We start from the raw sequence: 56,372 nt of genomic DNA on the forward strand, positions 1-56,372 counted from the left end.
CGTGTTACTCACCCGTTCGCCGCTCGAGTACCCCGAAGGGCCTTTCCGCTCGACTTGCATGTGTTAAGCACGCCGCCAGCGTTCGTCCTGAGCCAGGATCAAACTCTCCGTTAAGGCCAAACGACGATCATCCGAAGACAACCGCCAAACCCTAATGAAAAAAATCCCGGCAAGAATCATACTTGCCAAAGGAATCCAAACCCGACCAGAATCAACCCCGAAGGGACCGACCTAGCCAAGCGAGGACCAAAAGGCACTGGCTTTTAGCACACTGTTGAGTTCTCAAGAAACGGACACACACCGTCCGGAACCTGTTTCCAGTTCCCGTCTGGGGCTTGTTTCCTCAATCTTACCGATTTGTTTTCCTTTGTCGAATCGACCGACTCGGGAGAACTTCTCGGCCCCACCCAACACAGCACCGAAGTCCAAGACCTCAGAAACTGCCTTTGGGAAGGTCCCGGCGACCGCGCCGCCAGACGGCGTCACGTACTCGACCGGATCGACACGTCCAGACCGCCTCGCACCAGAGTGATCTCTGTCACGAAGTTTCGTGGAGTGTCTTCCGCGGGGCCAGCCGCCTCTCGGCGTCCCGCTCCCCTGCGGGCAAGAAGAACTCTACGTGTCTGCGGCAGCAAGGTCAAATCCCGCCGCCAGCACGTATGAAAGTACAGGTCAGACTCGTTGCCTCTCTTCTTCCCCGGTAACCCGCAGGCGAAACCTTCGGCTCCGAAAACCTCATCGGCACCGACAACCCGTACAGAACGGGCTGTTGCACGAGAGCGAGCGGCACCTGTCCTCCCCAAGGCCATCCGGCTCCGGCCCCGTCGAGCGCGGCACATCGCCATCCCGCTCCGCCCACACCGACGGTTCGCCCTGCGTCGGAGGAGACCTCCGTCCTACGGACCGGACGAGCAGCACGACCGGCTCCCCGATCGACCACCCCGGCGCACGCGCTCCCGCCCGATCGACCGCCTACCGCACGCGGTCCCGCCCCGGCCGAGGAGCGCGGGCATGTCACGTTGCCGGCCCTGGGCCCCGGCGTGTCCCGGACTCACAGAGGGACGCGCTTTCCGCCCGCCCGAGGCCACCTGACGTGCCTTCAGGCGCCGTACGGTTCCGTGATCAGCTGGCGCCCGTGAAGGAGTTTCGATGGCCGACAGCGATGGGGCGGCGTCCTGCGATCTCTTGGAACGGCAGTACTCCACCCATTCGACGCCGCCGTTCCCGCGACCCTGTGGGGGCCGCTGCTTCGCAGCGGCGAGGAGCTGCGGCTGCTGGACGTTCGACGTGACTTCGCTTCCACCCGGAGCGAACCTGCCGGTGCTCTATCAACCGCCCACTCGGCTGCGGACGGTCCCCGATGCGCTGTCGTGTCCGTACCCCCGGACCGTGGCGTTCCTCGTGCGTCCGGCCGGGGCTCCCTTGGGCGCACCGGTGGGCGCCGCTCCACGGACGCCTGAGGCGACATGCGGATGAGGCCGGCTCATCCGGACCTGTGGGTCAAGGTGAGCCGGCCTCGGGGCGGCGCGGATGGGCCGCGAAGGGCCCGCAGGGCGTTCAGGCGATCGGCAGGGCCGCCAACTGGGCCTCGAGCCGGGTCACGTCGACGCGGGCCTGCTCGAGGCGGCTCCGGGTCTTGGTGACGACCTTCTCCGGCGCCTTCGCCATGAACTGCTCGTTGCCGAGCTTGCCCTCGGCCTGGGCGATCTCCTTACGGGCCGCCGCGAGGTCCTTCTCCAGCCGGGCGCGTTCCGCCGCGACGTCGATCGCGCCGGCGGTGTCCAGGCGGACGGTGACGCCGTCGACGGGCAGGGACGCCGTGGGGCTGAAGCCGTCTTCCGGGGGCGTGAGGCGCAGGAGGATCCGGGCCGCCTCCTCGTACGTGGGGTCGATGCCCTCCAGCGAGGCCGCGACCCGCTGACCCGGCTTGAGGCCCTGGTCGGCGCGGAAGCGGCGAACCTCGGTGACGAGCCGCTGGAACCCGGCGATCTCCGCCTCGGCAGCGGGGTCGGAGAAGGTGCCGGGACGCGGCCAGGACGCCGCGACGATGGTCTCGCCGCCGGTCAGGGCCGTCCACAGCTCCTCGGTGACGAAGGGCGTCAGCGGGTGCAGGAGGCGCAGCAGGACGTCGAGCACGTGCCCGAGGACCGCGGAGGCGTCGGCGCTCATCCCCGGCACCTTGGACAGCTCGACGTACCAGTCGCAGAACTCGTCCCAGGCGAAGTGGTACAGCGTCTCGCACGCCTTGGCGAACTCGAACCGCTCGAAGTGCGCCTCCACCTCGGAGACCACCGACGAGAGGCGGGAGACGATCCAGCGGTCGGCGACCGTCAGGTCCGCGGGAAGCCCCTCGCCGACCACGCCGACGCCGCCCGCCGGGCTGGTCGCGCCGTTGATGAGGGCGAACCGGGTGGCGTTCCAGAGCTTGTTGCAGAAGTTACGGGACCCCTGCGCCCACTCCTCGCTGACGGCGACGTCGCTGCCGGGGTTGGCGCCGCGCAGGAGCGTGAAGCGGGTCGCGTCCGCGCCGTACCGGTCGATCCAGTCGAGCGGGTCGACGACGTTGCCGAACGACTTGGACATCTTCTTGCCGTACTGGTCGCGCACCATGCCGTGCAGCGCGATGACCTTGAACGGCTCGACGCCGTCCATGGCGTACAGGCCGAACATCATCATCCGGGCGACCCAGAAGAACAGGATGTCGTACCCGGTGACCAGCACGGACGTCGGGTAGAACGCTCGCAGCTCGGGGGTGTCGTCGGGCCAGCCCAGCGTGGAGAACGGCCACAGCGCCGAGGAGAACCACGTGTCGAGCACGTCGGTGTCCTGCGTCCAGCCCTCCGGCGCCTCCTCGCCGGGGCCGACGCAGGCCATCTCGCCGTCGGGGCCGTACCAGACCGGGATGCGGTGGCCCCACCACAGCTGGCGGCTGATGCACCAGTCGTGCATGTTGTCGACCCACTCGAAGTAGCGGGGGGCCATCTCCTCCGGCACGATCCGGACCCGGCCGTCGCGGACGGCGTCGCCGGCGGCCTTGGCGAGCGGCGCGACCTTGACGAACCACTGCAGCGACACCCGCGGCTCGACGACCGTTTTGCAGCGCGAGCAGTGGCCGACCGCGTGGACGTACGGGCGCTTCTCGGCGACGATCCGGCCCTGCTCGCGGAGCGCCGCGACGACCGCCGGGCGCGCCTCGAGCCGGTCCAGGCCCAGGAACGGGCCGTGCGCGGTGATCACGCCGCGCTCGTCCATCACCGTGATCGAGGGCAGGTCGTGCCGGCGGCCGATCTCGAAGTCGTTCGGGTCGTGGGCGGGGGTCACCTTGACGGCGCCGGTGCCGAACGACGGGTCGACGTGCTGGTCGGCGACGATCGGGATGCGGCGACCGGTCAGCGGCAGCTCGATCTCAGTGCCGACCAGGTGGGCGTAGCGCTCGTCGTCAGGGTGTACGGCCACGGCGGTGTCGCCGAGCATCGTCTCGGCGCGCGTGGTGGCGACGACGATCGACGCGTCGCCCTCGCCGTAGCGGATGGAGACGAGCTCGCCCTCGTCGTCGGAGTGCTCGACCTCGATGTCGGAGAGCGCGGTGAGGCAGCGCGGGCACCAGTTGATGATGCGCTCGGCGCGGTAGATGAGGCCGTCGTCGTAAAGCCGCTTGAAGATGGTGAGGACCGCCCGGGAGAGGCCCTCGTCCATCGTGAACCGCTCACGGGTCCAGTCGACGCTGTCGCCGAGGCGGCGCATCTGGCCGAGGATCTTTCCGCCGGACTCGGCCTTCCACTCCCAGACCTTCTTGACGAAGGCCTCGCGGCCGAGGTCGTGCCGGGACAGGCCCTCTGCGGCGAGCTGCCTCTCGACGACGTTCTGGGTGGCGATGCCGGCGTGGTCCATACCGGGCAGCCACAGCGCCGCGACGCCCCGCATCCGCTGCCAGCGGATCAACGCGTCCTGGATCGAGTGGTCCAGCGCGTGGCCGACGTGCAGGGAACCCGTGACGTTCGGCGGCGGGATGACGATCGAGAAGTGCGGCTTGCCGGGTACGGCGTCCGGGGTGAAGTGGCCACCGTCGATCCAGCGTTCGTAGAGTCGCCCCTCGACGTCGGCCGGGGTGTATTGAGTCGGCAGGTCAGCACGCGAAGTCACGAGGAAAAAGTCTAGAGACGTTCGGGCGGTACTGTGGCCGCACCCCGCAGATCCGGATCTTTCAGCGGCGCTCTCGGTCCCAGCCGGCCATCACCACGACGACCGCTTGCGGCGACGGCCGTACGGCGCGGGCGCGGTCCGGAGCCGCCTCTCCGCAGCACGGAGAGGCGGTCGGGCCGGCCGCCCGCGAAGCCGAATCAGGCCGACTTCTCGCGCGGCTCGCGCTTCGCGCGCTCGCGCGGGACCAGCGTCGGGTTGACGTGCTCGAGGACCGCCTCGCGGGTGATCACGACGCGGGCGACGTCGGCGCGGCTCGGCACCTCGTACATCACGGAGAGGAGAACCTCCTCCATGATGGCGCGCAGGCCGCGGGCGCCGGTGCCGCGCAGGATCGCCTGGTCGGCGATGGCCTCAAGGGCGTCGTCGGTGAACTCCAGGTCGACCCCGTCGAGCTCGAACAGCCGGTGGTACTGCTTGACCAGGGCGTTGCGCGGCTCGGTGAGGATGCTGATCAGCGCCTCACGGTCGAGGTTGTGCACGCTCGTGATCACCGGCAGCCGGCCGACGAACTCGGGGATCATGCCGAACTTGAGCAGGTCCTCGGGCATGACGTCGGCGAACAGGTCGGCGCTGTCGTCACCGTCGTCCTTGGTGCGCAGGACCGCGTTGAACCCGATGCCCTGCTTGCCGACGCGCTGCTCGACGATCTTCTCCAGGCCGGCGAACGCGCCACCGCAGATGAACAGCACGTTCGTCGTGTCGATCTGGATGAACTCCTGGTGGGGATGCTTGCGGCCGCCCTGCGGCGGCACGCTCGCGGTCGTACCCTCCAGGATCTTCAGCAACGCCTGCTGGACGCCCTCCCCCGAGACGTCCCGCGTGATCGAGGGGTTCTCGCTCTTGCGAGCGACCTTGTCCACCTCGTCGATGTAGATGATGCCGGTCTCGGCCTTCTTGACGTCGTAGTCGGCGGCCTGGATCAGCTTCAGCAGGATGTTCTCGACGTCCTCACCGACGTAGCCCGCCTCGGTCAGGGCGGTGGCGTCGGCGATGGCGAACGGAACATTGAGCAGTTTGGCGAGCGTCTGCGCGAGGAGCGTCTTTCCGGAACCGGTCGGGCCCAGCAGCAGGATGTTCGACTTGGCGAGCTCAACGCTCTCGTCCCTGCCGCCGCTGCCCGACTGGATCCGCTTGTAGTGGTTGTACACCGCCACGGACAGGGCCTTCTTGGCCTTGTCCTGTCCGATCACGTACGAGTCCAGGAACTCGAAGATCTCCCGTGGCTTCGGCAGGTTGTCCCACTTGAGATCGGAGGACTCGGAGAGCTCCTCCTCGATGATCTCGTTACAAAGATCGATGCACTCGTCGCAGATGTACACGCCCGGACCCGCGATGAGCTTCTTGACCTGCTTCTGGCTCTTACCGCAGAACGAGCACTTGAGCAGGTCACCACCGTCGCCGATGCGTGCCACCCTGTCTCCTTTTCGTGGGGCCGCTCACCCGCTATGAGCGGGGCGAGGGAGCGTGCTGAGGCTCTCGACGTTGTGTCTCGACGTTACCGTCTCCTGGACCGTGAGTGAGCCCTCTGGCATGGTCGATCTGGCGGACACCGTCGGATCACCCACGGGTCCGCTTATGACGACACTACCTCGGAAGGACGCTTCTTGCGGCTGGCGATGATGTCATCGACCAGACCGTACGTCTTCGCCTCCTCGGCGGTCAGGAAGCGGTCGCGCTCGATGTCGCGGCGAACCTTCTCCACGTCCTGGCCGCTGTGCTTGGACAGGATCGTCTCCATCTCCTCGCGGATCCGGAGGATTTCGTTCGCCTGGATCTCGATGTCGCTGGCCTGGCCGTAGCCGCCCTCGGTGGCCGGCTGGTGGATCAGGATCCGCGAGTGCGGCAGCGCCGCCCGCTTGCCCGGCGTCCCGGCCGCCAGCAGCACCGCCGCCGCCGACGCGGCCTGACCGATGCAGACCGTCTGGATGTCGCACCGGACGAACTGCATCGTGTCGTAGATCGCGGTCATGGCGGTGTACGACCCGCCCGGCGAGTTGATGTAGATGCTGATGTCACGCTCGGGGTCGATCGACTCGAGCGTGAACAGCTGGGCCATGACGTCGTTGGCCGAGGCGTCGTCGATCTGCACGCCCAGGAAGATGATCCGCTCCTCGAAGAGCTTGTTGTACGGATTCATCTCCTTGACGCCGTACGTCGTGCGCTCGACGAAGGACGGGATGATGTAGCGGCTCTCCACAGGCTGGAGGCCGGCCCGGATCTCGTGGCTCACGGTGTTCAGTCCCCTCGGGTCAAAAGTCATGACACCGCGCCTTCCGAGGCGACCTGGTTGGCGTTGTGCACGACGTGGTCGATGAAGCCGTAGTCCTTGGCCTCCTCGGCCGTGAACCAGCGGTCACGGTCGGAGTCGGTCTGGATCTGCTCGAGCGGCTGACCGGTGTGGAAGGCGATGCGCTCGGCGAGCGTCGTCTTCACGTAGAGCATCTGCTCGGCCTGGATCCTGATGTCGGCGGCCGTACCGCCGATACCGCCCGACGGCTGGTGCATCATGATGCGCGCGTGCGGCAGGGCGTAGCGCTTGCCCGCCGTGCCGGCGCAGAGCAGGAACTGCCCCATCGAGGCGGCCAGACCCATGCCGACCGTCGCGACGTCATTCGGGACGTACTGCATCATGTCGTAGATCGCCATGCCGGCGGTCACCGAGCCGCCCGGCGAGTTGATGTACAGGTAGATGTCGCGCCGCGAGTCCTCGGCCGCCAGCAGCAGCAGCTCCGAGCAGATGCGGTTGGAGATGTCGTCGTCGACCTGCTGACCGAGGAAGACGATGCGCTCGCGCAGCAGGCGCTGATAAAGCTGGTCTCCCAACGGCAGGAGGGGCGCCTCGGCCGTACGCGCATCTACGCGCGCCGGACGGTCGAAGGTCGGAGGCGTGGTCACTGCGTCACCTGCTCCGGTTCGTTGTTCGTGGTCGGTTGATTGCGACATTAACGCGCTGGAGCGGGGGCTTAAGCCGCGAGGGTGGCTTGTTCGCTGTCGGCGTGGAGGCCGGTTACGGGAATACGGACGGGCCGGTGCCCACGGCACCGGCCCGTCCGGGGATTCGGCCTGATCAGGCGTCCGTCTTCTCGCCTTCCGCCTCGGCCTTCTCACCGGCCTCGTCGGCGGCGGTGGCCTCGGCGGCCTCCGTGCCCTCGGCCTCCTCGGTCTCGCCGGAGAGCTGCCGCTGCAGCTCCGCCAGGTCGACCTCGGCGCCGTTCTCGTCGGCGGCCTTGACGTGCTCGACGACGAGGTTGAGGGCCTTGCTGCGCAGGACCTCGGACACGACGGCCGGGATCTGGTTGTTCTCGGTCAGGTGCCGGGCCAGGACGTCGGGCTGCACGCCCATCTGCAGGGCGTTGGAGACGACGTACTCGGTGAGCTCCTCGTTCTCGACGGTCAGCTCCTCCTGGAGGGCGAGCTGGTCGAGGATGAAGCCGCCCTTGACCGCGTCACGGGCGTCCTTCGCGAGCTCCTCGTCGTACTCCTCGGCGGTCTGCTCCTGCTGCTCGAGGTACTTCTCCCGGTCCAGGCCGTACATCTGCAGCTGCTGGTCGAGCTGCTCGTTGCGGCGCTCGACCTCGGCCTCGATCACGCTGTCCGGGAGCGGGATGTCGATCTTGTCCATGAGCGCTTCGAGGGCCTTGTCGCGCGCCTGGCCGAGCTGCTGGGCGCGCTTCTGGTTCTCCAGGCGTTTGCGGACGTCCTCGCGCAGCTCCTCGATCGTGTCGAACTCGCTGGCGAGCTGGGCGAACTCGTCGTCGAGCTCGGGCAGCTCCTTGATCTTCACGCTGTGCACGGTGACCGTGACCTCGGCCTCCTCATCGGCGTGTTCGCCGCCGACGAGCGTGGAGGTGAAGGATTTCGAGTCGCCGGCGGTCATGCCGGTCAGCTGCTCGTCCAACCCGTCGATCGAGGAGTCACTGCCGACCTCGTAGGAGTAGCCGCTGGTCCGGGCGTCCTCGACGTCCTCACCGTCGATCTTCGCGGAGAGGTCGATGGAGACGAAGTCACCCTCCTCCGCAGGACGGTCGGCGTTCGTCAGCGTCGCGAACCGCTCACGGAGGTTGGAGATGGTCTGGTCGATCTCCTCGTCGGTCACCTCGACCGAGTCGACGGTGATCTCCAGGCCGTCGTAGTCCGGCACCTCGAACTTCGGCCGGATGTCCACCTCGGCGGTGAAGGCGAACTGCTCGTTGTCCTGCAGCTCGGTGATCTCCACGTCGGGCTGGCCGAGGGCGAAGACCTCGCTCTCCTGGACCGCGCGGCCGTACAGGTCGGGCAGCGCGTCGTTGACCGCCTCCTGCAGGACCGCGCCTCGCCCGACGTACTGGTCGATCAGGCGAGCCGGAACCTTGCCCGGGCGGAAGCCCTTGAGGCGAACCTGGTGCGAGAGCTCCTTGTATGCCTTGTCGAGGTTGGGCTTCAGCTCGTCGAAAGGCACCTCGACGGTGAGCTTGACCCGGGTCGGGCTCAGCTCCTCAACATCGGTCTTCACTGGGGCGGTCTCCTTGATCCGGCCGCGGCACGGATTTCACGTTGGATGTCGTGGGCGGCTGCGTTCTCCAGCCGGACGCGGGCACGCCGAATGCGGGCACCGCGCGCCTTCGCGCGCCAAGTCTATGGTGTTCGGGCACGTCTGCGGACAGTCGGGGCGGCAATGCGGGCCCAAGTATTGCGAAAGGGCGCTCCTGCCGGAGCCACGATCGGCCGTCATCGAGGCGTTCAGCTCGAGGATCTCCACAGTGGAGCCCAGGGTTCAGCCACGAATCCTTAAATGTCGTGCCATGATGCTCCGATGCTCGAGACGCGGGTCATCGGCGCATGCCTGCTGGCGGCGCTGGCCCTGGCCACCGCCGGCTGCGGCGGTGGCGTGGACAAGAAGGCGTGCGGCCGGCTGGAGAACACGCTCGCCGACATCAGGCGGCAGGCGATGAGCCAGGTCGACGATCCGACACACGTCGCGCAGGCGTACACCTCGGGCGCCGCGACCCTCCGGCGTCAGGCCGAAAGCACCGACGGCAAGCTGAAGAAGTCCGCGGACAATGCGGCCGGTGCCCTCGAAGCGCTCGGCCGGCAGGTACGGGCGGCGGCCGACGGCACCGGCTCCGGCGTCGACTCCTCCCAGCTGATCAGCGCCACCACCGAGCTCAAGCGGACCTGCGGCGGATCCTGACCGCGCGGATTCTGACCGCGCGGTCCCGTTCCTGACCGTGCGGATCCTGACCGAGCGATCGCGTCAGGCGGCGGATCCGGCGGCGTTCTGCCAGCGCTCGCGGGCGTCCGACACCCGCTCCAGGTAGGCCGCGTACCCCTCGGCGTAGAAGGCGGAGCGGCCGGAGTCGGGTTCGCGAACGCCCTCGGGCCGGGTCCAGGCGGCCACGTCCAGCCCCACGCCGAAGCGGTCGGCGGCGGCCAGCACGGCGCCGCGCGCCCCGACCTCGCCCCCGGCGATGCGCAGCGGGCGGCCGAGGACGTCGGCGAACAGCCGCAGCCACGCGTCGCTCTTCGTACCGCCGCCGCACACCGCGAGCTCGCCGGTCAGCCCGGCGGCCTCCAGGCAGTGCCGCGCGGCGTACGCGATGCCCTCGCAGGTGGCCCGGACCAGGTCGGCACGGGTGGTCTCCAGGCTGATCCCGGACAGTTCGGCCCGCGCCCGCGGCTCGACGAACGGCGCGCGCTCCCCCGACGGCGCGAAGTACGGCAGCACGCCGACGCCGCGGGCACCGGGCGGGGACTGCCCGAGCAGGTCGGACACCTCGTCGTGGCGGACCCCGGTCGTCGTCAGCACCCAGTCCAGAGCGGCGGTGCCCACCATCGCGGGCATGGCGCGCAGCCACCGGCCGGGCGAGGGCAGCGCGAGGTGGAACCCGGTCGGCTCCCCGGACAGGTCCAACGTGTCGATCACGACCTGGCAGGCGAGCGTGGTCCCGATGATGAGGAGGCCGTCGCCGCGTTCGGTGACGCCCGCGCCGATCGCGCAGGCGGGCAGGTCGAACGGTCCGCCGGCGACCGGGGTGCCCGGGCGCAGGCCGAAGGCCGCGCTCTCCCCGGCGGGCAGCGGATCGCCGATCGGCGCGAGCAGGTCCCGCCGGTGGGTGAGCCCGCAGGCGGCGATCGCGCCCTCGTCGTACGTCCGGGTCCGCGGGTCGAGGAACGGCACGGAGGCATCGGAGACGTCCGTCGCCCGGATGCCCGTGAAGCGCTGGAAGACGACGTCCTTGCAGTACCCGGCGGTGGCGGCGGCGTCCAGCGCCTCCGGCTCGTGGCGGTCGAGCCAGGCCAGGGCGGGCGCGGGACAGCCGGGGAACATCGTGTTCCCGGTGCGCCGGAAGACCTTCTCGGCGACCCCGTCGGCCGTCCACTCCGCGACGACGTCGACGGCCCGCCCGTCCATCCACGACAGGGCCCGGCGTACGGGGCGGGCGTGCTCGTCGACGAGCCAGACCCCGTCCCCCTGGCCGGTGAGGCCGACGAACGCGGGCGCGGCGTCGGCGGTCAGGGTGCCCAGGACCGTGCCGACCGCGTCGTACACCTCGTCGACGTCCTGCTCGACGCGCCCGTCGCGGACGTCCAGGCGCGTGGGTTCGGACACCACCGCGGTGACGGCGCCGTCCTCGTCGAACGCGGACGCCTTCACGACGGATGTGCCCACATCGATCCCGACGAACACAGGGGCCTCCTCAGGAGCTTCGGGCGGTACGCGAGCGGTTCGCCCCCGGGACCGCCGCCCCTCCCTCGTAACATCCGGACCGGAATGGTGCGCCGAGCTTGTAACACGAGGCTCCGCGCCGTCAACGCCGGGTGGTGCACCGTACCGGGCCAGTGGTCCGTGGCCGCAGGGACCTTCGTCCCATGATCCGAGGATCTTCGTCCCGGCGCGCCCGCGCCCGTTGTCGTTAGCGTCGTAGGCGAAGAGACACTGCACCCTTGGACCCTGTTAGGACGCGGCCGTGTACGACTCCGGAGGCCTGGAGATCCTGTCGGAAGAGGAGTGCCGCAGATTGATCACGGCGGCCCCTCTCGGCCGGATCGTGTTCACGGACCGCGCGCTGCCGGCGATCCAGCCGGTCAACTTCGTCATCTCCCGCGGCGAGGTGATCATCCGGACGTCGTCCGGGTCCAAACTGGCCGCGGCGGCCCGCAACGCCGTGGTGGCGTTCGAGGTCGACGAGTTCGACCCTTCCGTCCACACCGGCTGGTCGGTGGTGATCGTCGGGCACGCGCGCGTCCTGTCGGAGAACGGCGAACTAACGCACGTGCGCAGCCTTCCGCTACGCACCTGGGCGCCGGCCGACCACGACTACTACATCGCCATCAGGCCGGAACTCATCTCCGGTCGCCGCCTGCCCAAGGCGGCCTGACGGACGTGGCGGCCGGCTCGGGCATGCTCAACATTTCAAGCGAACGGCACTCGACGCTTCAGCCGTTCGAGTGAAAGGTGATCGACGCTTCAGGCCCGGGCGTGCATGACGCCGACCTCGCGGGCACACGCCGCGCCGCAGAAGATCCGGTCGTCCGCCTCGGCGCCGTGCCCGAGGACCCGGCATCCGCAGTGGGCGCAGACCGGAGCGATCGCGTGGGCGGCGCACTCGATGCTGTCGAACACCCGTGAGACCCCGTCCGCGGTGATGACGGTGAACGCCTTGTCGTACTCGTTGCCGCAGACATCACAGTGAGCCATTAGAGATCCCCCGATTCTCGTCATGACGTCGTATCTTCCGCGATTCCGTCTGTAGCGATTCCCCGTCGCCCGGTGCTCGAAGCGGCCGCCCCGGGAGTTCCCCCGCAGGAGACTCTCCACGGCCGGAGAATCGGCCACCCGTGCGCGGTGCGTCACGGCCTGGAGCGGGCAGGACGCCCACATGCAGGAGATCACGCTACGAAGCACCGCGTTCGACGACCATACGGAGATCCCGAAGGAGCACGCCCACGAGGCCGGGGACGTGTCACCGCCGCTCCGCTGGTCGGGCGTGCCCGGGGAGGCCGTCGAACTCGTCCTCACCTGTGCGGACCCCGACGCGCCGGTCGGCACGTTCGTCCACTGGCTTCTCGCGGGCATCCCGCCGGAGACCGAGGGCCTGGAGGCGGGCGACGTGCCGCCGGAGGCGGTCCCGGGACGCAACGACTACGGCCGGCTCGGCTACGGCGGTCCGCATCCGCCTCCCGGCGACCGGCCGCACCGGTACTTCTTCCGGTTGCGGGCCCTCGCCGAGGCGTCCGGTCTGACGGAGGGGTTCTCGGCCGGTGACCTGGACGAGGCACTCAAGGACAAGGTGCTCGCGGACGGCACCCTTGTCGGCGTCTACGGCAGGTGAGCCGCGTGTTCCACGTCCGGGGGCGTAGGAGCTTCCACGACGGCGGCTAGAGGAGGACACAACCCCCGGGGCTCGGCCCCGGGGGTTGTGTCTACCGCGAACGGAATGTCGGGCTGGGGAGATTCGAACTCCCGACCCCTGCGACCCAAACGCAGTGCGCTACCAAGCTGCGCTACAGCCCGTGAGTCATCGAGTGTACCGAAAAGCCGTCGTTCCCGGCTGCCGCACTCTTCTCACGTACGGTGACGAGGTCGTGCCGCGCCGGGCTCGATCCGGAGCGTCGCCGGGAACGTTGCGCCACGACGCGCCGAGTCACGGCGAGAGTATCCCCCCAATTCGGATATAGCGCCAATTCGGGACGAGCCCCCGGCGGCTTTTCGTAACGCCTCCACTTCCCCACCGAGGCGTTTCGCCCGGATTGTAACCAGCCGTTATTCACAGTCAGTAATCGCCTCGGCGCGAAAAGTGATCTTATTAATGTGCGACCAATTAATGCGTCGTGCATGGCCGCAAAGCGACTCTGGTCAGCTACGCTATTGCACACGGCACACGTACGGGGGGTCCGGAGGCCCGTCGGCGACGGGGGTTCGGCGCCGCTCGGACGTCACCGGGAGTAATGAACAACGGCGTCTCGAGGACGCTCGAGATCATTTTTTCTCCACGCGGCCACGGCGGGTTTCCACCCACCGAGACCACGGCGGTCGAAGAACGTCATCGGTGCCTGCGGGCGCCGTACAACAGAAAAGACATCAGGGCCGCCCCCATCTCCCGACCGGGGACTGTTGGCGCAGCCGGCGGTAGACGCGGGCGGCCCCCTCCTCCATCGAACCTGTGCCGGTTTCGGGAAACAGACAAGGCTCGCGGGAGTCGTTGAAATGGCTATTTCGCGTGTTCTGCCGCCATTGAGCAGGTCTCACGGCGGTCACAGCTTGCCATCGCGTCCTACCGTACGCCACCGGCGGACGGCCGGTCGGCGGTTTGGCGCTTCCGGCCCGGGCGGGCCGCACACGGTCATCGGCGGCCACCATGGATGAGATGACCTCGCCGGCGCCGCGCGGAGACGGCGCATCCTCGCCCGCACGTCATCGCCACGCCCGGCGGAGCCCTCGGCGGCCCCGCAGCGTGCTGTACGTCGCAGGCGGGCTCTTCGGGGCGAGCGGGACGGGATGGTGGCTTTCCGAGGCGCGACACGACGGCTTCGGCCTCGCCGGCGTCCGCGTGCCGGCGTCCGTCGCGGTCTGGGGACTGGTCGGGCTGGCGGGCTGGGGAGCGCTCCTTCTTCTCGGGGAGCTGACCCTGTTCGTCCTGGCGATCGTCAACGTCGGCGACGCCGAGGTGCACGACCGGTGCCGCAACCTGATGATCCTCTGGGGGTACGTCCTGACGCTCGGCACGCCCCGGCTGTTCCGGAGGCTGCCCGCGCAGTTCGCCCAGCTGTTCGCCGACGAGGGTACGGTCCGGCCACCCGCCCGCGACCGGCGACGACGCCGCAAACCGACTCCACGGCGCTGACGCCCGCCGCCGAACCGTTGGGACGGTCACCGGGCACGCGTGCACAAGAGGGGCTCGGGAACCGGTACGCTACGCGAGAGACGTTGTGAGATGGGCGCTCGTCCGCCCCTCTCCGGCACACGCGGGCGTAGCTCAATGGTAGAGCCCCAGTCTTCCAAACTGGCTACGCGGGTTCGATTCCCGTCGCCCGCTCCGACCACGAAGGCCCAGGTCATCCGGTATCCGGAGACCTGGGCCTTCGATCTTCAACCGGCCTTCTTACGCTTCCGTGCCCGATCGGTTCCGCGTGCCCTTCCGAGCGGTCTCGAGGGCGTCGCCCAGGGCCTTGGCGATCACCTTGTCTCGGTCCTGAATCCTCTCGCTTGGTCACGTGAGCCGACTCTTCCGCGGCCAATAAATGCGTGACAGCATTGGCCGGATAGGCGGAGGCACAGCGCGAGCGGGCTTGCCCATCGGAGGTTCGCTGCGATGAGCACCGGGAGTTTAATCCTCTGGATGTTCGGGCTACCCGCCGCGGTGCTGGCCGCGGTGGTGGGCGTGACCGCGGCCGTCCAGCGCCGGCGCGACCGGCTGATCGCGACGACCGGCCGGCGAGCCATCGGGCGTGTCCTGGCTGCGGGCAGCGACACCTATGACCTGGGCGGCAGCACGTACTGGGTCAGGGTCCAATTCGACTATGACGGCGAACCTGTCACCGCCCGGGTGGTGGTCAGCGAGCGTGACCAGCGGCAATACCGGGTTAGCCAGCGCATCGCGCTGACCTACGCGCCGAGCCGACCCCAGGTCGTCAAGCTCGATCCGCCTTGAGCGGGCCCGAGTGGATCTCAGGCATCCCTGCGCCGTATGTGCAGATGACCGTCGAGAGGATAGGAGGGCGGTGCCGCGGGCAGGACTGTGTCGAAGTTGTACCGGCTCTTCCGCGCCACACGGCACGAGGCCAGGTTGTCCACCTGATGCAGGAGTTCCAGACGCTTCAGCCCGTCGGTCCCAAGGGTGTCGAAGGCCCAGCGGGTGAGAGCCTCCAGAGCGCGGGGCGCCACGCCCCGCCCGCGGGCATGTGCCGCGGTCCAATAGCCCACCTCGGCCGACGGTTCGCCGAGCGCCACCTCCTTGACGACCACATTGCCGACCAACTGTCCGTGGGCGGAATCGGGTTGCGCTTCAAGGACCGCGAAGCCGAACCGGTCCCCCGCTGCCCATCCCCGTTCCTGGGCCTGCACCCACCGCGCCGCGTCGGCCTCGTTCTCCACGGCAGAGCTCGTCCAGCGGCGCAGCGTGGGATCCCGATGCGCCTCGGTCAGGGCGGCAACGTCCTCCATGCACCAGGGGCGAAGGACGAGGGCGGGAGCGGACGGCGTCGCGCCCGCACGCAGGATGACGGTGTCATTCACCGGCCGATCGTATGCGGCGGCGTCCTGCCTCGACGCTGACGATCTCCGATCCACTACGGCTCCAGGCCATCGAACTCCAGACCTCCGTGTCGTCCGCGCGAGGCGTCGCACATCTTCAGACGCTCCGGAACCGCCTCAGACCTCATAGTGGCGATACTGTCGTCCAGGAATTCCTTGACCGCTACCACCTCGCCTTCGCCGGCGTGAATGGATGAGCCACATGTCGGACGTGGTCGTTCGTACGCATGACGGCAAAGTGGCCGAGGCGCTGATCGAACAGATCGTGAGCCTGTACGCGGCGGTTTTCGCCGAGCCTCCGTACGAGGAGGGGCCGGAAGACGTCGACGATTTCCGCGAGTTGCTGGCGATCGAGCTTCCGCAGCCGGGTTTCCGTCTGGTGACGGCCGCGGCCGACACGGAACTGGTCGGGTTCGCCTACGGCTACTCGCTCCGCGCGGCGACGCAGTGGTGGGAGGGCATCACTCCACCACCACCTCCGGAGTTCGCCGCCGAACGCGACGGCCGCACGTTCGCGATCAAAGAACTGGCTGTGGCGGCGCCGTATCGGCGGAAAGGCGTCGGTCGGCGCCTGCATGAGGCGCTCCTCGATCGCCGCTTCGAGGAACGGGCCACCCTGACCGTCCGGCCCGACGCAGCCTCAGCCGTCGCGGCCTATGAGACGTGGGGTTGGTCCCGGCTCGGAGTGATCCGGCCGGGCGCCAGGGAGATCGCCTACATGGTCATGGCCCGCCCGCTGCACTGAGGCGACCGTAGCCCTCCCGCCGTACCCGGAGCCGGGCGGAAGGCTCGTTGAACGCCGAACCCGGATGGCGGTCTGGCCAAGTTGGCCTGGTGTCCGATCGTGGTCACCGAGCCTTCCGCGCAGCGCGTCACTCTAGGATCCGGGCATGGATCTCAAAGACGCGTCGCGCATGGTTCTCATGGAAGCGGCCCCGCACGCGGATCTGCTGAACGTGGCCCAGGCCGTTCACGACGACTTCTCCGCCGGGCGCGAGGTCCCCAGCGTCGCGGTCACCGGCATGCTCGCCGAAGCCAGCCGCAAAGGCGTCCTGCTCAGGCTCAAGCAGCGGCACGGCGACGCCGCGGTCAACGACATGGTCACCGTGCTCGCTCGCGAGGCCGACCGCCGGCGGGGATGACGGTCAGTCCCCGGTGGCGTTGACGCCGGCTTTTTCGATCATTAGTACGGCGCTGCGGACCGGGACGACGGGGCGGTGCCGCATGCCGGCCGGGACGGCGAACGCCTGGCGGGGGCCGAGTTCCACGGTTTCGGTCCCCTCGAGCTCGATGCGGAACAGGTCGTTGGTGACGCCGGTCTCTCGGGTGATGCGCGGATCACGACGTGGCGGTGATGGGCGCCAGCCGAGGGGCGGCGAGGCGCACGTAGTCGTCGGTGGCCAACGCGATCGAGCGATCCAGCCGGGCGGCGTTGAAGAACAGCTCCGGCGCGTCGAGCAGCGCTGGATCCGCGACGAGCTCCAGCCGGGGGTGGTAGCTGAACGGGAGCACGGTTCCGCTCACACTGCCGGCCAGCTCCTCCGCCCTGTCCTTGCTCGCGAAGGTCGCATAGGTCCCGCCCAGGAGGGCCCGGACGGCCTGCAGATCCAACCGAGCGTCACCGGGCACGACGGCCAGCGTGTAGCGGGTCTGCTTCTTGCCGATTTTGACCATGACGATCAGACACTTGGCGGCCGATGCGACGTCGTGCCCGCGAAGGGCGCTGACCAGGTCGGTGCGCCCTTCGGGCGCATGATCGATCAGCCGGTAGCGCGCCCCGGCGCTCTCCAGATCCGCGATCAGGCGCTCGTACAGGTCCGGAGCCGGTACGGGCACCGCGACGTCGGCCGACAGATCACCAGTCACCGCTCAACAGCTCCTTCGCCTCCGCGATACGGGCTTCGTTGCGTTGGTAGAACACCCACTGCTTGATCTTCTTGCTGTGGACCAGCCCGGCCTGGCTGAGGATCTTCAGGTGTCCGCCGCAGGTCGGCTGGCTCACTCCGAGCTTCTCGGCGATGAACAGCGAACACACGCCGTCGCGAACCAGGTCGCCGTCGCGCTGCGGCCGGAAGTGCCGCTCGGGGTCCCGCAACCACTCCAGGATCAGCAGACGCCTGTCGTTGGCCAGCGCCTTGACCAGTTCCACGTCGATCACGAAGGAAGTATGGCAATTAGCTAATTGCCTGTCTATCGGTTTGTGATCATGGTCACCGAGCGTTCAGCGCGCCGGTCGAGGACAGGCCGTCCTTGGCGCTGGTCGAGGCGCGGTACGGGTTCCGGCCGCCGTCGGCCGACCGGGATGAAAGTCGAGCACGGGGCTTGCCCCTGACGTATGGGTCAGGGGTTAGCGTCGCGGCGCCCTTTTTCGGCTAGTCGTTCCAGGAGCGTTCGATGTCACAACTGCCCCGTATCTCGCGCGAGGTCCGCCTCGCGACTGTTCCGGCCGGGCTGCCGCGGGCGGAGGACTTCACCGTCGTCGAGGTGCCGCTGCCGGTGCCCGGCGACGGCGAGGTGCTCGTCCGGAACCGGTTCTTCCTTGTGTTCGCGGCGCTGCGGACGCTGCTCGGGGGCGGCGTGAAGGGAACGCCGTTCCCACCGATTCTGCCCGGGGACACGCTTTTCGGAGCGGCGATCGGCGAGGTCGTCACCGCCCCGGACGGCAGCGGCCTGCGGCCCGGCGACCTGGTCTCCCACCGGCTGGGCTGGCGCGAGTACGCCGTCCTGGCCGCCGCCGACTGCACTCCTCTGGGCGACGCGCTGCCTGATCCGGTCGCGCATCTGGCGCAGGGACGGACCGCGTACGGGGCGCTGACCCGGGGTGCGAAGGTGGGGCCGGGCGACACGGTGTTCGTCTCCGGCGGGGCCGGATCGGTGGGGTCGCTGGCCGGGCGGATCGCGAAGCTGCTGGGGGCGGAGCGGGTGATCGGCAGCACCGGGTCGCCGGAGAAGGCGAAGCGGATGGTCGCCGAACTGGGCTACGACGCGGCCATCGTCCGCGGGGCGGGACCGCTGACCGAGCAGCTGGCCGTGGCGGCGCCCGACGGCATCGACGTGCTCTTCGACAACGTTGCCGGCGAGGACCTGCGCGCCGCGGTCGCGGCGGCCCGTACGGGTGCGCGGTTCGTGCTGGTCGGTGCGCTGTCGGGACAGCTGGCGAAGGACGGCTCCGGCAACGCGGCGCCTGTGGAGCTGGACGCCTACCAGCTGATCCTCAAACAGATCACGATGCGCGGGTACAGCGCCATGGGCGACCCGGAGGTGCAGCCGGAGTGGATCGACCGGTTCGGCGGCTGGCTGCGTTCCGGTGCCATCGATTTCCCGTACGTCCGCGTCGAGGGCATTGCGCAGGCGCCGCAGGCGTTGCACGAGATGATGACCGGGCGGCATCTGGGCACCGTCGTGGTGGCCCTGTAGGAGCGGAGGACGAATGCGGATCGGTGACGCGGCGGCAGCGGCGGGGACGACGCCCCGGGCGCTGCGCTTCTACGAGCAGAACGACCTGCTGCCGCCGCCGCGGCGCACCGCGACCGGGCAGCGCGAGTACGGCCCGCGGGACGTGGCCCGCGTCCGCGTGATCCGCGAGCTGCTGTCGGTGGGGCTGACCGTCGCGGACGTACGTGACTGCCGGGATCGTCTGGACCTGCTGGTGGAGGACACGCTCCCGCCGTACGGGGGGCCGGGGGCCTGCGCGCGCCCCCTCGGGATCGCGCAGCGCCGGCTCGACGCCCTCGACGCGGAGATCGCCCGGCTGACGCGTCTGCGCGAGCGCCTGGCGTCCAGGATGCGGGCGGGGACGGAGCCGGCGCGGTCCTGATCTCAGTCCTGTCCGACGCGGAGGGTGGCGTGCACCGATCCGGTGTCCGGGTCCTCCCAGATCATGGCGCCGAGGGTGCGGAGGGCCGCCACGGCGGCGACGTTGGAGACGTGGGTCTCCGCGATGAGCGCGTGCGCCCCGTGGGTCCGCGCCTCGTCGATCAGCAGGCGGAGCGCTTCGGTGCTGTAGCCCTTCCCGCGGGCGGAGCGGCCCAGCCAGATGTTCGCCTGGACGGCGCCGGGCGCCTCGGCGGGGGTGATCCGCGCCGCGCCGACGAGCTGCCCGTCGACCAGCACCGCGTAGGCCGCCCCGTCCGCCGGACGGTGATATTCGCGGAAGGCGGCCCGGCGCGCGTCCGTCCACCGCGGCGCACCGGGGAGGCTCGGCATCACCTCGTGCGGCTCGGTGTCGGCGGCCGCCAGGTCGAGCAACCTCGGCAACAGGTTCTCATCGACCGGCTGCAGCGTGACAGTGCTCATACCCGCAGCTTGCCAGGTGCCGCGCACGGTGGCGTGGAGGCGCGGCCTGGGAGCCGTCACTTCCGCCAGATCAGGACCAGCGCGCAGTCGTCGTCGCGGGCGGCGGCCATCTCGGTGACGAGTTCGGTCGCCCCCTCTTTGAAGCCGCTGGGCACGAGGCTTTCGACGGCGCCGAGCAACCGGTCGATGCCGGCGTCCAGGTCGCGTCCTGGCGCCTCCACGAGGCCGTCGGTGTAGAGCAGCAGCGCGTCGCCCGGGCCGAGCACGCCGCTCTCGGGTTCGGAGCTCATCTCGGGTACGACGCCGAGCACGACGCCCTTGGCGGAGCTGACCCGCCACGTGCCGCTGCCCGCGTTGAACTGCACGGCGGGCGGGTGGCCCGCCGACTCCACGGTGTACTCGCCGGTCTCCAGGTCGATGGTCAGGTGGACGGCGGTGACGAAACCCTCGTCCCATCGCTGGCGTTGCAGATAGGCGTTGCAGGCCGGCAGGAACCGTCCGGACTCCACCGACCCGAGCAGCCCGCCGAACGCGCCGGACAGCATCAGGGCGCGGGTGCCGGCGTCGACGCCCTTGCCGGACACGTCCACCAGCGCCACCTCGAGCGTCTGCTCGTTGCAGACCGAGACGAAGAAGTCGCCGCCGAAAGACGAGCCGCCGGCCTGGAGCAGCACCACCTTGGAATCCCAGCCGGGCGGCAGCTTCGGCATCTCCCCATGGCGGCGCAGCCGGTCGCGCAGTTCGAGCAGCATCTGCTCGCCGCGAAGTCCCTTCACGCCGAGTTGCTCACGGCTGCGGGCCAGCACCGTCGCCAGGACGGCCGTGACGATGATCGTCGCGATGACGCCCGGGCCGACGCGCGAGAATCCCATGGCGATCGCGTCGTACAGCAGCGCGGCGGCGACCACGCCGAGGAGGACGCCGAGGCTGCGGACGCGCAGCATGAGACCGCCGGCCAGCACGGTCAGGACGACGGCGCTGGGCGAGAACCAGGTCTGCGACGCGGGTGCGGAGACCCCGATGACCACCGTGACGGTGACCAGGGCGACAAGAGCGTTGCGGTCCTGGGTGAGCTGACCGCGCTGGAGCCACTGGTACAGCCGCACGAGCGCGGGGATCCGGCGCAGGAAGCGGCGGATCCTCAGCGGCAGGAACTGAACCAGTCGGCTAAGCATGATGCGGGCACTGTATCGAGCATCGCCTGGTCCGCGCTCAGAGCCGCTGGGCCGGATCGTGGTCTCGGCCGTCCGAAACACCGGTGGACGGCCCGTCGGCGCCTCGCCTCGCCCGCCGGGGAACGGCCGACCGCGCTGCGCGTGTTTTCCCGCCAGGTATCGAGGGGACACCTAAAGATCATTGGATCTTTCGGAGGTGGCGGATGGGACAGGGCATGCGTCTCACGGTCGACGCGGCGATGCGGGCCCGCGACGTCTCACGCGTCCGTGCGGAGGAGGAGGCGCCGAGTCCGCCGGCCGCACCGCCCGAGCCCGTCAAACCTCGGAGGGGAGAGAAGCGGCGGCTGGCCAAGCGCCGCGCCGCCGCACGCCTCTGAGACCGAGTCCCCGCGTCTGCCCCGATGCCGCGCGGCTCTGTGATCGGTCAGTCCGGCAGGCGGGGAAGGTCACCCGTCCGCTCGTAGGCGGTCAGCATGGCGATACGCCGGACGTGGCGCTCCTCGCCGGAGAACGGCGTGCCGAGGAAGATTCCGACGAACCGGGTGGCCTCGTCGACCGTGTGCATGCGCGCACCGATGCTGATGACGTTCGCGTCGTTGTGCTCTCGGCCGAGCCGGGCGGTCTCGTCGTTCCAGGCCAGCGCGGCGCGCACGCCGGGGACCTTGTTGGCGGCGATCGCCTCGCCGTTGCCGGAGCCGCCGATGACGATGCCGAGGGAGCCGGAGTCGGCGGCGGTCCGCGCCGCCGCGTCCATGACGAACGGCGGGTAGTCGTCCTGGCCGTCGTACTCCTTCGGGCCGCAGTCGACCGGCTCGTGCCCCTGCTCGGCGAGCCACCCGATCAGGTGCTGCTTCAGTTCGTACCCCGCGTGATCGGAACCGAGATAGACGCGCATGCCGCAAAGTCTGTCAGGTCGGTGCCGCCGCGCGTACGGCCGGGGCCCGGCGGAGCGCCGAGCCGGACCGATCGGAATGGGCCCCTCAGAACTGGAGGGACTTGACCTCCAGGAACTCCTCCAGGCCGTGGCGGCCGAGCTCGCGTCCGAGGCCGGACTGCTTGTAGCCGCCGAAGGGCGCGAGGGGGTTGAAGCGGCCGCCGTTGATCTCGACCTGGCCGGCCTTGATCCGGCGGGCGACCGCCAGCGCGCGGTCCGGGTCCGCGGACCAGACGGCCGCCGCCAGACCGTACGGGGTGTCGTTGGCGATGCGGACGGCGTCGTCCTCGGAGTCGTAGGCGAGGATCGACAGCACGGGTCCGAAGATCTCCTCGCGCGCGATGGTCATCGACGGGGTGACGTCCGCGAAGACGGTCGGCGGAACGTAGTAGCCGGGGGCGAGCGAGGTCTCGGTGCCTCCGGTGACCAGCCGCGCGCCCTCCTCGACACCCCGCTCGATGTGGTCGCGGACGCGGTCGAACTGGACGCGGGAGGCGAGCGGGCCGAGGCGCGTGCCCTCGGCCAGCGGGTCGCCGAGGGTGTACCGCTCCGCCGCCTTGGCCGCGAGCGCCACCGCCTCGTCGTAGAGAGCGAGGGGCACGAGCATGCGCGTGAGGGCGTTGCAGGTCTGCCCGGAGTTGACGAACGCCTTGGCCACGCCCACCTTGACGGCGAGCGCGAGGTCGGCGTCGGGGAGGATGACGTTCGGCGACTTGCCGCCGAGCTCGAGGGCGACGCGCTTGACCGACGCGGCGGCCAGCTCGGCGACGCGCCGCCCGGCCCGGGTGGAGCCGGTGAAGGAGACCATGTCGACGTCCTCGTGCGCGGCGATCGCCTCGCCGACGACGGGCCCGGTGCCGGACACCAGGTTGAACACCCCCGGCGGGAGGCCCGCCTCGTCGATGATGTCGGCCAGGGCGTACGCGGCGAGCGGCGCGATCTCGCTCGGCTTGAGGACGACGGTGCAGCCGGCGGCGAGGGCGGGGGCGACCTTGGCGACGACCTGGTGGAGGGGGTAGTTCCACGGCGTGATCGCGCCGACGACGCCGACGGGCTCGCGGACGATCAGGGAGTCGCCGCAGCGCTCACCGGCGAAGTCGTACGCCCGCAGCACGTCCAGGATGCCGGTCAATACCGCGATCGGGGTGCCGACGTGCACCTTCTGCGCGAGCGCGTACGGCGCACCCAGGTCGGCCGCGATGATCCGGGCGAGTTCGTCCTGCCGGGCCGTGATGCCGGTCAGGATCGCCTCGAGGTGGGCGGCGCGCTCTTCGGGCGCGGTCGCCTCCCAGGCGGGCAGCGCCCGGCGCGCCTGGGCCACCGCCCGGTCGACGTCCGCCGCGGTGCCCGCGGGGATCCGGTCGATGACCTGCTCGTTCGCGGGGTTGATGACATCGATCGTCGCCGGGGCCGATGAGTCCGCCCACGCGCCGCCCACATAGATCACATCGCGCATGCCCCTCATCCTTCCCTCGGTCGCGGGACGGAGACCAGCCATCCGGGTGAGGGAAGCGGACCCCCGCTGTTGCAAGTATTTTGCAACAAGGATTCAATGGCGGTAGGCGTACGACCCCTGGCGAGGAGGATCCATGACGACGGTGCAGTCCGCGGCACGCACCCGCCTTGGACGGGCGGAGTGGGGACGCCTGGCCGGAATGATCGGCTTCGTGGCGCTGCTGCACGTGATCGGCTGGGGGATCCTGCTGTTCCTCGTCGTACCGGGGCACTACCACCTCGGCGACGGCAAGCTGTTCGGCGTCGGGATCGCGCTGACGGCCTACACGCTGGGCATGCGGCACGCGTTCGACGCGGACCACCTCGCCGCCATCGACAACACCACACGGAAGCTGATGTCCGACGGCCAGCGGCCCGTGTCGGTCGGGTTCTGGTTCTCGCTCGGGCACTCCTCGGTCGTGTTCACCGCCTGCGTGCTCCTCGGTTTCGGTGTCAAGGCGCTGTCCAACGGCGTCTCCGACGAGAACTCCGGACTGCACAAGATCACCGGCACGATCGGCCCGACCGTCTCTGGAACGTTCCTCGCCATCATCGCGATCATCAACCTGATGATCCTCCTCGGGATCGTCAAGGTGTTCCGCGAGATGCGCGGCGGCGCGTACGACGAGGCGGCGCTGGAGGAGCAGCTGAACAACCGCGGCTTCATGAACCGCTTCCTCGGCCGCTTCACCAAGGCGATCACCAAGCCGTGGCAGATGTACCCGCTGGGCTTCCTGTTCGGGCTCGGCTTCGACACCGCCACCGAGATCGGCCTGCTGGCCCTGGCAGGCTCCGCCGCCGCAACGGGCGGCCTCCCCTGGTACGCGGTCCTCTGCCTGCCGATCATCTTCGCGGCCGGCATGTCGCTGTGGGACAGCATCGACGGCACGTTCATGAACTTCGCGTACGGCTGGGCGTTCTCCAACCCGGTCCGCAAGATCTTCTACAACATCGTCCTGACCGGGATCTCGGTGGCGTTCGCCTTCGTCATCGGCGGCACCGAACTGCTGCAGGTCGCCCAGGACCGGTTCGGGCTGCACGGGGCCTTCTGGGACTGGATCGCCGGCCTGGACCTCAACACGGCCGGTTTCGTGATCACCGGCCTGCTGCTGGTGATCTGGGCGGGGGCCCTGGCGGTCTGGAAGTTCGGCCGCATCGAACAGCGCTGGTCCGCCGCCCTGCAGGACAGCGACGCCTGAACCGGACCGCCCGGGCGCCGATCCAATGGTCCGGATCACCGTACGAACCCAGCGTTCGTTGAGCGGTCCGCCGGCTCCAGGCCGGTGACGTCGGCGTGCGGCTCATCCCGGCGATGCCAGCGAGAAGCGGACCGCGGCGGGGAGTGGTGCGTCGAGCCAGGGGGAGGCGACCCGTACGCCGTCCGAGACGGCCGCGGCGCTGACCGGGCCGCCGTCCAGGCGGGCCGCGGTGGCCGGGTCGAGCAGCCCCGGCCGGACCTTGAGCACCGCCTCGCCGCCCGGCGCGCCCGCGACGAACGCGTAGGCGTGCCGGTCGTCGCGGGTCCAGCGGACCCAGGGCGGGCCCTCTCCATCGGCGGTCTCACCGCCGGGGACGGCGTCACCGGGCTCGAGGGGCCTGGTCGCGTGGACGGCGGCGGCGTGGTGCGTCATCCAGGACGCGATGCCCTCCAGGACGGCACGCTGCTCTTCCGGCAGGGTGCCGTCGGCCTTGGGCCCGACGTTGAGCAGCAGGTTGCCGCCGCGCGAGACCACGTCCACCAGCAGCCGCACCGCGCCCGCCGTGTCGAGCAGGTCCTCGGGACCCTCGTTGCGGTTGTAGCCGAAGGACAGGCCGACGCCCCGGCAGTTCTCCCAGGCGGCGGCCGTCTCATTCTGGCGGTTCGCCTGGTACTCGCTGGTCAGGTAGTCGGCGTGGGCGCCGTCCCAGCGGTCGTTGACCACGCCCTCTGGGACGGCGGCGTAGTAGCCGGCGAACATCCCCGGCAGGTCGGCCATGCCCAGGTCGGGCCAGCCGATGTCGTTCCACAGCACGTCCGGCCGGTAGCGGTCGATCAGGTCGCGCACCTGGCGCAGCGCGTATGCGGCGTAGGCGGCTTCGTGGGGGCGGCCGTAGTCGTCGATCCGATCCTCGTGGCGGATGACGGCGCGGCGGCCGGCGTACCAGTCGAGACCGCCGGAGTAGTACACGCCGAAGCGCAGCCCTCGGGCGCGTACGGCGCCCGCGAGGTCGGCGACCAGGTCGCGGCGCGGGCCGCGGTGGACGGTGTTGCGGGTACCGGTGCCGGGCGCGTCCCACAGCGCGATGCCGTCGTGGTGCTTGGTGGTCGGCACGACGTAACGGGCGCCGGCGCGGGCGAACAGGTCCGCCCAGTCACCGGGGTCGAACGACTCGGCCCGCCACAGATCGAGGAAGTCGTCGTACGGGCGGCCCCCGTACACCGCGCGGTGGTGCTCCCAGGCGGGACTGCCCTCGATCTGGCTGGTGTTCCAGTACCACTCGGCGTACGGGTTGTGCGCGAACCACACCTCCGGATCCGTGGCGCCCAACTCGCCGGTCGGCTCCGCCCAGGCGGGCACCGAGTACGCGCCCCAGTGGACGAAGATGCCGAACTTCGCGTCGGTGAACCACGCCGGGACCGGCCGGCCGGTGGGGGACTGCGGGTCGTCGGTCATGGCACACCTCGAAGAGACATCGGACTACTGACTTTGCACAACCCTAGAATCGGCCCAGGTCAACGCGCCAGAGGGTGGATACATCCGATCTAAGAACTCGATATTCGGACGAGTCCTCCGGCTCGCGGGGGTCTGGGGTGGCGGAGCCGTCAGACGCGCGCTCTCGACCCGCTCGGCGCTGATCTCAGCTTCCGTACGTCCGGAGCCCAGCCGGTCGGGCATCGTGCGGTGTCCCTCTGCTTGAGATCAGGTGCTTTGCTTTGATGGGGATCATGAGAACTCTGGAGACGCCGAGGCTGATCCTGCGTCCGTTGACGCCTGAGGACTTCGAGGATTACGCCGCGATGCTCGGTGATCCGGAGGTGGGGCGTTTCCTGTTCGCGCAGGGAGGCATGTCCCGTGAGGACGCATGGCGAAGCCTGGCCCTGTTCCTCGGCCATCAGCAGATTCGCGGCTTCTCGAACTTCGCTGTGGTGGAGAAGGACACCGGGTGCTTCGTCGGTCGGGTCGGGCCTTGGCAGCCTCTGGGATGGCCGGGGTTGGAACTTGGATGGTGCCTGGTGCGGCGGTTCTGGGGCCAGGGGTATGCCGCAGAGGCGGCGGGCGCTGCGTTGCAGTACTGCTTCGATGATCTCGAAGCCACCGAGGTGGTGTCCCTGGTTCGGGTGGGGAACACCCGGTCAGTGCGCGTCGCCGAGCGGATCGGCCACCAGTACCAAGGCGACACCGACCTACGTGGCGTTCGCTGCCACAACTACAGCCAGACCCGCCCTGTGTGACGAGTTGTGGTGTCGCAGGTTGCCGTAGCTCTCCCGCGGGCGCGGCAAAGAAGACCGCGGAATGGGCCCGTTGCGCGTATGGCGTCGGCGCTCGCCCGAGGGCGAAGCTTGACGACGTGAGCCGACTCACCGTGCGAGAAATCCGGGCAGGAGACGGCGAGGGCTGTGCGCGGGCATGGCGAGATGCCGGCCGCCATTACGCCGCGGCCATGCCGGAGGTGATCCAGGAGCCCGATTCCCACGGCCTCGTGGAGTGGTTCGAACAAGGCATCGGCCAAGAGCGCGGCGACGACACCGTCTGGCTCGTTGCGGAGAATGATGAACAGGTGGTCGGGGTTATCGAAGCCGCCGTGACTCGCCCCGCTCCGGATGCCCGTTGGCAGTTGCAGCGCGATCTATCTCGCGTACGACTCGTGATCCATGCGCTTGCCGTCGCCGAAGAGTATCGGCGCAAGGGGGTCGGCACGGCGCTCATGGAGGCTGCTGAGAAGTGGGGACGGCGAAAAGGTGCGACCGTCGCGGTCACCGACACCAACCTCAGCAGCCCCTTGTCCGTTCCCTTCTACGAGAAGCGGATGGGCTATCACCGGCAGGCGGTGATCCTCCGCAAGGCGCTCAAGCCTGAGTGAGTCGCTTCCCGTACCCCGCAGATCGGAACGTTCGGTGACCGCCGAAGGTAAAGAGCCCTTTGCCCTTGTTGTCCGCCTATGTACTGACCGATCGCGGCGCTCTACGCTCGGCTCGTGAGTACCCCCGAGTCACAGCAGGCACAAACCGCTGCCGGAGTCGGCGCAGTCCCGCCTCGCTGCCTCATCGCAGGGCCACCGCTGCTTCACCTCCGACCTGTCGGTGAACGAGTTCGTGCTCACCCACCAGGCCGGGTTCGAGCCGCTCGGCCTCGTGATGGGGACGTGCATCTACCACATCGGGACGCAGCCGACCCGGTGGAAGGTCAGCCAGGAGCTCCCCGTCCTGACCCAGGCGATGTACAACGCGCGCGAGCTGGCCATGGCGCGCATGGAATCCGAGGCCGACGCCCTCGGGGCCGACGGCGTGATCGGCGTCGAGATCCGGTCACGGACGTACGCGCTGTCCGCCGACGTCATGGAGTTCGTGGCGGTCGGCACGGCCATCCGCGGCGACCGCGCCCTGCGCACCCCCGCGGGCCGGCCCTTCACGTCGCACCTGTCCGGTCAGGACTTCTGGACGGCTGGGCACCCCGCGCGATGGTGCTGGGCACCTGCGTCTACCACGTCGCCCACATGTCGTTCCGCCAGGTGCTCCAGGCGGCCGGGCAGAACACCGAGCTCGGGACCTACACCCAGGCGATCTACGACGCCCGCGAGATCGCGATGGCCCGCCTGCAGTACGAGTGCCAGCAGGTGAACGGGGACGGCGTCGTCGGCGTCACGGTGTCGGAGGACGACTGGATCTGGGGCGAGCACGCGGTGGAGTTCTTCTGCATGGGCACGGCGGTCAGCCGCTTGCGGCCCGATGCCCGCCCGGTGAACCCGACGATGACGATGCCGCTCACCGACTGAGCCCGGTGATCGTCCGCCCAGGCCGGGCGGACGATCAGCGCATCACTGCCGTCAGTCGAAGATCGGGTCTCGGGTGCGGCTGCGCTTGAGCTCGAAGAAGCCGTCCGTTCCCGCGACGAGCCGGACGCCGTCCCAGAGTTTCGCGGCCGCCTCACCGCGCGGGATCGGCGACACGACGGGGCCGAAGAACGACGCCCCCTCCACGGAGATCACCGGCGTGCCGACCTCGTAGCCGACCCGGTCCATGCCGTCGGCGTGCGAGGCGCGGAGCGCCTCGTCGTACTCGTCCGTGTCGGCGGCGGCCACGAGGGAGCGGTCCAGGCCGGCCGCCTCGAGGGCCTCCTCGATGACCTGGCGGGTGTCGTCGCGCCGGCCCTCATTGTGGAAGCGGGTGCCGAGCTCGGTGTAGAGCCGGCCGAGCACCTCCGGCCCGTACTTCTTCTCGGCCGCGATGGCCACCCGGACCGGGCCCCAGGCCGTCTTCATGAACTCGACGTACTGCTCCGGGAGGTCACGGCCCTCGTTGAGCACGGACAGGCTCATCACGTGCCACCGAACCTCGATCGGCCGAAGCTGCTCGACCTCGAGGATCCACCGCGAGGCGATCCAGGCCCAAGGGCACTTCGGGTCGAACCAGAAATCCACCGGTATGCGCCCGGTATCGGTCACCGCAACCTCCCTGATGTCCCGGCGCGTCCTCGCGGACCGCCGTCGAATGGCCGGAAGACCTCGCGCCGAGGCCGCCGGACCGCCTGCCGGGCGCCGGCCGTCCCCCCGACACCGGGCCCTGTACCCGGCAACCAAGGCATTTCGGTCGGCATTCCACATGAGAGTTCTCCCAGATCCGAGGGCATGATCACCAACTCGGGGTTAGATGTGTCCTGTGACGGCCCGCCGGTCGTACGGCCGTGTGCCGAGCCGTACGGTGGGAAGCACAATGACGTCGTGAAACGAGGCGAGGAGTTCACTTGGCTGGCAATCTGACGCGCGACGAGGCGCGTGACCGCGCCCGGCTGCTGACCGTCGAGTCGTACAACGTCGACCTCGACCTGACGGCGGGGGCGGAGACGTTCGTCTCGGACACCACCATCAGGTTCGGCTGCGCCGAGCCGGGCGCGTCCAGCTTCGTCGACCTGCACGGCGCGACGGTCCGCGAGATCACCCTCAACGGTCAGCCGCTCGACCCCGGATCGTACGATCCGGACAAGGGCCGCATCCCGCTCCCCCGGCTCGCCGCCGAGAACGAGCTGCGGGTGGTCTCCGACAACGCCTACTCCCGGACCGGTGAGGGACTCCACCGCTTCGTCGACCCGGTCGACCAGGAGGTCTACCTCTACACGCAGTTCGAGACCTGCGACGCGCACCGCATGTACGCCTGCTTCGACCAGCCCGACCTGAAGGCGAAGTTCGAGCTGAGCGTGACCGCGCCCGAGCACTGGCAGGTCATCACGAACAACGCGCCCGACCGGTCCGAGGGCGGCCGCTGGCACTTCCCGGCTACCCCGGGCATCTCCACCTACATCACCGCGCTGGTCGCCGGCCCGTACCATGTGGCGCGCGACGAGTACGCCGGCGGCGACCAGCACATCGCGCTCGGCGCGTACTGCCGGGCCAGCCTCGCCGAGCACTTCGACGCCGACGCGATCTTCGAGGTGACCAAGCAGGGCTTCGACTTCTTCCGCAAGGTGTTCGCGCGGCCGTACCCGTTCGACAAGTACGACCAGCTGTTCGTGCCGGAGTTCAACGCGGGCGCGATGGAGAACGCCGGCTGTGTGACGTTCCTCGAGGACTACGTCTTCCGGTCGCGGGTCACCGACGCCGCCTACGAGCGCCGCGCCGAGACGATCCTGCACGAGATGGCGCACATGTGGTTCGGCGACCTCGTCACCATGCGCTGGTGGGACGACCTGTGGCTGAACGAGTCGTTCGCGACGTACATGAGCGTGCTCTGCCAGTCCGAGGCGACCCGGTGGACCGGCGCCTGGACGACCTTCGCGAACCTGTGGAAGGCCTGGGCCTACCGCCAGGACCAGCTGCCCTCCACGCACCCGATCTCCGCCGACATCCCCGACATCCGGGCGGTCGAGGTCAACTTCGACGGCATCACGTACGCCAAGGGCGCGAGCGTCCTCAAGCAGCTCGTCGCCTACGTCGGACGCGACAACTTCATCAGCGGCGTCCGCAGCTACTTCGACCGGCACGCGTGGGGCAACACCTCGCTGTCCGACCTGCTCGACGCCCTCGAGGAGACCTCGGGCCGCGACCTGACCTCCTGGTCGAAGGAGTGGCTGGAGACGGCCGGCGTCAACACGCTGCGCCCGACGTACGAGGTCGACGGCGAGGGCCGGTTCACCTCCTTCGCGGTCCTGCAGGAGGCGCCGGAGAACCACCCGACGCTCCGCTCGCACCGCGTGGCGATCGGCCTGTACGACCGGACGGACGAGGGCATCGTCCGCCGCAAGCGGGTCGAGCTCGACATCGTGGGCGGCCGTACGGAGGTCGCCGAGCTGGCCGGCGAGCGGCGTCCCGACCTGGTGCTGGTCAACGACGACGACCTGACCTACGCCAAGGTCCGGCTCGACGAGCACTCGCTGCGCACGCTCGTCGACGGGATCGGCGAGATCACCGACGGCCTGCCGCGGGCGCTGTGCTGGTCGGCGGCCTGGGACATGTGTCGGGACGCCGAGCTCGCCGCCCGCGACTACGTCCGGCTGGTGCTGTCCGGCATCCGTGGCGTCACCGACATCTCGGTGGCGCAGACGCTGCTCCGTCAGGCCCGCCTGGCGACCTCGCAGTACGCCGACCCGGCGTGGCGCGACACCGGCTACCGCCTGCTGGCCGACGCGCTGCACACGCTGATGACCGAGGCCGAGCCCGGCTCGGACTGGCAGCTGACCTACACCCAGGCGTTCGTCTCGGTCGCCACCTCCGACGAGCACGTCGCGTACGTCCGCGGCCTGCTCGACGGTTCGACGACCCTCGAGGGCCTGGTGGTCGACACGGACCTGCGCTGGTCCCTGCTGCGGCGCCTCGTCGTCCGCGGTGTCGCCGACGCGGACGAGATCGCCGCGGAGCTGCGCCGCGACCCGACCGCCGCGGGCGAGCGGCAGGCGGCCTCCGGCCACGCCGCCGTCCCGACGCCCGAGGCCAAGGCCGCGGCGTGGGAGCGCATCATCGGCGGCGAGCTGCCCAACGCCGTCTTCCGCGCCACGCTCGGCGGTTTCGTCGACACCGACGACATCTCCCTGCTCGAGCCGTACATCGAGAAGTACTTCGCCGAGGTCGGCCGCCTCTGGTCGTCGTGGTCGAGCGACATGGCCAGCACGTTCGCCGAGAGCGCCTACCCGTTCCTGGTGATCTCACCGGCCACCATCGACCGGACCACCGCCTACATCGAGGCGGAGGACCCGCCGTCGGCCCTGCGCCGGCTCCTCGTCGAGGGCCGCGACGGCGTCGCCCGCGCGCTGCGCGCCCGGGAGAAGGACCGCGCGAGCGAGTGAGACTGAGACGTGCGGGGCCCCGCGGGGCCCCGCACGTCGAACGTGACGAAGGCCCGGCCGGTCTCCGGCCGGGCCTTCGCGCCACCTGTCAGTAGAGGGCGGTCGAGCGCTGGCGCTGCCGGGTGCCCAGGACGTGCTCGACGAGCGTGATGAGCACCTGCTTGACCGACTCCCGCTCCCGGGCGTCGCAGGCGATCACCGGTATGTGGGGCTCGAGGTCGAGCGCGTGCCTGACCGCCTCGATGTCGGGCTGGGGCGCGCCCTCGAAGCGGTTCAGCCCGACGATGAACGGCATGCCGCGCCGCTCGAAGAAGTCGATCGAGGAGAAGCAGTCGGCCAGCCGCCGGGTGTCGGCGAGGACGACCGCGCCGATCGCGCCGACGGCCAGTTCGTCCCACATGAACCAGAAGCGCTTCTGCCCTGGGGTTCCGAACACGTAGAGGACCAGTCCGTCGCCGAGGGTGATACGGCCGAAGTCCATCGCGACGGTCGTGGTGGTCTTCTGCTCCACGCCGGAGGTGTCGTCCACGCCGACGCTCTGCGAGGTGAGCATCTCCTCGGTGCGCAGCGTCTGGATCTCACTGACCGTGTTGACCATGGTGGTCTTTCCGGCCCCGAATCCGCCCGCGACCAGCACCTTGACCGCGAGCTGGGTTCCCATCTGCATCTCAGTACGCGCCTTCGCTTTAGTGCGTGCCCTGGCGGGGCCGCGATGAGATGTGCTCGCCGACGCGCTTCACGAGGACGGCCATCTCATAGGTGATCACTCCGGGGTCGACGTCGGTGTCGCTGAGCACGGCCAGGCAGGCGCCATCACCGGCCGCGGTGACGAACAGGAACGCGTCCCGCATCTCGATGATGGTCTGCTGGACGGTACCGCCGTCGAACTGGCGCCGCGCGCCCTGGGCGAGGCTCTGGAAGCCGGCCGCCAGCGCCGAGAGGTATTCGGCGTCCGTGTCGGTGAGCCCGGCGGAGGCGCCCATCAGAAGTCCGTCCGTGGACAGCACCGCCGCTCGTCTCACCTCGGGCACGCGTTCGACCAGGCCGTCGATCAGCCAGTCGAGAGTGCCGGCCGAATCAGCCCGCTGGGGCGTCACTAGCGTTCTCCTTTTCCTGACGTTCTCTGCCGGTCCGTCGCCCGGCTCGTCGCGCTGGTGAGCACGCATCCGGCCGACCCCGCCCCCACGGCGATGGGATCGAACTCCTCCACGGATCTCCTTGTCCATCTCGAGGCGCGTGGACCGGGGTCATCGCGGTCCGCCGCCATGATCCCACCGAGAGCGAAGCAAGATCCATGAAACGGAGTACGGATTTGTAACTACCGCACTAACGTTGCGGTGGTTTCGCCTTGCTTGTGGGTATTCGACGTGAAAGACGGCGCTATGACGGACTCGTACATCCGCCCGGGCCTCCAAGCCGAACGGACTTCGGCGCAATGAGGTCGCGCAGGCGATCGATCCGGTTCGCCATCCTCGGCCTGCTCGTCGTCCCGCTTGCGTCTCTGGCGGCGTTGTGGGGATTCGCAGCGCAGAACACCGCTCATGACGCCATCGAGAAGCGCAATCTCGACACCATCAACCGGCGATACGGCGGTGGCGTCGGGCCGCTGTCGGCCGACCTCGCGCAAGAGCGACTCCAGGCGGTCGTCTGGTTGAGCGGCGGCCGCAGGGCGTCGCGCGCCGCCTTGGACGCGCAACGCCAGCGGACGGACGCCTCCGTCGCGCGATTCGTGCGGACGACCGGTTCAGCCTCGTTCCGCCGTACGCTGACCGCCCAGATGAAACAGCGTCTCGCCGCTCTCCTGGACAAGACCGGCGAGCTGACGACCATCCGATCCGCCATCGACTCCGGCGCGATGGACAGGCTGGCCGCGTTGAACGCGTACGACGCCGTGTACGACGCGCAGTTCGAGCTCTCGTATCTGGTCGTCGCCGTCAGCGATCCGACGATCTACCGGCAGGCGTACCAGGTGATCGAGCTGTCGCGCGCCCAGGAGCTGGCCGCCCGGGAGCTCACGCTCGTCACCGGCGTGCTCCTGGCGGGCGGCCGGATGAGCAGGGCGGAGCACGGCGTCTTCGCCACGATGGTGATCGAGCAGCGCTACCTGGAGAAGGACGGGCTCTCCCAGTTCGTCCCCGAGACCGGTACGCCGTTCCGGCGGCTGCTGGACTCGGCGGCCTACACCGATTTCAAGGCGCTGGAAGACCGGATCCTCGTGAGCCCCGGCGGCAAAAGACCGTTGAAGATCGACTCGGTCGCCTGGCGCTCCGCCGCCGAGACGTTCACCGGCGGGATGAACGAGGCCATCAACCAGGCCCGGCCGGTCGTCGCCCGCAGATCGAAGGGTCTCGGCGACTCCCTCCTCAGGCGTCTCGCGCTCGTCGGAGGCGCCGGCCTGGCCGCCGTCCTCCTGTCGGCCTTCCTCATGCTCCGCTTCGGCCGGCGGATGACGCGGGAGCTCGTCGGCCTCCAGAAGGCCGTGAGCGACCTCGCGGACCGGCGTCTGCCCGACATCGTCGGCCGGCTACGGCGAGGGGACGAAGTGAACGTCGCCGACGAGGCGCCTCCGCTGGACGTCGGCCGGACCGCCGAGGTCGCCAACGTCGTTGAGGCCTTCTCGACGACCCAGCGCACCGCCATCGAGGCCGCCGTCGGCCAGGCCGCGCTCCGCAAGGCGGTCAACAAGGTCTTTCTCAACCTCGCACGACGCAACCAGGCACTGCTGCACCGCCAGCTGGCGATGCTCGACGCGCTCGAGCGCAAGGCCGCGGACCCGGACTCGCTCGAGGAGCTGTTCCGGCTCGACCACCTCACGACGCGCATGCGCCGGCACGCCGAAGGCCTGATCATCCTCTCCGGCGGGGCTCCGGGCCGAGGCTGGCGCCACCCGGTGACCGTGCTGGACGTACTGCGCGGCGCCATCGGAGAGATCGAGGACTACACCCGCGTCGAGGTCGTCACGATGGCGGGCGAATCGATCGTCGGCACGGCCGTCGGCGACGTCATCCACCTGGTCGCCGAGCTGGTGGAGAACGCCGTCTCCTTCTCCCCGCCCACCGCTCCCGTCGAGGTCGACGCCGGGCTCGCGGGCAACGGATTCGTGATCGAGGTCGTCGACCGCGGGCTCGCCATGAACGCGGAGAAGCTCGCGACGATCAACGCACGGCTCGCGAACCCTCCGGAGTTCGGAGTGGCCGACAGCGACCAGCTCGGCCTGTTCGTCGTCGGCATCCTGGCCTCGCGCCACGGCATCAAGGTCTCCCTGATGCCCAACCCGTACGGCGGTCTCACGGCGGTCGCGCTCCTGCCGCACGGCCTTGTCGTCGCCGAGCACGCGGCCCTGGCGCACGATATGGTCAATGATCATGGCGGGGACCAGGCGGCCGACGGCCTTGAACGGCACGGCGGCAAGAAAATCGCAAGTGCGGCGACGTTCCGGGGGGACTCCGTCGTACGACCGCTGGAGAGCCGGTACGACCCGTTCGAGCAGACCGGGCCACGGCGCGGCTCACGGCACCGGCTCAGGAGAGTCGAGCCCCTCGGCGCGGGCACTCCCGTCGAGCCCCTCGGCGCGGACGCTCCGGTGGAGCTCCCCGCTGGGGACACGCCCCTCGAGCTTCCAGCCGGGGACACGCCCCTCTCCGAGGAGACACCGGTCGAGTTCCACGAGCCGGCCCGCTCTCCCGCGCCCGGACCGGTGCTCCCGGAGACCGGCCGAGACGGCCCTGCGGATCGGGGCGGTGCGGTGAACGCGGATCAGGTCGGCGTGCCGACCGCCGGAACCCACGCCGGGATGCCACGCCGCATCCGGCAGGCCAGCCTGCGGCCCGAACTGCGCGGCCCGGCCCCCACCGCGTCCCGCGGCGACCGAGCGCCTTCGGGCACCGTACGGCGGGTCTCGGACGACGGCCGACCGATCTCGGGCACCGTACGGCCTGCTTCGGACGACGGCCGGTCGGCTTCGGGCAGCGGCCGGGCGGCTCCGGGCGGCGGCCGCTCCCCGGAAAGGGCGCGCTCCATCATGTCGTCGATGCAGGACGGCTGGCGCCGCGGGCGTGCCGAAGATCCCGCGAAGGACACCTCGGACGGCGGTACCCCCGCGCCGGGCGACGATGAAGGTGAGTGATGGCAGAGACGCACACGGCCGGCGACGTGCGCCGGCTGGTCGATGACCTGGTCCGCAGAGTCGGGGCGGTGGGCCGCGCGGTACTCCTGTCCCGGGACGGGCTCGTCGTCACGGGATCGTCCGGCATGGAGCGCGAGGACGCCGAGCACCTGGCCGCCCTGGTGGCCGGCGTCCAGGGGCTGGCCCGCGGTGCCTGCCGGCACTTCGAGGGCGGCGAGCTGATGCAGACCGTCATCGAGATGGACTCGGTGTTCCTGTTCGTGCTGCCGGTCGGTGAGGACGCCTGCCTCGCCGCGCTGGCCGACGCCGACGCCGACGCGGGCGTCGTCGCGTTCGAGATGACGGAGCTCGCCGAACGGCTCGGCGACCGGCTGCCGGTCGAGCCCCGCCTGCCCGGCCCGGGTTTCGGCGTGGGGTGAGCCCCGCATGAGCTCGCCGGAACCTCGATGGCTGGACCAGGCCGCGGGGCCGATCGTCCGCCCCTACACACTCACGCGGGGACGGACCCGGCCTCGCGGAGAGCCGATCGACCTCATCGCCGTCATCGAGGCGACCGACGCCCAGGTGCGCGTGCGGCTGCGGCTGAGCCCGGAACATCGCCGTCTACTCGTGCTCTGCCGGCAGCCGGTCGCCCTGGCCGACCTGGCGTCGGAGATGGATCTTCCCGTCGACGTGGTCCGGGTGCTTCTCGATGATCTGCGCGACGAGCGCCTGGTCAGGGTGCTCGAGCCCACTCCGTCCGGCCGACGGCCGGACGAATTCGTACTGAGGAAACTGCTCCATGGACTACACGCCCTCTGACACGACGGGCTCCGGGAGGGCCGTGTCACACTCGCCCTCGGACTCCGAACGGCCGATCACGGCGAAGATCCTCATCGCCGGCGGATTCGGGGTCGGCAAGACCACGCTCGTCGGCGCCATCAGCGAGATCCGCCCCCTGCGCACCGAAGAGGTCCTCTCCGACCGCGGGATCGGCGTCGATGACACGGTGGGCGTGGACGGCAAGACGACGACCACCGTCGCCATGGACTTCGGCCGCATCACTCTCGACGACAACCTGGTCCTCTACCTGTTCGGCACGCCCGGGCAGCAGCGGTTCTGGTTCATGTGGGACGAACTCGCCCACGGGGCGGTCGGCGCCGTCGTCCTCGCCGACGTCCGCCGTCTCGCCGACTGCTTCCCCGCCATCGACTACTTCGAGGATCGGGGCACTCCGTTCATCGTGGCGGTCAACCTGTTCGACGGCGCGGAGCGCAAGCACCCGGACGACGTCAGGATCGCCCTCGACCTCGACGACCACGTGCCTCTGCTCCTCTGCGACGTCCGCGGCCGCGAGTCGGCCAAGCACGTCCTCGTGACGATGGTCGAGCACGTCCTGAGCCAAGTCTCGTCAGCTTCTCGGTCCTGAAGGACCGAGCTTGCAGCTAGAGCCTCACTGGCTGTGAGGTGGTCTGCCGCGTCTTGGCCATCAGCTTCGTGGGCTGGTGGCCGGGACGTGTGACTTCCGCCCCGCATCCCACGCGCCCTGGCCCCTTCGGGCCAGAACACGGGAAGCATTCCGGTCCGCGTGCGCAACGACGCCGCAACCCCGGCAAGTGAACACCGCTCGAGACACCCGGCTGAGCCGGTCGACATGCCCGCACTCGGCGCACTGCTGGGAAGAGTACGCCGGATCGACGAACACGACAGGAACACCGGCCCGGCGTGCCTTGTAGACGATGAAGTCCGCCAGCTGTGCGAAGGCCCAGGAGTGGAGTGCGACCCGTTGGGGCTTGCGGAGCCGTACCCGTTCACGGATCCCCGTGAGGTCTTCCAGGGAGATGCCGCGTCCGGTGCGTTCAGCCTCGGTCACGATCGTCTTGGAGATGCGGTGGTTGATGTCTTTGGCCCGCCGCGATTCGGTCCGGCGCTGTTTCCTCAACAGGCGTTTGGCGGACTTGGTGCCCTTCTTCTGCAGTTTGGCCCGCAGGGCGAGTTGCCGCCTGCGGTAGCGGTTCAGCTTGCGTCCGGCGGCCCGGTAACCGGTGGAGGTCGTGGCGATGTTGACGATGCCCAAATCCACCCCGATGAAGCCGCCCGGCTCACGCGTCTCGGCTTCGGGCACCTCACACGTTGCGATCAGGTAGAACACTCCATCGCGTTCGACCAGGTCGCTCTCGCCCTTGCGGTGGGCGATCAGCTGCTTGAGCGCGTTCGGTGAGCAGGCGAAGTGCACGCCCTTCAATCGGCCCGCGGTGGTCCAGATCGAAACGGTCTGGGCGTCGTACTGCCAGCTGAGACACCGATCGTCATACGGCTGGGCCGCCTGGGGCCGGAAAGCGATCGGCTTGGACTCGACCTTGATCCGCCGCTTGGAGCCCTTCTTGCCCAGGTTCCCCGCCCGCAGGTTGGCGTGCAGGCTGGTGTAGGCGTCCCGGACCTTCTTGATCACATGCTGCGCCGCCTGCGCGCCCAGACCACGCTCCCTGAGCTCGGCATAGGTGTGCTTACGCAGCTCATACTCCCGCGGCACCCCGCGCTCGAAGGCCACACCAGAGACCCAGCATGCGGCTTCGTTGACCGTGCGCAGGGTGTGTTTCAACGCCGCCGCCTGCGCGGGCGTCGGCACGAGTTTCACCTGCGTCACGACCTTCACAGTCCGCGACTATACTATCGCTTTACGTAACTGCGCCGTCGAATTCATAACGCTGCACGGCACAAAGATCAAGATGCGATTCCTCCCGGGCCTGAAGGCCCAGGGTTCCTCGCAAGAACACGCTGAATTCGTCGCGCCCGGAAGGGTCGGGTCGTACGGGAGGGCTCGTCGTACCGGAGACCCCCCCGTCGTAACGGAGGGCCTCGTCGTACCCGGAGGGCTCGTACCGGAGGGCCGGCCGTAGCGGAAACCGGTCGTGCGGGCGCGGGCGGCGGTTGTCGGCGACGCGTGGCAGAGTGAACGGGTGGAGACGGCACGCGAAGTACTCACGACACTCGCCTGGCGCTACGCCTTCGGGGACCTCGCCGCGTTGTGCGAGGCGGGGGCGGCGGGGCTGCGACCGGACGTCGCCGCCGAGGTCCGGCTGCTGTGCTCGTTCGGGCAGCGGCTGATCGACCTGGACGCGGAGGACTTCGGCGTGCCCGAACGCACCGGAGACCCGGTCGTCGACGCCCACAAGGTGCCCGACGACCTGCTGGCCCGGGCCCGGGCCAGCAGGATGCCGCAGTCCGCCAAGGAGCGCACCCGCGGGGCGCTGCGGACCCTCCGCCCCGCCTACGGCCTGCTGCTCGAGGTGATCGAGGCCCGGTGGCGGCGCCGGGAGATGGCCGGCCTGGTCGCCGCGGTGCACATCGCCGCCGAATACCTCCCGCTGCTCGCCTGGGAGCCGGTCCTGGGCCACGCCGGCGACCCGGCGCTGCTGCCGGCGGCGGTCGGCGGTCCGGACAGCCGGTTCGGCGTGATGCCCGAGCCGGGGAAGCCCCGTGAGTGCGACCTGACGCGCCCCGAGCAGTCCGCCGCCGAGCGCGCGCTGCGGGTGGCCGGGGAGCCCGGTCCCGGCTGGCGCGCCTACCTCGACCGCCAGCACAGCACGCTGGCGTCCGCCCTCGGCCGCTGCGCCGCGTCGTGCCGTACGCCCTGTGACGTGGTCACGCGCCTGTCCCCCGACGTGCTGGACGCCCTGTCCGCCCGCTGCCGGCTCGCACAGGAGTTCTCCGACGGCGCGCTCGTGCGCCTGCGTCACGCCGCGCCCGTCGGCCACGGCTTCGGTGTGCCGAGCCCGGAGGAGGTCGAGGAGGCCTGGTCGCGCACCCGAAAGTCGCTCGGCAACCAGCCGCTCGGGCGGGCCGTGGCCGAGCCCAGCACCGTCTACTGCCTGCCAGGTCTGCCCGAGGTGTTCTCCGCCGCCGCCGGGCGCCCGATCCTGCCCGACACGCTCCTGCACGACGTCGCCGCGCACATCGTCGACATCCTGAACCGTTAGTGCCGCCGACGGCCCCTAGCTCATCCCGAGCTAGGGCAGAGCGGCCTTCCACGGGCCACTCGCGCCGTCACAGGCCGCCCGCGCCGTCACAGGCCGCCCGCGCACCACGAGCCCCCGCCGTCACGAACCGCTTGTCCCGTCACAGACCGCCCGCGCCGTCACAGACCGCTCGCGCGGGGACGGTCAGCCGAGCACCGGGCCGAGGGCCCTCATCAGGCGCGGATGGCGGGGAAGGTCGTCGAGGAGCACCGGGTGGCCGGCGGCGTCCGCGAGAGGGATCCGCCAGTTCGGGTACTCATCGACCGTGCCCGGCTGGTTCTGCGTACGCCGCTCGCCCACGGCGTCCGCCAGCGACACGCCGACCAGCCTCGCCGGCGTCCGCGCGAGGAAGGCGTGCAGCGCCGCCGTCATGTCGGCCGTGTCCAGGCCGAGCGAGGTCAGCAGTTCCTTCCACCCGTGCAGCGACCGGTCCAGCTCCGCGTACTCCTCGGCGGCGGGCCGGGTGAGCAGGCCCAGGCGCTCGCGCAGGGCGATGTGGTCGCCGCCCAGGTAGCCCTCGATGGGCGGCATGTCGTGGGTGCCCACGGTGGCCAGACACGGCTCCCGCCATGCCTCCGGCGGCAGCGGCGCGCCGCTCTCGTCGCGTTCGAACCACGCCATCGACGTGCCGAACACCCCACGCTCGGCGAAGACGTCGCGCATGTAGTCCGCCACGGTGCCCAGATCCTCGCCGATCACCACCGCTCCGGCCTCGTACGCCTCGAACAGCAGCACTCCCAGCAGGTCCCCGTACGGGTAGGAGACGTACGTCCCGTCGGCCGGGGAGGCGCCTCGCGGCACCCACCAGAGCCGGAACACCTGCATGGCGTGGTCGAGGCGGAGCCCGCCGGCGTGCCGGAGCACGTGGCGGAGCATGTCGCGGTACGGCGCGTAACCGGCCGCCGCGAGCCGCTGCGGGTGCCAGGGCGGCTGGCCCCAGTCCTGGCCGCGCTGGTTGAACTCGTCCGGCGGCGCGCCCACGCTCATCCCGGACGCGAACAGGTCCTGGTACGCCCACGCGTCCGCACCACCGGGGTCGACCCCGACGGCCAGGTCGTGGACGATCCCCAGCCGCATGCCCGCCTCGCGCGCCGCGCCCTGCGCCGCGCCGAGCTGCTCGTCCAGCCACCACTGCAGCCGGCGATGGAACTCGACGCGGTCGGCGTGCCGATCGCGTTCGATCGCGACCGCCTCCGAGCAGGGGTCGCGCAGGTCGGCCGGCCAGGACGGCCAGAAGGCCCCGTGTTCCTCCGCCAGGGCGCACCAGGTCGCGAACGCGGTCAGCGCCTCGCCCTGGCGCTCCCGGAACGCCGCGTACGCCGCCGCGCGCTCCGGGGCGAGCGGCACCTCGGCGAGGAGCTCCAGCGCCGCCCGCTTGGCCGTCCACGCCGCGTCGCGGTCGATCTCGCCGGTCGTACGGGACCGGGCCCGCTCCGGCGCGGCCAGTTCCTCGATCCGGCGCCTCGTCTCCGGGTCGGCCGCGGCGTACTCGGGCACCTCCTCCGGCCGGAGATACAGGGGGCTGGTGAAGCGGCGGCTCATCGGCAGGTACGGCGAGGGCCGGACCGGCGGGGCCGGCTCTCCCGCGTGCAACGGGTTGACCAGAACGAACCCGGCACCGAGCGCGCCGCCGCTCCAGACCGCCAGCTCCCGCAGGTCGGCGAGGTCGCCCATCCCCCACGAGCGGCTCGACCGCACGGAGTAGAGCTGGGCCATCAGGCCCCAAGAGCGCTCGCCGGGGTCCGGGGCCCGCGACGGCGCGACGATCAGCGGCGCGACCTCCTCCCGGTCGCCGCGCCGGGCCCGTACCCGATGCCACCCGAGCGGCGTCTCCGGCGGCAGCCGGTACGCCCTGCGAAACCCGGCGACCCCGGCCGAGGTCGCGGGCGGCCGCGACGCCGAGGCCGACGACCCGGGCTCGGCGGGTTCGAGGGGGAGCTTGCCGCCGGTCGCGAGTTCGATCCACACCTCGGCGTCGTCCGCCGCGAGCAGGTCCTCCCCCGCGAAGACGACGGCGGTCGGGGGGAGAAGCCGGGCGCGGCGCTCCGCCTCGATCCGCTCGAGCTCGCGGCGTGCGGTCTCCGGCGAGGAGACGTCCGCGCCCAGGGCGGTGAGGACGGCTCTGATCGTCGTGACGGGGACGTCGGCCGGCCGGCCGCGCCAGTCCGTGTAGGAGGTCTCGACGCCGTACGCGGCGGCGAGCGCGTTCAGGTCCTCCGTGTCCTCTGCCACGACGCTCCCGTCCTCGGTCCTGCTCCCGGCTCCTGCCACGTGGCTATGCCCCGTGGATCAGTCCCAAATCGGCGGACGGCGGTCCGCCCACGGACGGGCCTCTTCCAGTTGCGCCGACAGCGCGATCAGCGTCGCCTCGTCGCTCGCCCGGCCGACCAGCATGACGCCGATCGGCAGGCCGCCGTCGGTCCAGTGCAGCGGGACGTTCACCGCGGGCTGACCGGTGACGTTGTAGACCGAGGTGAACGGCGTGAAGCGCTTCTGCCGCTCGAAGTTCTCCGCGGGGTCGGCATCCTCGAAGTATCCGATGGGGACGGGCGGCTGCGCGAGGGTCGGGTGCAGGATCACGTCGTAGCCCTCGAGGACCGGCAGCCCTCTCCGGACGGCCGCCTGCAGCGTCGCCTGGGCGTGCAGCAGCTGGTACGCGCTGATCGTCCGGCCGCGTTCGCGCAGCCATCGGGTGAGGGGGCGCAGCCGCTCCTCGCGCTCGGGTGGGACCGGGGTGAGCGTGGCCATCGCCGCCCAGAGGGTCTCGAAGTGCGGCATCAGTTCGCCGTTCCAGGGCGGGTCGATGTCCTCGACCTCGTGGCCGAGCTCCGCCAGCAGCTCGCTGGCGGCCTCGTACGCGGCGAGGCAGTCGGGGTGGACCTCGGCGCCCGGCACCGGGGGGACCGCGCTGCGGCCGACGCGCAGCCGTCCGGGCGCCCGGTCGGCGGCCTCTAGGAAGGTCCCCTCGGGCGGCGCCGCGCGGTACATGTCGCCTGGAGCGTTCCCGGCCATGACGTCGAGGAGGAGGGCGGCGTCCCGTACGGTCCGGGTGATGGGCCCATGGGTCGCCAGGCCGACGAGGTCGGGCACGAAGGGCCCGTGGCTGATGCGGCCGCGCGTCGGTTTGATCCCGAACAGGCCGCAGACGCTGGCCGGGATCCGGATGGACCCGCCGCCGTCGCTGCCGTGCGCGGCCGGGGCGAGCCCGGCGGCGACCGCGGCGGCGGCGCCCCCGCTGGAGCCTCCCGCGGAGCGTTCGACGTCCCAGGGGGTGCGTGCGGGAGGCGCGACGGCGTTCTCGGTATAACAGGGCAGTCCGAATTCCGGCGTATTGGTCTTCCCTAGAAGAATCGTGCCCGCCTCACGGAGAAAAGCGACGACGTTGTCGTCGCCGAATGCCGTGAAGTCGTCATAGGCCGCCGAGCCGAGCGTCGTCCGTACGCCCTTGACCATGTTGAGGTCCTTGATGGGGACGGGAACGCCGAGCAGCGGGGAACCGTCGCCCGCCATCACCGCCTGTTCGGCGGCCTTGGCCTGGTCACGGGCCAGATCGGCGGTCACGGTGACGTAGGCGCCGACCTGGTCCCCCAGGCGGTCGATGCGCTCGAGGTAGTGCTCGACGACGTCGACGGGCGAGAGTTCGCGGCTGCGGATCGCGGCCGCTTGGTCCCGCATGCTGAGATGATGAATATGCGTCACAAGTGAAAACGGTACGCCCACCGAAAGTTGCAGCAGCGCAGCGGGGGATGGAATTTATCTACCCTGGTAGGATGCCACCGAACCGCTCAAGGGCGGGGACAAAAGTATCAACCGGACACGACTATGCACTCCGCTCGGGCTCTGGTTACGCTTCGCACGGGAAGATCATGTGTGCTGCCGTCAATCGAGCACGGAGTGTTGACAATGGCCAGTGTGGAGCGAGGCGAGTCCACTCAGACGTCCACACGCGAGCACCCTGACGACGAACGTCCGTTCGAGCTGCCCGGCGAGGACGACTCGGCCGAACGTCCTGGCGAGGGACGCCCGCCCAGGCGGCGGAGGGAGCAGGCGATCGGGGGCCGGATCAGCGATCCGCAGATCCAACGCTGGATGATCCGGATCGGCGCGGCCGCCATCCTCGGCCTGCTGTTCGCGATCGTCTTCGAGATCCGGATCGGTCTCGCCGTCGCGGTGCTCACCGTGATCGTCGATATCGTCCGACGATCGCGGCAGCACTCCAGCGTGGAGGCCTGGCGCAAACCGTCGGTCGCCGAACGCAGGACCGAGCGGCAGCTGCGGGGCATGGAGAAGGCCGGCTATCGCACCCTCCACGCCCGCGCCGTTCCCCGCGACGAGGACGGCGTCAGCGATGGGCAGATCGACCACCTCGTGATCGGGCCCACCGGCGTGTACGCCGTCGACTCGGAGAAGTGGGACAAGCGGCTCCCCGTACGCGCGCTGTCGCACCGCAAGCTGTTCCTCGGGCCGTTCAACAAGAAGGAGCGCCTGGACGAGGCCCGCTGGGAGGCCGACCAGGCCAGCAAGCTGATCAGCGGGGAGCTCGGGTACGAGGTGCCCGTGCAGCCGTCGCTGGCCATCTACGGCCCGGCGATCTCCTGGAAGGTGCTGATGGTGCGCAACGTCGACGTCTACTCGGGCGGGCGGGCGCGCAACTACCTGCGGCGCCGGCCCAAGATCCTCACCACGGTGGACATCGAGCGCATCTACAACGCCGCCGAACGCGTGCTGCCCCCGAAATACCCCGGCTCCTGACCGGCCGGGGCTCCCCCCACGTGCCCGGATCCCGGGGTCGACGTCTCGTAACCTGAGACCGGCGTCTCATGCGCGTCGCCGACCCCATACGATCGAAGTCTGAGCACGAATCGATGGGAGAGGCAGATGCCCCCGCTGAGGTCACGAACGGTCACGCACGGCAGGAACATGGCGGGAGCCCGGGCCCTTCTTCGGGCCACCGGCGTAGCGCGTGAGGACTTCGGCAAGCCCATCATCGCGGTCGCCAACAGCTTCACCGAGTTCGTCCCCGGCCACGTCCACCTGCGCGAGGTCGGCCAGGTCGTCGCCGCCGCCGTCAAGGAGGCGGGCGGCATCCCGCGCGAGTTCAACACGATCGCGGTCGACGACGGCATCGCCATGGGCCACGGCGGCATGCTCTACTCCCTGCCGTCGCGGGAGCTCATCGCCGACTCGGTCGAGTACATGGTCAACGCGCACTGCGCCGACGCCCTGATCTGCGTCTCGAACTGCGACAAGATCACTCCGGGCATGCTCATCGCGGCCATGCGGCTCAACATCCCGACCGTGTTCGTCTCCGGCGGGCCGATGGAGGCGGGCAAGCCGGTGGACGGCACGACCAAGCTCGACCTGATCGACCCGATGATCGCCGCCGCGGACGAGTCCGTCTCCGACGAGACCCTCGCCCAGATGGAGGAGAACGCCTGCCCGACCTGCGGGTCCTGCTCGGGCATGTTCACCGCCAACTCGATGAACTGCCTCACCGAGGCGATCGGCCTGTCCCTCCCCGGCAACGGCACGGTCCTCGCCACCCACGCCGCCCGCAAGACGCTGTTCGAGGACGCCGGCCGCCGCGTCGTCGAGATCGCGAACCGCTACTACCGCGACGACGACGAGTCGGTGCTGCCGCTGAACATCGCGACCCGCGACGCGTTCGAGAACGCCATGGCGCTCGACGTGGCGATGGGCGGGTCGACCAACACGATCCTGCACCTGCTCGCCGCGGCCCGCGAGGCCGGCGTCGACTTCGGCCTGAAGGAGATCGACGAGCTGTCGCGCCGCGTGCCCTGCATCTGCAAGGTCGCCCCGGCCACCGCGAAGTACCACATCGAGGACGTCCACCGGGCCGGCGGCATCCCCGCCATCCTCGGCGAGCTCGACCGGGGCGGGCTGCTCAACCGTACGATCCACACGATCCACAGCGGGTCGCTGGGCGAGTTCCTCGATGCGCACGACGTCCGCTCCCCGGGCGTCCGGCCGGAGGCGGTGGAGCTGTTCCACGCCGCGCCGGGCGGGGTCCGCACCACCAGGCCGTACAGCCAGGACAACCGCTGGGAGGAGCTCGACCTCGACCGCGAGCAGGGCTGCATCCGCGACGTCGAGCACGCCTACACCAAGGACGGCGGGCTCGCCGTGCTGTACGGCAACCTGGCCGTCGACGGCGCCGTCGTCAAGACCGCAGGCGTCGAGGAGGAGCTGTGGACCTTCGAAGGCCCGGCCGTCGTCTTCGAGAGCCAGGATGACGCGGTCGAGGGCATCCTCGGCAAGAAGGTCAAGCCCGGCGACGTCGTCGTCATCCGCTACGAGGGCCCCAAGGGCGGCCCGGGCATGCAGGAGATGCTGTACCCCACGTCGTTCCTGAAGGGCCGTGGGCTCGGCAAGGCCTGCGCGCTGATCACCGACGGGCGCTTCTCCGGCGGCACCAGCGGACTCTCCATCGGCCACGCCTCACCGGAGGCGGCCGCGGGCGGTGACATCGCCCTCGTCGAGGACGGCGACCGGATCGTCATCGACATCCCGCGCCGGGAGCTGCGCCTCGACGTGCCCGCCGACGAGCTCAAGGCCCGCCAGGAGCGCCTCCTGAAGGAGCTGGGCTCCTACCGGCCCCGCGACCGGCACCGTCCGGTGAGCGCCGCCCTGCAGGCCTACGCCGCGATGGCCACCTCGGCCTCCACCGGCGCGGCCCGCGACATCTCCCAGCTCGGCGGCTGATCGCCCGGATCCGGTGGGCGGACGGCGCCCACCGGACCGCTCTTCCGTTTCCCGGATCGGCTGCGGCGTGTCAACCCGCAGTCAAGCTCGCGTGTCGAACCTATGGAAGATCGACATCTCGCGAGACCCGCTCTCCGCGAGCCCGGCGACGGAATGGAAGAACCATGCTCGTCTCGCTGAAGCGTGTCGCGACGGCCGGCGTCATCGGCCTGCTGGCACTCGGTGCCCGGCCCTCCACCGCACACGCCGCATCGGACCCCGAATGGCGCATCTCGTACACCTCGCCAGGCTTCCCGCAAGACGGCCTCGCAGAGGTCGCGGCCACCGGACCGAACGACGCCTGGGCGGTCGGCTCCGGCCCCTGCTGTGGACGCGACCAGCGAAAGATCCTGCACTGGGACGGCGTCCAGTGGCAGACCGTCACTCCGCCGCCCGCTCTTCCTAAGGCCTTCTACCCGGATCTGCGCACGGTCGCCGCCTCGTCGCCGACGGACGTATGGGTGTTCGGGTCCGACGCGAACTCGCTGGTCTTCGGCCACCACTGGGACGGCGTCACCTGGCAGACCACAGAGTTCGGCAAGGACGTCGTCATCCGAGACGCCGTGGCGCTCGGCCCCAGGGACGCGTGGTTCATCGGCACCACGGGCCTCGAGACCGGCGAGAAGCCGATCGCCGAGCACTACGACGGCGACACGTGGACGACCTTCGACCTGCCCGGCAACCCGACGGCGATCAGCGCCGTGGCGGCCGATGACGTCTGGGCGGTCGGACAGGCGAACGGTGACGCGGCGGCGATGCACTGGGACGGGCGGCAGTGGGAGACGGCGGCGCTTCCGAAGCCGTCCGTCGGCCCCGGCGTCCGCGTGGTCTCCAGCGACGTCCTGGCGACGGGCCCGGACGACGTGTGGGCGAGTGCGGTGCTCGCGAAGAACGGCCTCGAGCCGGGAGTGGTGCTGTGGCACCGATCCGGCGGGAGCTGGCAGCAGGTGAACATCGACGCCCCGGAAGACTCCGTGACCAAGCTGGCATCCGACGGCGCGGGCGGTCTGTGGATGGTGTCCGCCGGCGTCCGACCCAGCGCCGACCTGCTCCACTACAGCCAGAGCGGGCTCACCCGCGAGGCCGCACCGGTCGGGTCCGCCAAGGACGCCAGCATGAACGCGATCACCCTGATCCCAGGCACCCGTTCGCTGTGGGGAGCCGGTGAACTGGTCCTCGACAACGGAAAGTCGGCAGCGGCCGTCTACCGGTACGACCCCGCGAGCTGACCCACCGATCCGGCGGGCGTCACCCGCCCGCCGGATCGCTCCCGGGTTCGCCTCGCCGCCGACGCGTCCATGACGACACAGGGGCGCTGCGGCTCGGGCGTCTCAGTCTCGGGTGCCGCCGACGAACTGCATCAGGCCGTACGCGCGCTGGCGCAGGGTCGTGAAGCCGCGGGCCCGTAGGGCCTGGCAGAGGTCGTCGGCGCCGAACATCCGGATGCCCGTCAGCTGGCTGAGCGCCGCGATGCCCGGGCCGACGAGCGGGATCTCCGGCCGCCGGGTCGTGAGGAACACGACCCGGCCGCCCGGTTTGAGCACGCGGGTGATGCCGTCGATCGCGGTCCAGGGGTCCTCGAAGAGGTACAGCCCGCCGAAGCAGCACACCGCGTCGAACACGCCGTCGCTGAACGGCAGGTCCGCCGCGTCGCCGCGGACATAGGCGACGTCGGCGGCGCCGTTCTCGCCGCGGCCGGTCGGCCGGACCGTCTCGGCCACCGCCCGGTCGAGCATGGTCGAGGAGGCGTCGATGCCGACGACGAGCCCGTGTCCCGTCATCCCGGCGGCCAGCGCGCGGGTGATGTTGCCCGGCCCGCAGGCCACGTCGAGCACGGTGCCGTCCGGGACTGCGGCGAGGTCCAGCCAGTCGCGGGCGAGGGCGTACTCCTCGTCCAGGCTGGGCCCGAGCGGTCCCTTCGACAGCCCGAACAGCACCGGCCGCCACAGATCCTCGTAGATCTTCGGGAGGAACCCGGAGCGCATGAGCCGTTGCGCGAGCGTGCCGTGCGGACCCGCCTCCTCGCCGAGGAGGTCGAGGTAGCCGCGCGACACGTCCGGCTCGGCGGGCGGCGGGTCGAGCAGGGGCAGCACGCGTTCGACGGCGGTCAAGGGGCCTCCCTCCTCGCCCGACCAACCCACCCCGACCGACCTCCCGGCCTCGCCCGACCAACCCACCCCGACCGACCTCCCGGCCTCGCCCGACCAACCCACCCCGACCGACCTCCCGGCGTCGGAGGAGTGACCGGGCGCGCTGCCTTCTTGATTCGCTCGCTCATGTGCGCTGTGGTTCCTCGTCCAGCGCCAAGCCGGTGTGGGCGGCCATGAACGACAGGGTGTCGACGCTCAGCTCGATCGAGCGGCTGACCGCGCGGGCGCCGTGTCCGACCTCGGCCTCGTTGCGCAGGAGGATGGGCCCGCCGTCGTCGGTGCTCGCGTACTGCAGCGCCGCGCACATCTTGCGGGCGTGCAAGGGGTCGACGCGGGTGTCGCTCTCGAAGACCGTGAAGAGGGTCGCCGGGTAGGCGACGCCCTCACGAACGTGGTGGTACGGGGAGTAGGCGTGGAGCCAGCCGAACTGCTCCGGGTCCTCGGCGGAGCCGTACTCGACGTTCCACGTCTGGCCGAGACCGAACTTCTCGTACCGCACCATGTCCAGCAGCGGCGCCGAGCACACCGCCGCGGCGTACAGCTCGGGCCGCTGGGTGATCGCCGCTCCGACGAGCAGGCCGCCGTTGGATCCGCCGGAGATCGCGATCCGGTCCGCGGTGGTCCATCCGTCGGCGATGAGCTTCTCGGCCGCGGCGTGGAAGTCGTCGAAGACGTTCTGCTTCTTGTCCAGCATGCCGGCGCGGTGCCACTCCTCGCCCTCCTCCGAGCCGCCGCGCAGGTTGGCGACGACGTAGACGCCGCCGGCCTCCACCCAGGCGAGGGTTCCGGCCGAGTACGCGGGCGTGAGCGGGACGTTGAAGCCGCCGTAGCCGTAGAGGATCGTCGGCCGGGGCGTGCCGTCGCCCGGCACCGCGTCGGCGCGGGCGACGATGAGCATGCGGACCTCGGTGCCGTCCTTGGAAGCGTAGGTCACCTGGCGCGCCTCGACGTCGGGCACGTCGACCGTTCCGGGCGCGGACGCCCACAGCGTCGTCTCGCCGGTCCTGGCGTCGAAGTGGTGGACGGACGTCGGTGTCGTGTGGTCGACGTAGGTGAACCACGCCTCGTGACCGCCGTCGGGGTGATCGGTGATCCCGCCGATCGTGCCGAGGCCCGGCGCGGGGACCTCGCCGATCCGCTCGCCGGTCACCAGGTCGTGGATGGTGATCTCACTGATCGCGTGGCGGGTCCACCCGGCGAGGAGGATGGGCCGGTCGAGGTCGTCGAGGATCGCGAAGTCCGACAGGACCGCCTCGGAGTCCTCGGGGATCAGATCGCGCCAGGTGCCGGGCGACAGATCGGTCGGGTCGGCCACGCACAGCCGGGCGCGCGGGGCGTCCCGGTCGGTGAAGACGTACGCGCGGCCGTCGCGTCCGACGTGCACGCCGGTCTCGGCGTCCACGCCCTCCTGGACGACCCGCAGCTCCGGGGTCTCGAGCGGAGACGTGCTCAGGTCGGCGATCCACAGGTCGTTGCGCGGCGCGGTGCCCTGCGAGGAGGAGAGGGTGAGCCAGCGCCCGTCGCGGCTGACGCCGACGCCGTAATAGTTGGTCTTCTCCCGGCCCTCACCGAAGATCATCACGTCGTCGGTCTCGGGGTCGGTCCCCACCCGGTGCAGGTAGACGCGGCGGTGGTACTGCTCCTCCCCCGCGGGAACCTGCCCGGCGGCGAGCCGCCGGACGTAGTAGTACGCGTCGCCGCCCGGCAGCCAGGCGATCGGGGTGTAGCGGCACCGGTCGATGGGCCCCTCGATCGTCTCGCCGGTGGCGACGTCCATCACGTACAGCTTGGACTCCTCGTCGCCGCCGTGGGACAGCTGGTACGCCAGCAGGCGCCCCTCCTTGTCCGGCTGCCAGGAGTCGAGCGTCGTCGTGTGGGTCGGGTCGAGCGCCATCGGGTCGATCAGTGCCCGCTCGCTCGTCTCGCCGGGGTCGACGGTGTAGAGGACGGCGTGCTCCTGCTCGGCGGTGCGCCGCATGAAGAACCGGCGCTCGCCCCGCCAGACCGGAGCGCCGACGCTCCCGGCGCCGAGCAGCTCGCGCACCCGCGCCCGCAGCCTGTCCCGGCCGGGCAGGTCGTCGACCTCACGGTGGAACAGCTCGTCCTGGGCCGCCAGCCATTTCTTGGTGTCGTCGGCGTTCGGATCCTCCAGCCATCGGTACGGATCGGCGACGGGATGACCGTGGATCTCCTCGACGATGTCCTGACGATGCGCGGACGGGTACTGCGGTCGGCTCATGACCGCACTTTAACGAGGTCGGCGTACCGGCCCGCGCCTGGCGTGGCGGTTTCCCCCCGGTCGCCGCACCGAGAAAGATGTGGGGCGCGTCTTTCCACGTCACTCGGGGGGAACAATGGAAGACACGATCGACCCGCATAGAACGGCCGCACGCGCGAGTCGGTACGGCCGCCGTACGGCCCTGGTCGCCGCACCGGCGCTGGCCGCCGTCGCCCTGGTGGCCGGCGCGTCGGCCGGTTCGTCCGCGCACGCGCTCGCGCCGAAGCCACACGCGGCCCACGAGGCCCAGCAGGTGCGAGCGGCCCAACAGCGCTCAGCGCAGCTGGCCCACGAGGCCCAGCAGTTGCGGGCGACCCACCAGCACTCAGCGCAACTGGCCCACGAGGCCCAGCAGTTGCGAGCGCTCCAACAGCGCTCGGCGCAACACGCCCACAAAGCCCAACAACCGAGGTCGGCCCACCAGCACCCGGCACAGCCGGCCCACAAAGCCCAGCAAGCGAGGCCGACCCAGCAACACCCGGTACAGCCCGCCCACAAAGCCCAACAGCACCCAGCGCAACCGGCCCACGAGGCGCAGCTGGCGCGACCGGCCCACCTGCACGTGACCCAAGCGGCCCAACCGGCCCAGCAGCACCCGGCTCAGCCGGCGCATGAGGCACAGCAGGGACGACCGGCACAGCAGCACGTTGCCCAGCAACAGGCTCAGGGGCCCCGTGAGGCGCAAGGGTCGCGGCCGGCCCAGCAGCACCCGGCTCAGTCGGCCCATGAGGCGCACGGGCCGGCAGCGGCCGGGCCGCCCCACGCGGCGTCGCAGGAGGGCGCTCAGCACTCGCGCGAGACGCAGGGAGGGCACCGGTCGCAGGAGGCGAGCCTGCGGTTGGTCTTCGGCCGGCCCGAGCCGGCTCCGGACGGCTCCGGCGTCATCTGGCGCTGGACCGTGGTGAACGAGGGATCCCGGCCGGCCGACGATGTCGTCGCGACACAGAAGGTCACGTCCGGTCACAAGATCCTGGGGACGTCGAAGCCCTGCACCGCGGACCACGAGACCGTCGTCTGCCGGTACGAGACGATGGGCGCCGGCGACAAGCGCACCGGCTGGCTCAAGACCTCGGGGAGCCTCACGGGCGGTCCGCTTCGCCTCGACGCCAGGATGACATGGCGCGAGCAGCGGGGTGAGGAGGCCGCGTCGCACGCCGGAGCCGAGACGCAAGGTCGTCACCCGGGTCACTGACCCGCCTGGCCGCCTCCACGGGCGCGCTTCCAGCGAATACCCCAGATTATGGGGTAGCGGGATCAGCATCTCAGCAGCCACACTGAATTCCAACTCGGGTATCACCCATGAGGAGGTCCTCGTGTCGGGTGCGCTGGTGAGAAAGATCGTCATGCCTCATGCCGAGGCACGCTGGAGCGTGGCCCGTGAGGCGGGCGGCGCCTGCGGCGCGGAGGCCGTCTGATGAGACAGGTCCTGCTGCTCAACGCGACGTACGAACCCCTGACAACCCTTCCCCTGCGGCGTGCGGTCTGCCTGGTCCTCCGGGAGAAGGCCGAGATCGTGCATCATGACATATCCGGAGCCCAGTTGCGATCGGCCACCGTCGTCGTCGAGATGCCGTCGGTGATCCGACTTCTCCGCTACGTCCGCATCCCCTACCGACAACGGGTGCCGCTCACCCGGGCGGCCCTCATGCGGCGCGACAGCTTCCGGTGTGCCTACTGCGGTCTTCGCGCGGAGACGATCGACCACGTCATCCCGCGCAGCCGCGGGGGAATGCACATCTGGGAGAACTGCGTCGCCTCCTGCACGCCTTGCAACCACCGCAAGGCCGACAAGCTACTGGAAGAGATCGGGTGGAAGCTGCGCGTCGTCCCGGCCGTTCCGCGCGGGGCGCACTGGCGGCTCATCGGCCTGGTCAACGACGGCGACCCGCAGTGGGCGCCGTATGTCACCGAACCCGCCGCCTGACCGTTCCGGTCACCGGACAGAGCATGACGGACGGGCGGTGACGTCGTACGCTGTGGCCGTGCCACGCTACGACTACCGCTGCCGCGCCTGTGGCGCGACGTTCGAGGTCTCCCGTCCGATGGCCGAGGCGTCCGCGCCGGCCTCCTGCCCCGACGGCCACGACGACACGGTGAAACTGCTGTCCACGGTCGCCGTCACGGGCGGCGCCACCGCGGCCCCGCCCAGCGGCGGCGGCTGCTGCGGAGGCGGCTGCTGCGGCTGAGCCCCGTTCCACGACGGCACCTGCCGCAGACGCCCTGCTTCTGCCTACCCGCGCGTTCGGGCGTTGTCCGCGTCCTCTGACGACATCGGTCGTCATTTGACCGGCTTCGATACCGGCCGGATGCCCTCACTCCCGAGCGGTCGCCAGCGCCACCGGCGGCACCCGGGTCGCCGACAGCGTGCTCCACGCGCTCGCCACGGCGGTCACGATGAACGCGCCGGGCACCAGCAGGCCCAGTAGTTCCCACGGCACCGCGACCAGGGGCGTGCCGACGGCCCGGACGGCGGCCGCGCCGATCCCGGCGAGCGCCCCCGCCGCGACGAGGAGGCCGAGGAGCAGCCCGATCGCGGTGACCGCCGCCGCCTCGATCAACGCCATCCGCACGACCTGCGGCCGGCTCATCCCGGTGAGGCGCACGACCGCGAACTCGGTCTTGCGCTCGGCACCGGCGATGACCACCGCGTTGACGACGGCGACGGCCGCGTACAGGCCGCCGAGGCCGACGAGCACCGCGAAGATGGCCTCATTGCCCTTCTGCTGCCGGTCCGCTTCGTCGTCGGCCCAGTCCGCCAGGCTGCGGACCGTCCCGATCCCGGCCGCGCGGATCCGCGCGGCGACGGCCGAGGGGGCGGTGCCGGGCATGACCTGGATCACCGTACGCGTCGGCGCCTTGGCCATGACGTCCGCCGGGACCAGTTCGCGCGGCAGGAGGAAGCCGTCGGCGCCGTTCTCCAGCACGGGGGCCATGACGGCGACGATCCGCAGCCGTACGCCCTGCCCGCCGATCCGGGCGACCGCCACGCCCCCGCGCCGCAGGCCCTCCTCGCTCAGGCCCGGTCCCACCGCGATCGTCCGCCCCCGCAGGGCCGCCAGCGAACCGGAGCGGGGCGCCCGTCGATACGTCTGCCGGTACGCGGACGGATCCACCGCGACGATGCCCGAGTAGTAGGTCCGCCGGTACGCGCGGCGCCCGACGGTCACGGCGATCGGGACGGTGGCCTGCGGCGACGCCACGGCGACACCGGGCACGGCCGCGATCCGGGACGCCTGGGCGCCGGTGGAGTCGACGACCAGATCGCCGGCGACGATGCGCTTCTGTTCCTCGCCCCCCATCCGTCCCAGGGAGGCCAGGGTGCCCATGAGGCCGACCACGAGGGACACCAGCACGATCAGCGGCGCGGCGGTGGAGGCGCTGCGTCGTACGGCGTCCCGCAGGTTCGCCTGGGCGATCTCGCCGAGAATGCTCCGGCGCAGCGCGAGGCCGAGAAGGCCGCCGACGAGCGGCACGACCAAGGGGCTGAGCAGGCTCAGCGCCACCGCTCCGACCACCGACACGGCCATCGCGATCAGAAGGGCGCCGAGGACGTCGACGCGGCCGGTCTGCGCGGCGGCGACCAGCCAGATCACGAACGCCAGCGAGGACAGGCCGAACACCCAGCGGGCCACGGTCATGACCCGGGCGGCACGCCCGGTGTCCCGCAGTGCCTCCAGCGGCCGCACCAGGGCGGCGCGGCGCGCCGCCGCCAGCACGCCGAACAGTGCCACGGTGAAGCCGACGCAGGCGGACGCCAGCATGATCCCGCCGTTCAGGGCCGGGGCCACCGCGCCGGGCAGGAACCCGAACGCCGCCAGCAGCCAGGCCTGGGCCCACGTGCCCGGCACCCCGAGCAGGACACCGGCCGCCGCGCCGACCGCGCCGAGCAGCGCCGCCTCCGCCAGCAGCAGCACGACCAGCTGTGGACGGCTCCCGCCTGCCAGCCGCAGAAGGGCCAGCTCACGGCGGCGCTGGGCCACGGTGAAGGCGAAGGTCGAGCCGACGATGAACAGCGCGAGGAACCCCGCGAGCATCACCGTCATGCCGAGCAGCGTCGCGGCCCCCGCGTAGGCGTCCCGGATCCGCTCCCGGGCCTGGCCGGACAGTCCCGCGGGGATCCGGGCCTCGGACACCGCCGCCATCATCGACAGCGAGGCCTGCATCAACGCGACGCCCAGGGCGACGGCCAGGATGGCGCCGGTGAACAGGCGCCGGTGCTCCCGGAAGTTACTGAACGCGATCCCCGGCATGCTCAGCCCTCCAGCCGCGCGAGCCGGTCGGCGACCTCCCGGGCCGACGGGCGCAACGCCTGGTCGACGATCCTGCCGTCCGACAGGAACACCACCGCGTCCGCCCGCGCCGCCGCGGCGGGATCGTGGGTGACCATGACGATCGTCTGCCCGGCCGAGTCGACCATGGTCCGCAACAGCTGGAGCACCGTACGGGCCGACGCCGAGTCCAGCGCGCCGGTCGGCTCGTCGGCGAACAGCACCGCGGGCCGCGTCACCATCGCCCGCGCGATCGCCACCCGCTGCTGCTGCCCGCCGGAGAGCTCCCGGGGCCGGTGCCGCAGCCGGTCCGCCAGGCCGACGGCCTCCAGCACCTCGCGTACGGCCTGGCGGGAGACCGTGCGCCGGGCGAGCTTCAGGGGGAGCGCGACGTTCTGCTCCGCGGTGAGCGAGCCGACCAGATTGAAGGTCTGGAAGACGAACCCGACGGTATGCCGTCGCAGGGCGGTGAGAGCGCTGTCCGGCGCGGAGGTGATGTCCTGCCCCCTCAGCAGGACCCGCCCGCCGCTCGCCTTCTCCAGCCCGGCCGCGCAGTGCAGCAGGGTCGACTTCCCCGACCCCGATGGCCCCATCACGGCCGTCCACGACCCGGCGGGAAACCCGATGCTCACTCCGTCGAGCGCCCGGACCTTCGCGTCCCCGCGCCCGTACTCCCTACTGACCTCGCGCAACTCCACCGCCGGCGCGGCGGGCCCGGCATGCCACGCCCGCCCGATCGTCTGTCCCTCCGTCATAAGGCGATCTCATCGTCCGTTGGATCCGGGAACATCAGCCCAGGACACCAACCCGAGGTATGCCTGGCCCTACCCCCACCGCTCCGGCCCGCCCGACCGCCGACCCCGAAGACGAAAGGCCCCCGCCGGGCGGCGAGGGCCGTGTACGCGGAGGGTCAGGTCTGCTCGATCTCCTCGCAGCCACCGACCTTGACCTCGACGCATTGTCCGCCGCCGGAGTCGCTGC

Annotated in this window: 53 protein-coding genes, 2 tRNA genes, 1 rRNA gene and 1 pseudogene (1 of these 57 running past the window's edge); 28 read left to right on the plus strand and 29 right to left on the minus strand. The window is 70.4% G+C overall.

Annotated elements, in window-relative coordinates; translation table 11 throughout:
- The 6 genes from ABEA24_RS30995 to tig form a co-directional block, all read right to left on the minus strand.
- Positions 1-114 (minus strand): 16S ribosomal RNA (locus ABEA24_RS30995); the annotation flags it as partial.
- 1,443 nt (positions 115-1,557) lie between these two features.
- Positions 1,558-4,143 (minus strand): valine--tRNA ligase, encoded by a 2,586-nt coding sequence (locus ABEA24_RS31000; protein WP_345434827.1) that lies wholly within the window; start codon positions 4,141-4,143, stop codon positions 1,558-1,560.
- A 197-nt stretch (positions 4,144-4,340) separates the two neighbouring features.
- Positions 4,341-5,615, minus strand: a complete 1,275-nt coding sequence (clpX, locus tag ABEA24_RS31005; protein ID WP_345434829.1) for an ATP-dependent Clp protease ATP-binding subunit ClpX — start codon at positions 5,613-5,615, stop codon at positions 4,341-4,343.
- Between the two features lie 161 nt (positions 5,616-5,776).
- Positions 5,777-6,463: an ATP-dependent Clp protease proteolytic subunit gene (locus ABEA24_RS31010; protein WP_345434831.1), complete on the minus strand. Its 687-nt coding sequence runs from the start codon at positions 6,461-6,463 to the stop codon at positions 5,777-5,779.
- Complete coding sequence (locus ABEA24_RS31015; protein WP_345434833.1) at positions 6,460-7,098, minus strand: ATP-dependent Clp protease proteolytic subunit; 639 nt, start codon at positions 7,096-7,098, stop codon at positions 6,460-6,462. The genes ABEA24_RS31010 and ABEA24_RS31015 overlap by 4 nt, the downstream gene beginning before the upstream one ends.
- A 172-nt stretch (positions 7,099-7,270) precedes the next feature.
- Positions 7,271-8,695 (minus strand): trigger factor, encoded by a 1,425-nt coding sequence (gene tig, locus ABEA24_RS31020; protein WP_345434835.1) that lies wholly within the window; start codon positions 8,693-8,695, stop codon positions 7,271-7,273.
- A gap of 300 nt (positions 8,696-8,995) precedes the next feature.
- Here tig and ABEA24_RS31025 point away from each other — a divergent pair, with 300 nt between their 5' ends.
- The gene (locus ABEA24_RS31025) at positions 8,996-9,373 is read left to right on the plus strand and encodes a hypothetical protein (protein WP_345434837.1); all 378 of its coding nucleotides are present in this window, start codon (positions 8,996-8,998) and stop codon (positions 9,371-9,373) included.
- A gap of 63 nt (positions 9,374-9,436) precedes the next feature.
- Here ABEA24_RS31025 and ABEA24_RS31030 read toward each other — a convergent pair whose 3' ends face one another.
- Positions 9,437-10,870 carry an FGGY family carbohydrate kinase gene (locus ABEA24_RS31030; RefSeq protein WP_345434840.1) on the minus strand — a complete coding sequence of 478 codons (1,434 nt, stop codon included), beginning with the start codon at positions 10,868-10,870 and terminating at the stop codon, positions 9,437-9,439.
- Between the two features lie 280 nt (positions 10,871-11,150).
- Between ABEA24_RS31030 and ABEA24_RS31035 the strand changes: the two genes are divergently transcribed.
- Complete coding sequence (locus ABEA24_RS31035; RefSeq protein WP_345434842.1) at positions 11,151-11,561, plus strand: pyridoxamine 5'-phosphate oxidase family protein; 411 nt, start codon at positions 11,151-11,153, stop codon at positions 11,559-11,561.
- Between the two features lie 89 nt (positions 11,562-11,650).
- Here the strand turns inward: ABEA24_RS31035 and ABEA24_RS31040 are convergent, their stop codons facing one another.
- The gene (locus tag ABEA24_RS31040; RefSeq protein ID WP_345434844.1) at positions 11,651-11,881 is read right to left on the minus strand and encodes a hypothetical protein; all 231 of its coding nucleotides are present in this window, start codon (positions 11,879-11,881) and stop codon (positions 11,651-11,653) included.
- 181 nt (positions 11,882-12,062) lie between these two features.
- Between ABEA24_RS31040 and ABEA24_RS31045 the strand changes: the two genes are divergently transcribed.
- Positions 12,063-12,515 carry a YbhB/YbcL family Raf kinase inhibitor-like protein gene (locus ABEA24_RS31045; RefSeq protein ID WP_345434846.1) on the plus strand — a complete coding sequence of 151 codons (453 nt, stop codon included), beginning with the start codon at positions 12,063-12,065 and terminating at the stop codon, positions 12,513-12,515.
- A 108-nt stretch (positions 12,516-12,623) separates the two neighbouring features.
- Here ABEA24_RS31045 and ABEA24_RS31050 read toward each other — a convergent pair.
- A tRNA-Pro gene (locus ABEA24_RS31050) sits at positions 12,624-12,697 on the minus strand.
- A gap of 853 nt (positions 12,698-13,550) precedes the next feature.
- Between ABEA24_RS31050 and ABEA24_RS31055 the strand changes: the two genes are divergently transcribed.
- The 3 genes from ABEA24_RS31055 to ABEA24_RS31065 all read left to right on the plus strand — a co-directional run bounded on the left by ABEA24_RS31055 (position 13,551) and on the right by ABEA24_RS31065 (position 14,834).
- Positions 13,551-14,027, plus strand: coding sequence for a hypothetical protein (locus ABEA24_RS31055; protein WP_345434848.1), 477 nt, complete (start codon positions 13,551-13,553; stop codon positions 14,025-14,027).
- Positions 14,028-14,148: 121 nt separating this feature from the next.
- Positions 14,149-14,219 (plus strand) — tRNA-Gly (locus tag ABEA24_RS31060).
- Positions 14,220-14,495: 276 nt separating this feature from the next.
- Positions 14,496-14,834, plus strand: coding sequence for a DUF3592 domain-containing protein (locus ABEA24_RS31065; protein ID WP_345434851.1), 339 nt, complete (start codon positions 14,496-14,498; stop codon positions 14,832-14,834).
- 17 nt (positions 14,835-14,851) lie between these two features.
- On the opposite strand, the gene ABEA24_RS31070 is transcribed toward ABEA24_RS31065, so the two are convergent.
- Entirely contained in the window at positions 14,852-15,418 is a 567-nt protein-coding gene (locus tag ABEA24_RS31070; RefSeq protein WP_345434853.1) for a GNAT family N-acetyltransferase, read from the minus strand.
- Positions 15,419-15,638: 220 nt separating this feature from the next.
- Between ABEA24_RS31070 and ABEA24_RS31075 the strand changes: the two genes are divergently transcribed.
- Both ABEA24_RS31075 and ABEA24_RS31080 read left to right on the plus strand, forming a co-directional pair.
- Positions 15,639-16,181, plus strand: coding sequence for a GNAT family N-acetyltransferase (locus tag ABEA24_RS31075; protein ID WP_345434855.1), 543 nt, complete (start codon positions 15,639-15,641; stop codon positions 16,179-16,181).
- A 145-nt stretch (positions 16,182-16,326) separates the two neighbouring features.
- Complete coding sequence (locus tag ABEA24_RS31080; protein WP_345434857.1) at positions 16,327-16,578, plus strand: hypothetical protein; 252 nt, start codon at positions 16,327-16,329, stop codon at positions 16,576-16,578.
- 3 nt (positions 16,579-16,581) lie between these two features.
- On the opposite strand, the gene ABEA24_RS31085 is transcribed toward ABEA24_RS31080, so the two are convergent.
- From ABEA24_RS31085 to ABEA24_RS31095, 3 genes are all read right to left on the minus strand, one after another.
- Positions 16,582-16,704 (minus strand): cupin domain-containing protein, encoded by a 123-nt coding sequence (locus ABEA24_RS31085; protein WP_345434859.1) that lies wholly within the window; start codon positions 16,702-16,704, stop codon positions 16,582-16,584.
- Between the two features lie 70 nt (positions 16,705-16,774).
- On the minus strand, positions 16,775-17,302 hold the full coding sequence (locus ABEA24_RS31090; protein ID WP_345434861.1) for a YbaK/EbsC family protein: 528 nt from the start codon (positions 17,300-17,302) through the stop codon (positions 16,775-16,777).
- Positions 17,292-17,594, minus strand: a complete 303-nt coding sequence (locus tag ABEA24_RS31095; protein ID WP_345434863.1) for an ArsR/SmtB family transcription factor — start codon at positions 17,592-17,594, stop codon at positions 17,292-17,294. The genes ABEA24_RS31090 and ABEA24_RS31095 overlap by 11 nt, the downstream gene beginning before the upstream one ends.
- 236 nt (positions 17,595-17,830) lie before the next feature.
- On the opposite strand from ABEA24_RS31095, the gene ABEA24_RS31100 reads away from it, so the two are divergent.
- Positions 17,831-18,853 (plus strand): MDR family NADP-dependent oxidoreductase, encoded by a 1,023-nt coding sequence (locus tag ABEA24_RS31100; RefSeq protein WP_345434865.1) that lies wholly within the window; start codon positions 17,831-17,833, stop codon positions 18,851-18,853.
- A 13-nt stretch (positions 18,854-18,866) separates the two neighbouring features.
- Positions 18,867-19,253 carry a MerR family transcriptional regulator gene (locus ABEA24_RS31105; RefSeq protein ID WP_345434867.1) on the plus strand — a complete coding sequence of 129 codons (387 nt, stop codon included), beginning with the start codon at positions 18,867-18,869 and terminating at the stop codon, positions 19,251-19,253.
- A gap of 2 nt (positions 19,254-19,255) precedes the next feature.
- Here the strand turns inward: ABEA24_RS31105 and ABEA24_RS31110 are convergent, their stop codons facing one another.
- Positions 19,256-19,732 (minus strand): GNAT family N-acetyltransferase, encoded by a 477-nt coding sequence (locus tag ABEA24_RS31110; RefSeq protein WP_345434869.1) that lies wholly within the window; start codon positions 19,730-19,732, stop codon positions 19,256-19,258.
- A 56-nt stretch (positions 19,733-19,788) separates the two neighbouring features.
- Positions 19,789-20,907: a PP2C family protein-serine/threonine phosphatase gene (locus ABEA24_RS31115; protein WP_345434871.1), complete on the minus strand. Its 1,119-nt coding sequence runs from the start codon at positions 20,905-20,907 to the stop codon at positions 19,789-19,791.
- Between the two features lie 215 nt (positions 20,908-21,122).
- Here ABEA24_RS31115 and ABEA24_RS31120 point away from each other — a divergent pair, with 215 nt between their 5' ends.
- Complete coding sequence (locus ABEA24_RS31120; RefSeq protein ID WP_345434873.1) at positions 21,123-21,284, plus strand: hypothetical protein; 162 nt, start codon at positions 21,123-21,125, stop codon at positions 21,282-21,284.
- Between the two features lie 47 nt (positions 21,285-21,331).
- Here ABEA24_RS31120 and ABEA24_RS31125 read toward each other — a convergent pair whose 3' ends face one another.
- Positions 21,332-21,802, minus strand: coding sequence for a ribose-5-phosphate isomerase (locus ABEA24_RS31125; protein ID WP_345434875.1), 471 nt, complete (start codon positions 21,800-21,802; stop codon positions 21,332-21,334).
- 85 nt (positions 21,803-21,887) lie between these two features.
- Positions 21,888-23,297 (minus strand): aldehyde dehydrogenase family protein, encoded by a 1,410-nt coding sequence (locus ABEA24_RS31130; RefSeq protein ID WP_345434877.1) that lies wholly within the window; start codon positions 23,295-23,297, stop codon positions 21,888-21,890.
- Between the two features lie 133 nt (positions 23,298-23,430).
- Between ABEA24_RS31130 and nicT the strand changes: the two genes are divergently transcribed.
- Entirely contained in the window at positions 23,431-24,534 is a 1,104-nt protein-coding gene (nicT, locus tag ABEA24_RS31135) for a Nickel transporter NicT (RefSeq protein ID WP_345434879.1), read from the plus strand.
- Positions 24,535-24,636: 102 nt separating this feature from the next.
- Here nicT and ABEA24_RS31140 read toward each other — a convergent pair whose 3' ends face one another.
- Positions 24,637-25,989, minus strand: a complete 1,353-nt coding sequence (locus tag ABEA24_RS31140; RefSeq protein ID WP_345434882.1) for an alpha-L-fucosidase — start codon at positions 25,987-25,989, stop codon at positions 24,637-24,639.
- A gap of 272 nt (positions 25,990-26,261) precedes the next feature.
- Here ABEA24_RS31140 and ABEA24_RS31145 point away from each other — a divergent pair, with 272 nt between their 5' ends.
- The 4 genes and pseudogenes from ABEA24_RS31145 to ABEA24_RS31160 all read left to right on the plus strand — a co-directional run bounded on the left by ABEA24_RS31145 (position 26,262) and on the right by ABEA24_RS31160 (position 28,309).
- A complete protein-coding gene (locus ABEA24_RS31145; RefSeq protein ID WP_345434884.1) occupies positions 26,262-26,768 on the plus strand; it encodes a GNAT family N-acetyltransferase in 507 nt (168 codons plus the stop codon).
- A gap of 116 nt (positions 26,769-26,884) precedes the next feature.
- On the plus strand, positions 26,885-27,397 hold the full coding sequence (locus ABEA24_RS31150) for a GNAT family N-acetyltransferase (protein ID WP_345434886.1): 513 nt from the start codon (positions 26,885-26,887) through the stop codon (positions 27,395-27,397).
- Between the two features lie 388 nt (positions 27,398-27,785).
- A pseudogene (locus ABEA24_RS53740) lies at positions 27,786-27,842 on the plus strand (hypothetical protein); the annotation flags it as partial.
- A gap of 152 nt (positions 27,843-27,994) precedes the next feature.
- Positions 27,995-28,309 carry a heavy metal-binding domain-containing protein gene (locus tag ABEA24_RS31160; protein ID WP_345434890.1) on the plus strand — a complete coding sequence of 105 codons (315 nt, stop codon included), beginning with the start codon at positions 27,995-27,997 and terminating at the stop codon, positions 28,307-28,309.
- A gap of 51 nt (positions 28,310-28,360) precedes the next feature.
- Here the strand turns inward: ABEA24_RS31160 and ABEA24_RS31165 are convergent, their stop codons facing one another.
- Positions 28,361-28,978 (minus strand): mycothiol-dependent nitroreductase Rv2466c family protein, encoded by a 618-nt coding sequence (locus ABEA24_RS31165; protein ID WP_345434893.1) that lies wholly within the window; start codon positions 28,976-28,978, stop codon positions 28,361-28,363.
- 299 nt (positions 28,979-29,277) lie between these two features.
- Between ABEA24_RS31165 and pepN the strand changes: the two genes are divergently transcribed.
- Entirely contained in the window at positions 29,278-31,809 is a 2,532-nt protein-coding gene (gene pepN / locus ABEA24_RS31170) for an aminopeptidase N (protein WP_345434895.1), read from the plus strand.
- Between the two features lie 88 nt (positions 31,810-31,897).
- Here the strand turns inward: pepN and ABEA24_RS31175 are convergent, their stop codons facing one another.
- Positions 31,898-32,476: a GTP-binding protein gene (locus ABEA24_RS31175; RefSeq protein WP_345434897.1), complete on the minus strand. Its 579-nt coding sequence runs from the start codon at positions 32,474-32,476 to the stop codon at positions 31,898-31,900.
- A 19-nt stretch (positions 32,477-32,495) separates the two neighbouring features.
- Complete coding sequence (locus ABEA24_RS31180) at positions 32,496-32,906, minus strand: roadblock/LC7 domain-containing protein (protein WP_345434899.1); 411 nt, start codon at positions 32,904-32,906, stop codon at positions 32,496-32,498.
- A gap of 338 nt (positions 32,907-33,244) precedes the next feature.
- Between ABEA24_RS31180 and ABEA24_RS31185 the strand changes: the two genes are divergently transcribed.
- The 4 genes from ABEA24_RS31185 to ABEA24_RS31200 are packed head-to-tail and all read left to right on the plus strand — an operon-like array spanning position 33,245 to position 37,343.
- Positions 33,245-35,935: a sensor histidine kinase gene (locus ABEA24_RS31185; RefSeq protein WP_345434901.1), complete on the plus strand. Its 2,691-nt coding sequence runs from the start codon at positions 33,245-33,247 to the stop codon at positions 35,933-35,935.
- Positions 35,935-36,354 carry a roadblock/LC7 domain-containing protein gene (locus ABEA24_RS31190; RefSeq protein ID WP_345434903.1) on the plus strand — a complete coding sequence of 140 codons (420 nt, stop codon included), beginning with the start codon at positions 35,935-35,937 and terminating at the stop codon, positions 36,352-36,354. Before ABEA24_RS31185 ends, ABEA24_RS31190 begins: the two co-directional genes overlap by 1 nt.
- A gap of 7 nt (positions 36,355-36,361) precedes the next feature.
- Positions 36,362-36,736 (plus strand): DUF742 domain-containing protein, encoded by a 375-nt coding sequence (locus ABEA24_RS31195; protein ID WP_345434905.1) that lies wholly within the window; start codon positions 36,362-36,364, stop codon positions 36,734-36,736.
- Between the two features lie 22 nt (positions 36,737-36,758).
- Positions 36,759-37,343, plus strand: coding sequence for a GTP-binding protein (locus ABEA24_RS31200; protein WP_345434907.1), 585 nt, complete (start codon positions 36,759-36,761; stop codon positions 37,341-37,343).
- Between the two features lie 60 nt (positions 37,344-37,403).
- Here ABEA24_RS31200 and ABEA24_RS31205 read toward each other — a convergent pair whose 3' ends face one another.
- Complete coding sequence (locus ABEA24_RS31205) at positions 37,404-38,570, minus strand: RNA-guided endonuclease InsQ/TnpB family protein (protein WP_345434909.1); 1,167 nt, start codon at positions 38,568-38,570, stop codon at positions 37,404-37,406.
- Between the two features lie 304 nt (positions 38,571-38,874).
- On the opposite strand from ABEA24_RS31205, the gene ABEA24_RS31210 reads away from it, so the two are divergent.
- On the plus strand, positions 38,875-39,894 hold the full coding sequence (locus ABEA24_RS31210; protein ID WP_345434911.1) for a hypothetical protein: 1,020 nt from the start codon (positions 38,875-38,877) through the stop codon (positions 39,892-39,894).
- Between the two features lie 183 nt (positions 39,895-40,077).
- On the opposite strand, the gene malQ is transcribed toward ABEA24_RS31210, so the two are convergent.
- On the minus strand, positions 40,078-42,165 hold the full coding sequence (gene malQ, locus ABEA24_RS31215) for a 4-alpha-glucanotransferase (protein ID WP_345434913.1): 2,088 nt from the start codon (positions 42,163-42,165) through the stop codon (positions 40,078-40,080).
- Positions 42,166-42,222: 57 nt separating this feature from the next.
- Positions 42,223-43,632 (minus strand): amidase, encoded by a 1,410-nt coding sequence (locus tag ABEA24_RS31220; protein WP_425551254.1) that lies wholly within the window; start codon positions 43,630-43,632, stop codon positions 42,223-42,225.
- A 204-nt stretch (positions 43,633-43,836) separates the two neighbouring features.
- On the opposite strand from ABEA24_RS31220, the gene ABEA24_RS31225 reads away from it, so the two are divergent.
- From ABEA24_RS31225 to ABEA24_RS31235, 3 genes are all read left to right on the plus strand, one after another.
- Complete coding sequence (locus ABEA24_RS31225) at positions 43,837-44,685, plus strand: nuclease-related domain-containing protein (RefSeq protein ID WP_345434917.1); 849 nt, start codon at positions 43,837-43,839, stop codon at positions 44,683-44,685.
- 126 nt (positions 44,686-44,811) lie between these two features.
- Positions 44,812-46,656 carry a dihydroxy-acid dehydratase gene (gene ilvD, locus ABEA24_RS31230; RefSeq protein ID WP_345434920.1) on the plus strand — a complete coding sequence of 615 codons (1,845 nt, stop codon included), beginning with the start codon at positions 44,812-44,814 and terminating at the stop codon, positions 46,654-46,656.
- A 164-nt stretch (positions 46,657-46,820) separates the two neighbouring features.
- Positions 46,821-47,924 carry a beta propeller repeat protein gene (locus ABEA24_RS31235; RefSeq protein ID WP_345434923.1) on the plus strand — a complete coding sequence of 368 codons (1,104 nt, stop codon included), beginning with the start codon at positions 46,821-46,823 and terminating at the stop codon, positions 47,922-47,924.
- 102 nt (positions 47,925-48,026) lie between these two features.
- Here ABEA24_RS31235 and ABEA24_RS31240 read toward each other — a convergent pair whose 3' ends face one another.
- Positions 48,027-48,806 carry a class I SAM-dependent methyltransferase gene (locus ABEA24_RS31240; RefSeq protein WP_345434925.1) on the minus strand — a complete coding sequence of 260 codons (780 nt, stop codon included), beginning with the start codon at positions 48,804-48,806 and terminating at the stop codon, positions 48,027-48,029.
- Between the two features lie 163 nt (positions 48,807-48,969).
- The gene (locus ABEA24_RS31245; RefSeq protein WP_345434927.1) at positions 48,970-51,084 is read right to left on the minus strand and encodes a prolyl oligopeptidase family serine peptidase; all 2,115 of its coding nucleotides are present in this window, start codon (positions 51,082-51,084) and stop codon (positions 48,970-48,972) included.
- A 115-nt stretch (positions 51,085-51,199) separates the two neighbouring features.
- Between ABEA24_RS31245 and ABEA24_RS31250 the strand changes: the two genes are divergently transcribed.
- From ABEA24_RS31250 to ABEA24_RS31260, 3 genes are all read left to right on the plus strand, one after another.
- Positions 51,200-52,315: a PAT1 family protein gene (locus tag ABEA24_RS31250; protein WP_345434929.1), complete on the plus strand. Its 1,116-nt coding sequence runs from the start codon at positions 51,200-51,202 to the stop codon at positions 52,313-52,315.
- A 222-nt stretch (positions 52,316-52,537) separates the two neighbouring features.
- Complete coding sequence (locus ABEA24_RS31255; protein WP_345434931.1) at positions 52,538-53,047, plus strand: HNH endonuclease; 510 nt, start codon at positions 52,538-52,540, stop codon at positions 53,045-53,047.
- 58 nt (positions 53,048-53,105) lie between these two features.
- Positions 53,106-53,309 (plus strand): FmdB family zinc ribbon protein, encoded by a 204-nt coding sequence (locus ABEA24_RS31260; protein WP_345434933.1) that lies wholly within the window; start codon positions 53,106-53,108, stop codon positions 53,307-53,309.
- 126 nt (positions 53,310-53,435) lie between these two features.
- Here ABEA24_RS31260 and ABEA24_RS31265 read toward each other — a convergent pair whose 3' ends face one another.
- From ABEA24_RS31265 to ABEA24_RS31275, 3 genes are all read right to left on the minus strand, one after another.
- A complete protein-coding gene (locus tag ABEA24_RS31265; RefSeq protein ID WP_345434935.1) occupies positions 53,436-55,373 on the minus strand; it encodes an FtsX-like permease family protein in 1,938 nt (645 codons plus the stop codon).
- A gap of 2 nt (positions 55,374-55,375) precedes the next feature.
- Positions 55,376-56,146: an ABC transporter ATP-binding protein gene (locus ABEA24_RS31270; RefSeq protein WP_345434937.1), complete on the minus strand. Its 771-nt coding sequence runs from the start codon at positions 56,144-56,146 to the stop codon at positions 55,376-55,378.
- 155 nt (positions 56,147-56,301) lie between these two features.
- On the minus strand, positions 56,302-56,372 hold the 3' portion of the coding sequence (locus ABEA24_RS31275) for a DUF397 domain-containing protein (RefSeq protein ID WP_345434939.1). Its footprint extends 25 nt past the window's final position; the window shows 71 of its 96 coding nt (coding positions 26-96); its start codon lies off the right edge, out of view; its stop codon occupies positions 56,302-56,304.

It is taken from the genome of Actinoallomurus vinaceus (assembly GCF_039542055.1).
Classification (GTDB): domain Bacteria; phylum Actinomycetota; class Actinomycetes; order Streptosporangiales; family Streptosporangiaceae; genus Actinoallomurus; species Actinoallomurus vinaceus.

Bases quoted from the DNA above. Each gene is read 5' to 3' on its own strand.
- ABEA24_RS31010 (WP_345434831.1), bottom strand. From the start codon at position 6,463: ATGACTTTTGACCCGAGGGGACTGAACACCGTGAGCCACGAGATCCGG.
- ABEA24_RS31025 (WP_345434837.1), top strand. From the start codon at position 8,996: ATGCTCGAGACGCGGGTCATCGGCGCATGCCTGCTGGCGGCGCTGGCC.
- ABEA24_RS31040 (WP_345434844.1), bottom strand. From the start codon at position 11,881: ATGGCTCACTGTGATGTCTGCGGCAACGAGTACGACAAGGCGTTCACC.
- ABEA24_RS31045 (WP_345434846.1), top strand. From the start codon at position 12,063: ATGCAGGAGATCACGCTACGAAGCACCGCGTTCGACGACCATACGGAG.
- ABEA24_RS31055 (WP_345434848.1), top strand. From the start codon at position 13,551: ATGACCTCGCCGGCGCCGCGCGGAGACGGCGCATCCTCGCCCGCACGT.
- ABEA24_RS31065 (WP_345434851.1), top strand. From the start codon at position 14,496: ATGAGCACCGGGAGTTTAATCCTCTGGATGTTCGGGCTACCCGCCGCG.
- ABEA24_RS31075 (WP_345434855.1), top strand. From the start codon at position 15,639: ATGTCGGACGTGGTCGTTCGTACGCATGACGGCAAAGTGGCCGAGGCG.
- ABEA24_RS31080 (WP_345434857.1), top strand. From the start codon at position 16,327: ATGGATCTCAAAGACGCGTCGCGCATGGTTCTCATGGAAGCGGCCCCG.
- ABEA24_RS31100 (WP_345434865.1), top strand. From the start codon at position 17,831: ATGTCACAACTGCCCCGTATCTCGCGCGAGGTCCGCCTCGCGACTGTT.
- ABEA24_RS31105 (WP_345434867.1), top strand. From the start codon at position 18,867: ATGCGGATCGGTGACGCGGCGGCAGCGGCGGGGACGACGCCCCGGGCG.
- ABEA24_RS31110 (WP_345434869.1), bottom strand. From the start codon at position 19,732: ATGAGCACTGTCACGCTGCAGCCGGTCGATGAGAACCTGTTGCCGAGG.
- ABEA24_RS31115 (WP_345434871.1), bottom strand. From the start codon at position 20,907: ATGCTTAGCCGACTGGTTCAGTTCCTGCCGCTGAGGATCCGCCGCTTC.
- ABEA24_RS31120 (WP_345434873.1), top strand. From the start codon at position 21,123: ATGCGTCTCACGGTCGACGCGGCGATGCGGGCCCGCGACGTCTCACGC.
- ABEA24_RS31125 (WP_345434875.1), bottom strand. From the start codon at position 21,802: ATGCGCGTCTATCTCGGTTCCGATCACGCGGGGTACGAACTGAAGCAG.
- ABEA24_RS31130 (WP_345434877.1), bottom strand. From the start codon at position 23,297: ATGCGCGATGTGATCTATGTGGGCGGCGCGTGGGCGGACTCATCGGCC.
- nicT (WP_345434879.1), top strand. From the start codon at position 23,431: ATGACGACGGTGCAGTCCGCGGCACGCACCCGCCTTGGACGGGCGGAG.
- ABEA24_RS31140 (WP_345434882.1), bottom strand. From the start codon at position 25,989: ATGACCGACGACCCGCAGTCCCCCACCGGCCGGCCGGTCCCGGCGTGG.
- ABEA24_RS31145 (WP_345434884.1), top strand. From the start codon at position 26,262: ATGAGAACTCTGGAGACGCCGAGGCTGATCCTGCGTCCGTTGACGCCT.
- ABEA24_RS31160 (WP_345434890.1), top strand. From the start codon at position 27,995: ATGGTGCTGGGCACCTGCGTCTACCACGTCGCCCACATGTCGTTCCGC.
- ABEA24_RS31175 (WP_345434897.1), bottom strand. From the start codon at position 32,476: ATGCAGATGGGAACCCAGCTCGCGGTCAAGGTGCTGGTCGCGGGCGGA.
- ABEA24_RS31185 (WP_345434901.1), top strand. From the start codon at position 33,245: ATGAGGTCGCGCAGGCGATCGATCCGGTTCGCCATCCTCGGCCTGCTC.
- ABEA24_RS31190 (WP_345434903.1), top strand. From the start codon at position 35,935: ATGGCAGAGACGCACACGGCCGGCGACGTGCGCCGGCTGGTCGATGAC.
- ABEA24_RS31195 (WP_345434905.1), top strand. From the start codon at position 36,362: ATGAGCTCGCCGGAACCTCGATGGCTGGACCAGGCCGCGGGGCCGATC.
- ABEA24_RS31225 (WP_345434917.1), top strand. From the start codon at position 43,837: ATGGCCAGTGTGGAGCGAGGCGAGTCCACTCAGACGTCCACACGCGAG.
- ilvD (WP_345434920.1), top strand. From the start codon at position 44,812: ATGCCCCCGCTGAGGTCACGAACGGTCACGCACGGCAGGAACATGGCG.
- ABEA24_RS31235 (WP_345434923.1), top strand. From the start codon at position 46,821: ATGCTCGTCTCGCTGAAGCGTGTCGCGACGGCCGGCGTCATCGGCCTG.
- ABEA24_RS31245 (WP_345434927.1), bottom strand. From the start codon at position 51,084: ATGAGCCGACCGCAGTACCCGTCCGCGCATCGTCAGGACATCGTCGAG.
- ABEA24_RS31250 (WP_345434929.1), top strand. From the start codon at position 51,200: ATGGAAGACACGATCGACCCGCATAGAACGGCCGCACGCGCGAGTCGG.
- ABEA24_RS31255 (WP_345434931.1), top strand. From the start codon at position 52,538: ATGAGACAGGTCCTGCTGCTCAACGCGACGTACGAACCCCTGACAACC.
- ABEA24_RS31265 (WP_345434935.1), bottom strand. From the start codon at position 55,373: ATGCCGGGGATCGCGTTCAGTAACTTCCGGGAGCACCGGCGCCTGTTC.
- ABEA24_RS31270 (WP_345434937.1), bottom strand. From the start codon at position 56,146: ATGACGGAGGGACAGACGATCGGGCGGGCGTGGCATGCCGGGCCCGCC.